This is a genomic window from Clostridium sp. AF37-5, assembly GCF_003477605.1.
Taxonomy (GTDB): domain Bacteria; phylum Bacillota; class Clostridia; order Lachnospirales; family Lachnospiraceae; genus Eubacterium_F.
In genome coordinates this window covers 115,343-173,013 of the sequence record NZ_QUDR01000006.1, presented here as the reverse complement: position 1 = coordinate 173,013, position 57,671 = coordinate 115,343, and the positions used below count along the sequence as shown (strand labels likewise).

At 41.5% G+C, this 57,671-nt stretch carries 48 protein-coding genes (2 of these 48 running past the window's edge); 7 read left to right on the top strand and 41 right to left on the bottom strand.

Going from position 1 to position 57,671, the window contains the following annotated elements; all coding sequences use genetic code 11:
* The 6 genes from DW019_RS06100 to aroC form a co-directional block, all read right to left on the bottom strand.
* The coding region annotated (locus DW019_RS06100; RefSeq protein ID WP_147353010.1) for a DUF6531 domain-containing protein crosses the window boundary (this coding region is incomplete at its 3' end): on the bottom strand, positions 1-682 show 682 of its 1,397 nt. 715 nt of the annotated region lie to the left of the window's left edge.
* Between the two features lie 35 nt (positions 683-717).
* On the bottom strand, positions 718-1,197 hold the full coding sequence (locus DW019_RS06095; RefSeq protein WP_118442824.1) for a hypothetical protein: 480 nt from the start codon (positions 1,195-1,197) through the stop codon (positions 718-720).
* Positions 1,198-1,218: 21 nt separating this feature from the next.
* Positions 1,219-4,311 (bottom strand): DNRLRE domain-containing protein, encoded by a 3,093-nt coding sequence (locus DW019_RS06090; RefSeq protein ID WP_118442823.1) that lies wholly within the window; start codon positions 4,309-4,311, stop codon positions 1,219-1,221.
* A 128-nt stretch (positions 4,312-4,439) separates the two neighbouring features.
* Complete coding sequence (locus tag DW019_RS06085; RefSeq protein WP_243024106.1) at positions 4,440-4,949, bottom strand: ADP-ribosylglycohydrolase family protein; 510 nt, start codon at positions 4,947-4,949, stop codon at positions 4,440-4,442.
* Between the two features lie 61 nt (positions 4,950-5,010).
* Complete coding sequence (locus DW019_RS06080; protein ID WP_118442821.1) at positions 5,011-5,637, bottom strand: HAD family hydrolase; 627 nt, start codon at positions 5,635-5,637, stop codon at positions 5,011-5,013.
* 316 nt (positions 5,638-5,953) lie between these two features.
* On the bottom strand, positions 5,954-7,060 hold the full coding sequence (gene aroC / locus DW019_RS06075) for a chorismate synthase (RefSeq protein ID WP_118442820.1): 1,107 nt from the start codon (positions 7,058-7,060) through the stop codon (positions 5,954-5,956).
* Positions 7,061-7,151: 91 nt separating this feature from the next.
* On the opposite strand from aroC, the gene DW019_RS06070 reads away from it, so the two are divergent.
* Together DW019_RS06070 and DW019_RS06065 are read left to right on the top strand one after the other, a co-directional pair.
* Positions 7,152-8,021: a chemotaxis protein CheX gene (locus DW019_RS06070; protein ID WP_118442819.1), complete on the top strand. Its 870-nt coding sequence runs from the start codon at positions 7,152-7,154 to the stop codon at positions 8,019-8,021.
* Positions 8,022-8,039: 18 nt separating this feature from the next.
* Entirely contained in the window at positions 8,040-8,399 is a 360-nt protein-coding gene (locus DW019_RS06065; protein WP_118442818.1) for a response regulator, read from the top strand.
* 186 nt (positions 8,400-8,585) lie between these two features.
* Here DW019_RS06065 and DW019_RS06060 read toward each other — a convergent pair whose 3' ends face one another.
* The 8 genes from DW019_RS06060 to DW019_RS06025 all read right to left on the bottom strand — a co-directional run bounded on the left by DW019_RS06060 (position 8,586) and on the right by DW019_RS06025 (position 18,295).
* Positions 8,586-9,353 (bottom strand): hypothetical protein, encoded by a 768-nt coding sequence (locus DW019_RS06060; protein WP_117478638.1) that lies wholly within the window; start codon positions 9,351-9,353, stop codon positions 8,586-8,588.
* Positions 9,354-9,385: 32 nt separating this feature from the next.
* Positions 9,386-10,591 carry a homoserine dehydrogenase gene (locus DW019_RS06055; protein WP_117478639.1) on the bottom strand — a complete coding sequence of 402 codons (1,206 nt, stop codon included), beginning with the start codon at positions 10,589-10,591 and terminating at the stop codon, positions 9,386-9,388.
* A gap of 28 nt (positions 10,592-10,619) precedes the next feature.
* The gene (locus tag DW019_RS06050; protein ID WP_117478640.1) at positions 10,620-11,096 is read right to left on the bottom strand and encodes a chemotaxis protein CheW; all 477 of its coding nucleotides are present in this window, start codon (positions 11,094-11,096) and stop codon (positions 10,620-10,622) included.
* A gap of 13 nt (positions 11,097-11,109) precedes the next feature.
* A protein-coding gene (prfB, locus tag DW019_RS06045; protein WP_117478641.1) for a peptide chain release factor 2 occupies positions 11,110-12,214 on the bottom strand; the annotation gives its coding sequence in 2 pieces (ribosomal slippage) (positions 11,110-12,138 and positions 12,140-12,214; 1,104 coding nt in all).
* A gap of 46 nt (positions 12,215-12,260) precedes the next feature.
* On the bottom strand, positions 12,261-14,810 hold the full coding sequence (gene secA, locus DW019_RS06040; protein ID WP_117478642.1) for a preprotein translocase subunit SecA: 2,550 nt from the start codon (positions 14,808-14,810) through the stop codon (positions 12,261-12,263).
* A 530-nt stretch (positions 14,811-15,340) separates the two neighbouring features.
* On the bottom strand, positions 15,341-15,868 hold the full coding sequence (gene raiA, locus DW019_RS06035; RefSeq protein ID WP_022376390.1) for a ribosome-associated translation inhibitor RaiA: 528 nt from the start codon (positions 15,866-15,868) through the stop codon (positions 15,341-15,343).
* A 340-nt stretch (positions 15,869-16,208) separates the two neighbouring features.
* Positions 16,209-17,741 (bottom strand): SH3 domain-containing C40 family peptidase, encoded by a 1,533-nt coding sequence (locus DW019_RS06030; RefSeq protein WP_118442817.1) that lies wholly within the window; start codon positions 17,739-17,741, stop codon positions 16,209-16,211.
* A 176-nt stretch (positions 17,742-17,917) separates the two neighbouring features.
* Positions 17,918-18,295: a RidA family protein gene (locus DW019_RS06025; RefSeq protein WP_022376388.1), complete on the bottom strand. Its 378-nt coding sequence runs from the start codon at positions 18,293-18,295 to the stop codon at positions 17,918-17,920.
* Positions 18,296-18,422: 127 nt separating this feature from the next.
* Between DW019_RS06025 and DW019_RS06020 the strand changes: the two genes are divergently transcribed.
* Positions 18,423-19,142, top strand: coding sequence for an acyl-ACP thioesterase domain-containing protein (locus tag DW019_RS06020; protein WP_022376387.1), 720 nt, complete (start codon positions 18,423-18,425; stop codon positions 19,140-19,142).
* A gap of 1 nt (position 19,143) precedes the next feature.
* Positions 19,144-19,986 carry a S1-like domain-containing RNA-binding protein gene (locus DW019_RS06015; protein ID WP_118442816.1) on the top strand — a complete coding sequence of 281 codons (843 nt, stop codon included), beginning with the start codon at positions 19,144-19,146 and terminating at the stop codon, positions 19,984-19,986.
* A gap of 10 nt (positions 19,987-19,996) precedes the next feature.
* Here DW019_RS06015 and DW019_RS06010 read toward each other — a convergent pair whose 3' ends face one another.
* From DW019_RS06010 to DW019_RS05965, 10 genes are all read right to left on the bottom strand, one after another.
* A complete protein-coding gene (locus tag DW019_RS06010; RefSeq protein WP_117478644.1) occupies positions 19,997-20,410 on the bottom strand; it encodes a flagellar protein in 414 nt (137 codons plus the stop codon).
* Between the two features lie 14 nt (positions 20,411-20,424).
* Positions 20,425-21,153, bottom strand: a complete 729-nt coding sequence (locus DW019_RS06005; protein ID WP_118442815.1) for a ComF family protein — start codon at positions 21,151-21,153, stop codon at positions 20,425-20,427.
* A gap of 60 nt (positions 21,154-21,213) precedes the next feature.
* Positions 21,214-23,457 (bottom strand): ATP-dependent RecD-like DNA helicase, encoded by a 2,244-nt coding sequence (locus tag DW019_RS06000; RefSeq protein ID WP_118442814.1) that lies wholly within the window; start codon positions 23,455-23,457, stop codon positions 21,214-21,216.
* A gap of 78 nt (positions 23,458-23,535) precedes the next feature.
* Positions 23,536-23,880, bottom strand: coding sequence for a rod-binding protein (locus DW019_RS05995; protein WP_022376382.1), 345 nt, complete (start codon positions 23,878-23,880; stop codon positions 23,536-23,538).
* A gap of 22 nt (positions 23,881-23,902) precedes the next feature.
* Positions 23,903-24,712 (bottom strand): flagellar hook-basal body protein, encoded by an 810-nt coding sequence (locus DW019_RS05990; protein ID WP_118442813.1) that lies wholly within the window; start codon positions 24,710-24,712, stop codon positions 23,903-23,905.
* A gap of 24 nt (positions 24,713-24,736) precedes the next feature.
* On the bottom strand, positions 24,737-25,513 hold the full coding sequence (gene flgF / locus DW019_RS05985) for a flagellar basal-body rod protein FlgF (protein WP_118442812.1): 777 nt from the start codon (positions 25,511-25,513) through the stop codon (positions 24,737-24,739).
* A 41-nt stretch (positions 25,514-25,554) separates the two neighbouring features.
* Positions 25,555-26,556, bottom strand: coding sequence for a rod shape-determining protein (locus DW019_RS05980; RefSeq protein WP_022376379.1), 1,002 nt, complete (start codon positions 26,554-26,556; stop codon positions 25,555-25,557).
* A 142-nt stretch (positions 26,557-26,698) separates the two neighbouring features.
* Positions 26,699-28,102 carry a thioether cross-link-forming SCIFF peptide maturase gene (gene scfB, locus DW019_RS05975; RefSeq protein ID WP_118442811.1) on the bottom strand — a complete coding sequence of 468 codons (1,404 nt, stop codon included), beginning with the start codon at positions 28,100-28,102 and terminating at the stop codon, positions 26,699-26,701.
* A gap of 118 nt (positions 28,103-28,220) precedes the next feature.
* Positions 28,221-28,361, bottom strand: coding sequence for a six-cysteine ranthipeptide SCIFF (gene scfA / locus DW019_RS05970; protein WP_022376377.1), 141 nt, complete (start codon positions 28,359-28,361; stop codon positions 28,221-28,223).
* 559 nt (positions 28,362-28,920) lie between these two features.
* A complete protein-coding gene (locus tag DW019_RS05965) occupies positions 28,921-29,292 on the bottom strand; it encodes a TIGR04086 family membrane protein (RefSeq protein WP_022376376.1) in 372 nt (123 codons plus the stop codon).
* A 302-nt stretch (positions 29,293-29,594) separates the two neighbouring features.
* On the opposite strand from DW019_RS05965, the gene DW019_RS05960 reads away from it, so the two are divergent.
* Complete coding sequence (locus tag DW019_RS05960) at positions 29,595-30,440, top strand: PHP domain-containing protein (RefSeq protein WP_022376375.1); 846 nt, start codon at positions 29,595-29,597, stop codon at positions 30,438-30,440.
* On the opposite strand, the gene thiE is transcribed toward DW019_RS05960, so the two are convergent.
* Genes thiE through DW019_RS05935 form a run of 5 tightly spaced genes read right to left on the bottom strand, consistent with a single transcriptional unit; the run spans position 30,415 to position 37,757 of the window.
* On the bottom strand, positions 30,415-31,044 hold the full coding sequence (gene thiE, locus DW019_RS05955; protein ID WP_118442810.1) for a thiamine phosphate synthase: 630 nt from the start codon (positions 31,042-31,044) through the stop codon (positions 30,415-30,417). The two genes, DW019_RS05960 and thiE, sit on opposite strands and share 26 nt — an antisense overlap.
* A gap of 1 nt (position 31,045) precedes the next feature.
* The gene (locus tag DW019_RS05950) at positions 31,046-32,191 is read right to left on the bottom strand and encodes a hypothetical protein (RefSeq protein ID WP_118442809.1); all 1,146 of its coding nucleotides are present in this window, start codon (positions 32,189-32,191) and stop codon (positions 31,046-31,048) included.
* Between the two features lie 12 nt (positions 32,192-32,203).
* Positions 32,204-32,968: a hypothetical protein gene (locus DW019_RS05945; protein ID WP_022376372.1), complete on the bottom strand. Its 765-nt coding sequence runs from the start codon at positions 32,966-32,968 to the stop codon at positions 32,204-32,206.
* A 20-nt stretch (positions 32,969-32,988) separates the two neighbouring features.
* Positions 32,989-34,185: a DUF5716 family protein gene (locus tag DW019_RS05940; protein WP_118442808.1), complete on the bottom strand. Its 1,197-nt coding sequence runs from the start codon at positions 34,183-34,185 to the stop codon at positions 32,989-32,991.
* Between the two features lie 29 nt (positions 34,186-34,214).
* Entirely contained in the window at positions 34,215-37,757 is a 3,543-nt protein-coding gene (locus DW019_RS05935; RefSeq protein WP_118442807.1) for a DUF5717 family protein, read from the bottom strand.
* A 140-nt stretch (positions 37,758-37,897) separates the two neighbouring features.
* Between DW019_RS05935 and DW019_RS05930 the strand changes: the two genes are divergently transcribed.
* Positions 37,898-38,992, top strand: coding sequence for a histidinol-phosphate transaminase (locus DW019_RS05930; protein WP_118442806.1), 1,095 nt, complete (start codon positions 37,898-37,900; stop codon positions 38,990-38,992).
* A gap of 481 nt (positions 38,993-39,473) precedes the next feature.
* Here DW019_RS05930 and DW019_RS05925 read toward each other — a convergent pair whose 3' ends face one another.
* The 11 genes from DW019_RS05925 to recJ all read right to left on the bottom strand — a co-directional run bounded on the left by DW019_RS05925 (position 39,474) and on the right by recJ (position 54,871).
* Entirely contained in the window at positions 39,474-40,748 is a 1,275-nt protein-coding gene (locus DW019_RS05925; RefSeq protein WP_117478654.1) for an adenylosuccinate synthase, read from the bottom strand.
* 354 nt (positions 40,749-41,102) lie between these two features.
* Positions 41,103-41,342, bottom strand: coding sequence for a hypothetical protein (locus DW019_RS05920; protein ID WP_118442805.1), 240 nt, complete (start codon positions 41,340-41,342; stop codon positions 41,103-41,105).
* A 115-nt stretch (positions 41,343-41,457) separates the two neighbouring features.
* Positions 41,458-43,677, bottom strand: coding sequence for a helicase-related protein (locus DW019_RS05915; protein ID WP_118442804.1), 2,220 nt, complete (start codon positions 43,675-43,677; stop codon positions 41,458-41,460).
* Positions 43,678-43,692: 15 nt separating this feature from the next.
* Positions 43,693-44,628 (bottom strand): DUF1837 domain-containing protein, encoded by a 936-nt coding sequence (locus DW019_RS05910; protein ID WP_118442803.1) that lies wholly within the window; start codon positions 44,626-44,628, stop codon positions 43,693-43,695.
* Positions 44,628-47,108 (bottom strand): DUF2357 domain-containing protein, encoded by a 2,481-nt coding sequence (locus DW019_RS05905; protein ID WP_118442802.1) that lies wholly within the window; start codon positions 47,106-47,108, stop codon positions 44,628-44,630. Before DW019_RS05905 ends, DW019_RS05910 begins: the two co-directional genes overlap by 1 nt.
* Before the next feature lie 12 nt (positions 47,109-47,120).
* Positions 47,121-49,238: an AAA family ATPase gene (locus DW019_RS05900; RefSeq protein ID WP_118442801.1), complete on the bottom strand. Its 2,118-nt coding sequence runs from the start codon at positions 49,236-49,238 to the stop codon at positions 47,121-47,123.
* A gap of 4 nt (positions 49,239-49,242) precedes the next feature.
* The gene (locus DW019_RS05895; protein WP_118442800.1) at positions 49,243-50,448 is read right to left on the bottom strand and encodes a DNA cytosine methyltransferase; all 1,206 of its coding nucleotides are present in this window, start codon (positions 50,446-50,448) and stop codon (positions 49,243-49,245) included.
* A gap of 52 nt (positions 50,449-50,500) precedes the next feature.
* The gene (locus DW019_RS15720) at positions 50,501-50,578 is read right to left on the bottom strand and encodes a helix-turn-helix transcriptional regulator (protein ID WP_347474406.1); all 78 of its coding nucleotides are present in this window, start codon (positions 50,576-50,578) and stop codon (positions 50,501-50,503) included.
* 216 nt (positions 50,579-50,794) lie between these two features.
* Entirely contained in the window at positions 50,795-52,009 is a 1,215-nt protein-coding gene (locus DW019_RS05885) for an ATP-binding protein (protein ID WP_118442799.1), read from the bottom strand.
* Between the two features lie 139 nt (positions 52,010-52,148).
* A complete protein-coding gene (locus tag DW019_RS05880) occupies positions 52,149-53,102 on the bottom strand; it encodes a glycosyltransferase family 2 protein (RefSeq protein ID WP_118442798.1) in 954 nt (317 codons plus the stop codon).
* 11 nt (positions 53,103-53,113) lie between these two features.
* Positions 53,114-54,871: a single-stranded-DNA-specific exonuclease RecJ gene (gene recJ, locus DW019_RS05875; protein ID WP_118442797.1), complete on the bottom strand. Its 1,758-nt coding sequence runs from the start codon at positions 54,869-54,871 to the stop codon at positions 53,114-53,116.
* A gap of 380 nt (positions 54,872-55,251) precedes the next feature.
* Here recJ and prmA point away from each other — a divergent pair, with 380 nt between their 5' ends.
* Complete coding sequence (prmA, locus tag DW019_RS05870; protein ID WP_118442796.1) at positions 55,252-56,205, top strand: 50S ribosomal protein L11 methyltransferase; 954 nt, start codon at positions 55,252-55,254, stop codon at positions 56,203-56,205.
* A 71-nt stretch (positions 56,206-56,276) separates the two neighbouring features.
* Here the strand turns inward: prmA and DW019_RS05865 are convergent, their stop codons facing one another.
* Positions 56,277-57,671 carry the 3' portion of an endo-1,4-beta-xylanase gene (locus DW019_RS05865; RefSeq protein WP_117478659.1) on the bottom strand. 1,011 nt of this gene lie beyond the right edge of the window, so the window shows 1,395 of its 2,406 coding nt (coding positions 1,012-2,406); its start codon lies beyond the right edge, outside the window; it ends in the stop codon at positions 56,277-56,279.

Here is a 57,671-nt window from a genome sequence, read left to right as displayed (position 1 = left end):
CGGCACTTCCATAGTGAAGATAAGCAGGATTTTTTCCCCAGCCCTCTTCTTCTGCCAGTGTTACGGTTTCAATCCACGGAAGGTCATAGCGCCATCCGCTGGCAATCCCGTATACGTCATGCCCTTCCCGGCTGACAATCTTCGTCCGCTGGGTTTTGGTTTCAATCGCATCCTCCCCATCCTGTTCTACATTGCGGTGAGCCTCACCCACTTCATAAGAAACTAAGAGGTCTTTTAACGCTTTTTTATGTTTGGATAACAGGGCACGGTTGACAAGGATTTTGTGCTCTTTTTTGTCCTGTGTCCGGTATTTAACCCATACCGTGTCGATTTCGAGTTTGTCTAAATATTCGACGGTTGCATGTCCGAGATTGGCTTCGTTGCTGTCATAATAGCGGTTGAGTTCCAAGTCCATCCCGCCCGTTCCTTCTAAGGAAAGGTCGGTACGGGAAAGCACGAGCCGCCCGCTTGCCGTGTCGACACCGTCCGGGTTCTCTGCCTCTAACGGGGAACCGGCAAGATAGTTCTCATAGACGCCACGGAAAGTATCTCCATAGGCTGCCTCCACTGCTGTCTGATAAGTTTCTCCGGCAGCTTTGCTGATGGTACTGCAGGAGAAAACTGCCATGCCACACAAAACTGCTGTTGTAATTCCGTGAATCACTGCTCTTAAGTCTCTCATAAATTTAAACTCCTCTTCTTCCTGTTATGTCTTTTTTATTCCGGAACCTCGGTCGTTTCTGCCGCCTGCAGCTCCTCTTTCTTTACTACATTGGACCACTTCCGATTGTCCGAGGCTTTTCCTTTTGCCCGAATCAACTCCATCGCTTTTTTTCCGGTCTGTACCGACAGTTTTTCTGCTTTTTCCAAATCTTCTAAGCGGTAGCCTTCTTTCTGCATCTCATACTTTATATTTTCATCGATTGTAAAAAACTGTTTTTCCAGCTGTTTGTTTGTCTTTTCCCAGTCTTTTGTCTTCTTCTGTATTCTGGCTACTTCTTCTTTGTCGGTTTCATACAAGGTGGCATATACGTCTGCCACCTGTCGGTCATCTTTGGAAAGGGACCGGTAAAGCTTATCCCCCTGCCCCTTTGTAGAAGGCTCTTTCCTCTGCAGTAAAAATAATCCGGCGAAAACGCATAAAATTACTGCAGCCGCCACAAATATTATCTTTTTCCCACATTGCTTTTGTTTCATTGTTTTCTCCCTCCCTGTCTCTTATGACTGCTCTGTCATGGTATAAGCAATTTCCGTCTTACCATCTTTTTTTGCCTCTACCGGAATGGACTGATACGTTTCACAAGATTCACCACGCTCCAGACTTCCGGTTAATTTCCAGACCATTACACCTTTTTTCGGCTGGTATTTTAACAGCGTAACGCCCTCCGCGCCTTCTTTTAAATCATCTTCCTCAGCAAAAGAAGATGCGTTTTGAATCTCCAGTTCCTTTGGATTTACGGAAATCGTAACGACTTTACTTTGTCCTTTTTTTAAGTTTCCGGCGTTGATTTGCAATTCATAATGACTGCCCTGTCTGACTTCCATCTGTTTTTTGGTCGTCTGCACTTTGACGGTGTACTGTTCAACCACATCCAGTACACCAAAGCCTGTCATTTCACCACCAATGCTGTAAAGCTCATTGCCACAGGCCGCTAAAACAGACTCCTGTTTCTTCAGATTCATGGCAGATACTTCGCTCCACTCATCCAGATAAGCGTCGTATACATAAACGTCTTTTGTCTCACTTTCTTTTACCAGATAAATTTTACCGCGAATCACTACCGGTGCCGCAAAACGGTCAGAAACCGTATACGGACACACCGCCCCCGGCTCTTCCCATGTATTTTCTTCCGGCAGATACTCTTCAAAAAATAAACTTGATTCTTTCTCTTTCAAAACAAACACACGATTATCTACGGCTGCCGCTCCAAGAATCGTACTGGTTCCCGGCATAACGGTTGTTTCCCATGTATCTGTATTCATATCATAAACATCCACCCGGTCTGTAGCTCCTGCTTTTGAAAAAGCATATACTTTCTTGTCGCAAACGGCTGTGGAAAGATTCGTTCTTCCCTCTTTCATATCTGCTTTTTTCTGCCACTGCTTACTCTCCGTATGATATACATAGACATTTTTCAATGCTTTCGCATCTGGCTTTGTGCTTGTCTGTCCACCGATTACGTAAATATCTTTGCTGTCTGCAATCATGGCTGCCTTGCAGATACCGGAGACATTTCCCGGATAATCCGGCAAACTCTCCCATGTTTTCTTTTCCGTATCAAATGCAGCAAAGGAGGAAAGTGAGCCGGTTTCATTCTCACCGCCAAGTACATATAATTTCTCACCTGCTGTTACAACCGATGCATTTTTACGTGATTTCTCCATCGGTGTCTGATAGACCCATTCCGACTGGCTTGCCGTGTTGTAAACCATACGTGAGGCTTCTCCGGTCAGCGTTTTATTTTCTCTTGCCGTAACGGTAAATCCAAGTGTCTTTCCAACGGTATCATTTGTATACAGATACTCATAACATGTGCCGGTCACAATCGTTTCTCCAATTTTTCTGTTTCCATCGTAAATACAGACAACATACTCTTTGGCATGCTCGACCGGCTGCCATGTCAGTGTATAACTGTCCTGTCCTTTTATCCCTGTCACTTCCGGAATGGCAAAACGTTTTTTCAAATGCAGCGTATAACTGCCGGTTGCTTTGTTTTTTGTACTAACCTTTATGTAACGTCTTTTGTTGTAACTGCCCACAAAGGAAAAGTTTTTGTTCGTTCCGGTATTATCCGCATAGCCAACCCGCTCTTTACTCTCATCATACATGGTTGCCTGCGTATCCATGGCAGAATCGGTATATACCTCATACGCAATGCCCAGTTTCGTGTCAAAGTAGAAATAGTTTTCCTGACCTTCTTTGATAATGTCTCTGGTAATTGGCTCATTTTCTTTTAACTGAACAGCTCCATCAAATCCTACCACTTCATAATTCACGGTAAAATACGGATTTCTGTCTAATTCCGCCTGATATGTGCGATTTGTATTTTCTGCAACCAGACTGGCACCATAATTATTCTCCCCCTGATGCCATCCTTTCACAATCGCCGTCACATCCAGTGAATAACTTCCTTTTTTCTGGATGCCGGTCTTGGCTGCTGCCTCTGCCTCATAAGCCGGACGGTTGTTGAACGTCAGCTTTTTCGCAGACCATTTATCTTTTACTTTGTGCACAGAAATATCAAATGTTTTTCCTGCTCCCATTTTTAATGTCTTTTTATTTTTGATATGTAACGCTGCACTTCGTATCTGTGCATTCGGCTTTTTCAAATCCGCTATCGCTGACATCTGAACAAATCCAATACATTTATTTGCCTGTAAAAGCAGTGATTTATCATAGGTAAATGTTCCGTTTGGTGCTCCGCTGTAGGCTGCTCCTACTTTTACATTTCTGCTGTGTTTATCCGTCAGATAACTGGTTCGCATCTCCATCGGGAATTTTCTCTTTTTACTGTTCCACCATTTCTTTGATGGGGTCACGGTAAGTGTCTTTTTCTTCTTGTTATATTTCACTTTTACTTTAGAAGTAGAAACTCCGTTCGCATCGGTCACAATTGTATGCAGACGCTGGTATTTTTTCTTGCCCTTTTTCGTTTTGAAATATACCTGATTTCCTTTACCCTTGATTTTCATTTTTCCTGCATTGATCTTGAACGTCCACTTCTTTGCCTTCTGCTTTTTCGACACCGTAATAACTTCCTGCACACGTTCCGGGAAAATGTTATAGGTGATGCTTGTGTTTTTTAACACTTTTGGATAAGAAATCACATTTTGATTTAACACATCAGTTTGTTTGGTTTTCTTGGGATTGCTGATTTTTACATTCACCGCTTTCATCTTTTTCCCATTCAATGACCAGGATAAACAAGCAGATCCTCGTTTCAAGGAAATCATTGACTTTTTATTCGCCTTTTTGGACACTTTAATCGATAAATCTGTAGATTTTGTTTTATATTGTTTCTTTCCTGATTTCACAAGTGTCGTATTAATTTCTTTCCAGACACCTTTCTTTTTATAGTGAACCGGCATCGAATATGCAACTGCCGTAAAACTTCCATCGGATAATGCAAACTGCTTAAGGAACCGGTTTCTTTTATTGATTAGCTCCTTGGTAATCTTCGCATTGACTGATACGGTATCCGCTTTTACCTCTTTCCATGCCGCCCCCGGTAAATGCACTCCCGATAGCAGCAGTGCCGCCGCGGCCGCTCCGCCAACAATTTGTTTGCATTTTCTTTCTGTTATTTTCATAATTAAACTCTCCTCTCTATTTATTCGTTCATTTTTTTATTATAATAGAGAAAAGTTTATTTGAAAAGGAACAGTAGCTCCATTTTCAGGAACTACTGGTAATGTTTTTGCATAATTTTGTCGAAAAATTACATTTTTTCTGCAAGCTCCATAATCCACTCTTTTTTCGGAATAACTGCCAGCCAATCCTTTGGAAGAGCGTCCATCCCATAATAAAGTGCTGCCGGAAGTATCCGCATCAGCGAGCCATTTCCATTATCAAACTCTCCCTTTTCTCCACACAAAAGAGGTTCTGTTCCTCTGCCATAATTCATAATTGCTTTGCAGGTAGAGATACCACAATCAAAATTTTCCTGATACGGTGTGTAATCACCATATAAAATCCAATTACTAAATTTGTCCATCAACCGTTTGTAATCCGGCTGTTGTGTTTCTATCTCTCCCAGCCACTCCATCGTTGCAACTGCCATACTGGAATCATCTGACCATGTACCGGCCGGCTGATTATGTGTTCCATATCCTATCATGTCCGTTACCGGATTTTCTTTCAATTCGTCACGAGACGCAAACTCCACCGGAACCCCCAGGGCATCTCCGATGACCAAGCCCATTATGGTAGCCAGTCCTCGTTTTATCAAAATTCTCTTCCACGGGTCAGTATAGTTGACGCCTTCCATTCCTTCAATAAGCCATATTTTACTATGTCCTACCCATAAGCACTTTCACAATTTCACCTATATTCTCTATGATATAATCTGGTTTTTCGCATTCTTTTTCAACGCTCTGATACTTTGCAAATCCCTGACGTACCCAAATCGTTTTCATACCGAGCTGCCTTGCCGGAACAATATCATTTTCAAGTCTGTCTCCGACCATTATTGTATTTTGTGGATTACAGCCAGCCTGCTCAAGCGCCAACCTAAAGATTCTCAAATCCGGCTTTTCATACCCCGCTTCTGCGGAAGCTGTGACAACATCAAAATAATGCAAAACTCCCCAATTATGTAATCTCTTTTTTGTCCCCGCTAATTGATTTGCAATAATGCCCAATTTATATTTGCCTGATAAAGCTTTTAGCACATCTTCTGTTCCTAAATAAATCTTTTCTAAACTACTGTCCCATTCCGGCAAAGTGACTCCGTAAGCCTGTGCCGCCTGTTTTATCGGTTTAGGACTTACTTTTGCCGCCTGATGCACTTTTTCCATAAATTCATCACGTTCCAAGCCCTTCGCACTTATCACGTAACTGCATCTGCTTTCATAAACATCCGATTCATCAACCAGTGTTGAACCAACATCTAAAAAAACCCATTTTATCTCACTCATTCATACCCGCCTCCTATTTCTTGAAATATTTCACCTCAAATCCACTAGGCAATTGACTGAAAATTCAAAATTCGCTCTAGCAGTCAACCTTTTTCGCTGTCTTCGTTGACTGCTTTTAAGCTTTTTCTCAACTAGGTCAACCTTTTCGCCCTTTTTCGTTGACTTGAATCCATAATATTGAAAAACCAGTCAACCATGATGTATGATTGGGATGACTTATTTGACAAAAACTTGTTTTTAGGTCAACTTTCTCGCAAATATCGTTGACTTATTTTACGTCTTTTGAAATAGCAGTCATCCCATCCCCAAATTCCACTTATTCGCCTTTATAAAATTCACGAATCTTATCCATGCGTGCGGTCATTCCGACGAAAAGTCTATCAACAAGCGTAATGGCTGCCATGGATTCCACCACAACAACCGCACGAGGCATAATCACCGGGTCATGTCGGCCTTTAATCTCGATTTCTACGTTTTCGCCGTCGCGGTTTACAGTTTCCTGTGGCTGGAAAATCGAAGGCGTTGGCTTGAATGCGGCGCGGAGTACAATATCATCCCCGTCGCTCATGCCGCCTAAAATTCCGCCGGCAAAATTCGTATGTTTTTTCACCCTGCCGTCCGCTCCCATATAGAAACCGTCATTATTTTCGGAACCACATTTATCAGCAACGGCAAAACCGGCGCCGATTTCAACACCTTTTACCGCACCAATGGAGAAAATCGCTGCGGACAGCATAGCATCCAACTTGCCAAAAACCGGCTCTCCGATTCCTGCCGGCATGCCGCTGATTACACATTCAATCATACCACCAACGGAATCATGCGCCTCCATTTTTTCTGCCAGATAATCTTCAGCAAGAGAAGACTTTTCCAAATCCGGCATGCGCAGCGGACTCTTTTCAATGTTCTCCAAAGACATCTTTTCTTCCTCGCATACAAATGGTCCAATCTGCTTTGTGTAAGCAGTTACAGTGATTCCAAGCTCACTTAAAATTTTCATGGCAATGGCACCGGCTGCCACACGTCCAATGGTCTCTCGTCCGGAGGAACGTCCACCGCCTCGGTAATCGCGGAATCCGTATTTGGCATCAAATGTAAAATCCGCATGACCCGGACGAAATACATTTGCAATGTTGGAGTAATCACCGGATTTCTGCGAGGTGTTCACGACAACCATGGAAATCGGTGTTCCGGTTGTCTTTCCTTCAAATACACCGGACATAATTTTTACTTTATCGCCTTCTTTGCGGGGCGTCGAATATTTCGTCTCGCCCGGTTTTCTTCTGTCGAGACATTTTTGTATATCTTCCTCGGAAAGGGAAATGCCAGCCGGCGCACCATCGACAACAACTCCTACTCCCTCGCCATGAGATTCTCCCCATGTCGACACGCGAAACACTTCTCCCCATACTGAACCTGCCATACGACAAACACTTCCTTTCTCTACATTTCTTCATTGAACTTTTCTGCGTTCTATTGTATAATAATTTTACAACAATTGAAAGGAGATTTTTATGTTTAGTCAGTTTTTTGGTCAATATTTATTAGATAACCAGAAAATCACCGCTGAGCAATTTTCCTCCTGCATGAAATACATTAAAGACAATCGCGTCAAACTGGGGTTAATTGCAGAGAACGAGGGGTTATTAACTCGCAATCAAGCGAATGAATTGAATTATTTGCAAATGCAGACAGACAAACGTTTTGGTGATTTGGCTGTGGAGAAGGGTTACTTAACGGAAGCAGATGTAAATTATCTGCTTGGTCGCCAGGGAAATCCGTACCTGATTTTCATTCAGGGGCTGGAAGAAAACGGTATTATGAACCGTGATGAAATCGAGACAGCTCTTGATACATTCCAAAAGGAGAATGGTTTCTCCGATGAAATTTTAAAAGCAATTCAGGATGGTAATATCGAAGGTATGATTCCTGCATTTGTTGATGCGAAAGATTCTCGTTACCAGTCGTTGATTGGTCTTACATTAAGAAACATTGTACGTTTTGTAAGTTCTTACATACGCATCGAGAAGGGACAGTTTGTCACCTCTCACAGTGCAAAGTATATTGCTTACCAGCATACAACCGGTGATTATGATGGTTTTCTTGGTTTCACCTGTAATGATGACAGCATTTTAGCGCTTGCCGACGGTTACGCAAAAGAAACTTTTGATACGGTTGATGAAGACGCTTTGGATTCGGTTTGTGAATTTACAAACTGTGTCAACGGACTGTATGCTACTGAATTAAGTTATCAGGATACAACCATCGATATGCAGCCGCCGGAATTTAAATTTGATTCATCCATTGATGGAGAAGGCGAGTTCTATGTATTGCCGGTTTACATTGACGGCAAACATTCAGACCTTATTGTAAAATTAGGCTAGATAAAGGAGATTGGAACTATGGCAAAAATATTGATTGTTGACGATTCCCGTACGTCGCGTCGTATGCTTCGCAACATTCTCGTCGAGAATGGACACGAAGTCATCGGGGAAGCAGAGAATGGTCAGATTGGATTTGAAAAGTATATTGAATTGAAACCGGATATTGTAACACTGGATATCACGATGCCGGTTTTGGACGGTCTTGGTGCATTGGAGAAAATCATTGCTTATGATGAAAATGCACACGCAGTAATGGTTACTGCTGCCGGACAGAAAAGCAAAATGGTGGATGCCATTAAATTAGGCGCAAACGAATTTGTTCAAAAGCCTTTTGAGCCGGACCAGATTTTGAGCGTCATAGGAAACATTACAAAATAATAGCAAAATATACAAAAAAGAAGAAACGACAAATCGACTCGAAATCGGGAATTCGCAATGCGAATTATATTTCTCGCTGATTTGTCGTTTCTTCTTTTTAAATTTTTTTATTATTTAGCTAATTTTAAATCTCAACTTGATAGGTGGAGAAGTCCTGAATAGTTATTATTTCGCTAATTTTAAATCTCAACTTTTTACTTGTTTCTCTGATTGATACCAGTTTCTTACCATCCACACAGATACGGCGGCAACGAATGCGAGTACAACCATATACACAATCTTAGCGACAAGTGCCGGTGCATAAGTATTTAAAATCACGTCAGTGAATCGGATAAATACATACACAATGATTGGCGTAAGCCATGCGGCAAGTCTCTTCTTTTCCAAGTAATTCTTTCCAACCAAAAAGGCAACGCCCATGTAAACAAGTACCACTAAAATGTTGCGGATGGCGTCCAAATATAACGATGCGGTAGATGTCGATAAAATACTCGCTTTTGCCATATCCGTTCCGGTAAATGCTCCTACGTTAATCCGTATCGCATAATAAAGCTGGAATCCATAAGTAAGAAGTGCGGCTCCAAGACCAAAGCCAAGTCCTACCGTTGTTGAGCGGTACAAGGAACGCTGCTTGGTGTTTGTCAAATAAACACCCCAGTACAATCCTGCTGCAACAAAAACACTGCCCGCAAGTGCTTCAACAAACGCAACTACAACCGCATTTCCACCGGTCGCATTCAAAACATCCCGCATTTTTGTAAGTGCAAGGAGCCCCAAGAAGCTGTAGATAATTTCCTGCCAGAAATATCCCATGATTCCGTAACCAATGGCTCCGAGCATTCCACGCTCCACTTTACTGGACTGTTTCCATAAGATATAAAAAGGAATCAAAACGGCAATCAGTGGCAGCAAAATTGCCATCACATAGCCCATCATTTGTCCTGTTGATACCATAGTTTCCTCCTTCTCAGTGAGTCTCTCTTTTGCTAGAATCCAACACGAATTCTCGTAATAAATGTATCAAACTGAGAAATAGTTTCGTTAAATTCTTTTTCTGTCATGGTTCCTGTCAAAAAGCCAAATTCATCTGCAATTCCACCATCTACCGGTGTAACTTCTTCAAACAAATCTTCTGCTTTGGCTTTTTCACTTGTACCGATGCGGACGAAGAAACGGTTTTTCATTTCATCCATTGGAGCAACTTCCTGTTTTTCATCTTCCCAGATTGTCATCACATTGACATTCATATGTTTTACTGCGTCTACCACATCCGATACAACCGCACTTGCTGTTGCCTCTTTTCCGGCACCTTTACCATAAAACATAACATCACCAAGCATGTTCCCCGTCACACAGATTGCATTAAATACATCATTCACTGCGTACAGTGGATTGTCTGCCTGAATCATCTGTGGTGCAACCATTGCATACAATTTATTTCCTTCTTTACGGCTTGTGCCAAAGATTTTAATAGCAGCGCCAAGGGCTTTTGCATATTTGAAATCTTCTGCCGTAATTTTGGTAATTCCTTCGGTATAAATATCCTCGTAATCCACCTGCTGTCCGTATGCTAAAGAAGTCAAAATCGCAATCTTACGGCAGGCATCATATCCTTCCACATCTGCGGTCGGGTCTTTTTCTGCATAGCCAAGTTCCTGTGCCTCTTTCAAAACGTCGGCAAAATCAGAACCTTCCTGCGCCATCTTCGTAAGGATATAGTTTGTCGTTCCATTTAAAATACCATTAATCTGCTCGATTCGGTCAGCAGTCAGACTCTGGTTTAACGGTCTGATAATCGGAATACCACCGCCGACACTCGCCTCAAACAAGAAGTTTACCGTCTTGCTCTTTGCGATATGCACAAGTTCTGCTCCATAAGCAGCCACCAGTTCTTTGTTGGATGTACATACACTTTTTCCGGCTAACAGAGATTTTTTCACAAATTCATAAGCCGGTTTCGTTCCGCCCATGGTCTCTACAACAATGTCCACTTCCGGGTCTTCTAAGATAACATTAAAATCATGTACTACTTTGGACTGAATCGGGTCGTCCGGGAAATCACGAAGATCTAATACATATTTCACTTCCACTTCCTGTCCGGCTCTCTTTGCAATAATTTTTGCATTTGTCTGAATCACCTTAACAACACCGGAACCAACCGTTCCATAACCTAACACTGCAATTCGAATCATTTTTTCCTCCATTTCCAAATCAAAAGTCTTACTCTTCGTTAGACTCTTCACTTTTGCTTTTCAGCACTTTATCAACTTCCTGCCATTCTTCTTTTGTGAGAAGGCTTCCCGGATTAATACTAAGAATCAACCGTCCCTTGTGGTTTACCACAAAGTCGGCATACGCCGTCTTTTTCGTGTGCACAAGTGCCGGGAAATCCTGTATTTCATCGCCATCCGCCTGAATAATATTCGAAACACCATCCACTAAAACGGCTGCTTTCCCCTGCGGCAGCTGAAACACCAGATACTTGGTCTCCCCTGTTACGGGCACCGGCGGCAGAACCAGTTTCTTTTTCAGATTTAGCAAAGGAACCCACTCATCACGGATTGAAACAATGCCTAAAAAGCCATCGGAAAGCCCGGGCTCCTTTGCGTATTCCACGTAATTTTCAATTCCCTGTATCTCGGAAACATCTGCTCCGTATTCTTTGCCACTCAAAAAAAATGTAACGACTTCTTTCATACCTTATCCCCTTCTAACTGTTAATCCATTTCAAATAGGCATTCATAAACATGTCAATATCACCATCTAATACCGCAGAAACATTTCCGGTCTCTGCATTGGTCCGATGGTCTTTTACCATCGTGTACGGCTGCATAACATAAGAGCGAATCTGACTGCCCCAGCCAATTTCTTTGACTTCACCACGGATATCGGATTCTTTTGCAAGATTTTCCTGTTCACGCAAAATCAAAAGTTTCGCTTTGAGCATCTGCATCGCTTTATCCTTATTCATATGCTGTGAACGCTCATTCTGACATTGTACCACAATACCCGTTGGAAAATGGGTAATTCGGATTGCCGATGACGTTTTGTTGATATGCTGTCCACCGGCACCGCTCGAACGGTACGTGTCAATTCGGATATCATCATCTGCGATTTCAATATCAATATCCTGCTTAATATCCGGCATGACGTCACACGACACAAACGAAGTCTGTCGTTTTCCCGCCGCATTAAACGGTGAGATACGCACCAGACGATGAACGCCGTGCTCACTCTTTAAATAACCATAAGCATTATCTCCTTGAATTTCCAATGTGACGGATTTCAGTCCTGCCTCATCACCATCCAGTGAGTCTAAAACTTCTACGGTAAAGCCGCGTTTGTCTGCCCATTTCTCATACATACGGCACAACATACTTGCCCAATCGCAGCTCTCTGTGCCACCGGCTCCTGCATGCAGGGTAAGAATCGCATTCTCGGCATCATGCTCACCGGTAAGCATCGTTGTAATTCGTAAATCTTCAAATTCCTTCTGGAATTGCACAAACTCATTTTCAACTTCCGGAACCAGTGACTCATCCGCCTCTTCATTCCCCATCTCAATCAGCGTCATAATATCGTCATACGCCATGCTGAGTGCATCGGCACGTTCAACAATACTCTTTAAGTCCTTTAATTCCTTCATATCCGCACTTGCCTTCTCGGCATCGTCCCAAAAGTCAGGTGCTTCCATATTTCTCTCAAGTTCTTCAATCCTTAACTTTTTCTCTGCTAAGTTAAAGTGAATCCCTTACTTCCAGAAGTGGTTTTTCAAAACTGCTCAGTTCGATTCGGATGTTATCCAATTCAACCACAAAATCACCACCTTAATTTTTTTATGCAAACGCAGTCATTCACTGCTTATCTGCCACAGCAATATTTGTATTTTTTCCCGGAACCACATGGGCACGGTGCATTTCGGCTGATTTTTTCCGATTTACGGACAATCGGTGCATTTGCCGAATCATCTTTATTGGTTCCTGTCACTTCAGCAACCTGCTCACGCTCAACCTTCTGCTCAATGCGGACATGCATCAGCATCTTAACCGTCTCTTCACGAATGGACTCCGTCATATCGTTGAACATATCATAGCCCTGTAAACGATACTCGACAACCGGGTCTCTCTGTCCAAATGCCTGAAGTCCGATTCCCTGACGAAGCTGATCCATATCGTCTATGTGATCCATCCAGCGGCTATCCGTTACTTTTAAAATAACGACACGCTCAATCTCACGAATCTGCTCCGGCTCCGGAAATTCTGCTTCTTTTGTCTCATACAGACGAAGAGCCTCTTCTTTCAAATTCTGAATCAATTCCTGTTTTGAACCGCAACCCTCTCCGGTAACCGGTTTAACCGGAATCATCGGAATGAGAATTTCATTCAACTCCTTCAAATTCCACTCGGAAGGTCCCTGGTCATCGCCAATTACCATATTGACATATTTTTCAACCAGTTCATCAATCATGCTGATAATAGTATCACGCATGTCATCGCCATCGAGCACCTTGCGGCGCTCTGCATAAATAATCTCACGCTGCTCGTTATTAATCTGGTCATATTCCAACAGATTTTTACGGATTCCATAGTTGTTGCTCTCAATCTTCTTCTGTGCACGCTCAATCGCTTTATTCAGCATCTTGTGCTGAATCTGCTCGCCTTCCGGCATACCAAGCGAATTAAACATCTGCATCAGATTCTGGGAACCGAACAAACGCATCAAATCATCTTCCAGCGAAATGTAGAATTTCGATTCACCAGGGTCTCCCTGACGTCCGGCACGACCACGCAGCTGATTATCAATTCGGCGGGATTCATGACGTTCTGTACCAATAATTTTCAAACCGCCAAGTTCGGTTACGCCCTCGCCCAGTTTAATATCTGTACCACGTCCAGCCATGTTTGTCGCAATCGTAACTGCTCCAATCTGACCGGCATCTGCGATAATCTCTGCCTCAAGTTCATGGAACTTTGCATTCAATACTTTATGTGGAATTCCACGTTTTTTCAACAACTGTGACAATTCTTCCGAAGCGTCAATCGTAATCGTACCAACAAGTACCGGCTGTCCTTTTTCATGACTTGCCACAATATCTTCAACAATTGCATTCAATTTCTCGCGTTTTGTTTTATATACGGAATCGTTGTGGTCAATACGTTTTACCGGCAAGTTTGTCGGCACTTCAACAACGTCCATGCCGTAAATCTCACGGAACTCTTTTTCCTCTGTGAGAGCGGTACCGGTCATACCACATTTCTTATCATATTTGTTAAAGAAGTTCTGGAATGTAATTGTGGCAAGAGTTTTACTCTCTCTCTTCACTTTTACATGCTCTTTTGCTTCAATTGCCTGATGTAAACCGTCCGAATAACGTCTTCCCGGCATGATACGTCCGGTAAATTCGTCTACGATAAGTACCTGGTCATCTTTTACCACATAATCCTTATCAAGATGCATCAACGCATGTGCACGAAGTGATAAGTTTACGCAGTGCTGAATCTCTAAGTTTTCCGGGTCGGCTAAGTTTTCCAAATGGAAGAAACGCTCTACCTTTTTGATACCCTGCTCGGTAAGATTTACTGTCTTTTCCTTTTCGTTTGCAACATAGTCACCGGTTTCGTTATTATCTTCTTTCATGATAATGTCCATCTTGGACAATTCTTTTTCAGTACCTTTTTTCAACTGGCGCACTAAGTTATCACACGCCTCGTAAATCTTTGTCGATTTTCCGCTGGAACCGGAAATAATAAGTGGTGTTCTCGCCTCGTCAATCAATACCGAGTCAACCTCATCGACAATGGCATAGTGTAAATCACGCTGTACTAACTGCTCTTTGTAAATAACCATGTTGTCACGCAGGTAATCAAATCCCAGTTCGTTATTTGTCGCATATGTAATATCACAGTTATATGCTTCTCTTCTCTCGTCATTGTCCATGCTGTTCAAAATAACACCGACTGTCAAACCAAGAAATTCATGAATCTGCCCCATCCACTCTGCATCACGCTTTGCCAGATAGTCGTTTACTGTTACGATATGAACACCTTTTCCTTCGAGCGCATTCAGATAAGCCGGGAGAGTAGATACGAGCGTTTTACCTTCACCGGTACGCATCTCGGTAATACGTCCCTGATGTAAAATGACACCACCAATCAACTGTACACGAAAATGTCTCAGTCCGATGGTTCTCTTAGAAGCCTCACGTACAACCGCATACGCTTCCGGTAAAATGTCATCCAAAGTTTCTTTATCTGCTAAACGTTTCTTAAACTCCGCCGTTTTGCCACGAAGTTCTTCATCAGATAACTTCTCCATTTCTGGTTCAAGTGATTCAATTTTGTCAACAATCGGAATCACACGTTTCACTTCACGTTCACTATGTGTTCCTATAACCTTACTAAATAATCCCATTTTGTCACTCTCCAATTATTTTTTTAGCATTTTCTCGCTGCTACATGCCATACATCCTAACAAGAGACGTTACTGTCTCAATATGGTATTTTATCATTAGTCGGGGGAGAATGCAACCTTTTCTATTTCTTTTCAGGGTTTGTCTTTGTTTGTGACAGATGTTCGCTTAATTTTTTCAGTTTCCGTAATTTAGAAGAAATGCTTTGCGTCTTGTGGGCGCTTTCGCTTGTTGAGTGCGTAACGGTATGGGCACTGAAACTACCAGTGCCACATACCGACGTACTCAAAACCCACAATCCACAAAGCAGTTCTTCTAAATTACTGGAATCTTGAGCAACTTTAAGCAAAAATCTGACAACAAATAAAATTAAAACCCGAAAAGAATAGAAAAATACATTTTTAGAAAGAGATTCTTCCCTTTTCCCGTTTCTTCTCTTCCTTTTTCGCGAAAAATAAAATCACCCCCGGGGGAAGCTATATTTGCGAAGCAAATATCCCGCTTACCACCGGGGGTGATTATTATTTTTCATTTAGAATTCCGGCTCAATCAAACCGTATGTATTGTCTTTTCTCTTATAAACAACATTTACTTCGTCGGTTTCCGAGTTGCGGAAAACGAAGAACGTGTGTCCGAGAAGTTCCATCTGTACACAGGCTTCTTCCGGATCCATCGGCTTCATCGCAAATTTTTTAGAACGGATGATAGAAATTTCTTCTTCATCATATGTGTCCTCATCAACAAATCCTTTGCTAAACTGTGCTACGTTCTGCTCTTTCTGAATCAGCTTGTTCTTATATTTACGAAGCTGGCGTTCGATAACTTCTTCCACCAAATCAATCGATACATACATATCGGTGCTTGTTTCTTCTGCACGGATAATGGTTCCTTTCATCGGTACCGTAACTTCAATTTTCTGACGATTCTTCTCTGTGCTCAATGTAACATGAACTTCTGTTGAATCATTGAAATACCGCTCGAGTTTTCCAATCTTCTCCTCAACTGCTGCACGCAATCCTTCCGTTATGTCAATGTTTTTTCCACTTATTACTAAGTTCATACTAATCAGCTCCTTTGCCCATAAGTTTCAAGATGTCCATTGGCTCATCTCGTAATCATATTATACAACAAAAACCTCTGTTCGGCAACATAAAAATCCATAAATCAGATAAACATTTTAACCTTGTGCCATCAAGTTGTCATACAATTAATTAACTTGTCTTATAGTCAAAAACATGCTACATAAGTCTACTTAAATTGTTGACAATGTTTATAACTTTGTTCACAACTAACAAATATCGCAATTTCGTCGTTTTAATTGTTGATAAATAACGCCTGCACACATGACTACAATTGTCTGCGTACAGGCGTTCGTTTTCGAGTTGTATGACTTCTTAGATTTAACCAAGAACTCGTCTCGCACAATATGGTTTACGATAATACATATTACTTGTCTTGATTCCGGTACGTGGGTTACTTGCGTGTACAACCCTGCCGCCGCCGATGCAAAGTGCAACGTGGTTGACATGTCCACCACTTGCATAGAAAATCAAGTCACCGGCTCTTGCGCTGGATGGGCTGATTTTCTTACCCACTCCCGACTGTGCGCCGGAAGTACGTGGCAAACTGATACCAAATTTCTTAAATACTGACATGGTAAATCCGGAACAGTCCGTACCATGAGTCAAACTGGAACCGCCATATACATATGGGTTTCCAACAAATTTCAAAGCGTAAGAAGCAATTGCAGAACCGTCACCGCTTCCCAATGTGCTGCCGCCATCGGACGATGAGGAACCACCGCTTGCACCACCGGAACCATTGCTGGAGCCACCGGAGCTGCTGTTTCCACCTGCACCACCGGAACCGTTACTGGAGCCGCCGGAACTTCCTTTTGCACCACCGCCGCCATTACTGGAGGATGCACTGCTTGATTTATGACTTCCACCGCCACCATTCGAAGAACTCTTTCCTGAGCTTGATGACGATTTATGACTTGAGCTGCTTGAAGAACTGCTGCTTGACGAACTGCTGCTTGACGAACTATTTCCTGAATTCGATGAAGACTTCGCCGGACGTTCACTCTCTGCCGCCGCTGCCTCTGCTGCCGCTTTTCTTCTCTCTTCTTCGCGTTCTTCCTCAATCGATACAGCCTTTTCAAACTGAACTGAGATTTTTACATAATCATCTCTGACATAACCGGTTGTATCACCATCGACACGAACCTTTACCCAGCCGGATTCATGTTTAAGCACTTCATAACTTTCATCGCCGGCCAAAAGGTCAAGAATCTTACTCGATTCACTTTCTTTCTCGCGGACACGAAGCGTCTCCGTGGTAACGGTCGCCCACTTCGTACCAAACTGGTCTACCAGTTTTTCTGCACTGTAGCCAATTGCCAGATAATCTTTCATAATATAACCGGAAACCGAACCGGACTTAATATAAACCCAGTCACCTTCCGTCTTAGCAATCGTAGCCGCACTTCCACGGTACAATTTACCAACGATTTCCGCATCCGTATTTGGTTTCTTACGAATATTTACATAATCCGCCGCAATGGAAATACCAACATTGGCATATTCCGATTCCGGTTTTGGTGTCGCCGTCGCTGTCGCTTCTTTCGTCGGCTCCGGTGTTGCATTCGAGACAGCAGAACCACTTACTGCGCTTGTCCCATTATTGGTGTTACCCGGCATATCCTCAAACGCTACAATTGCTTCCGGATTTGACTGTGTTGCACCAACCTGAATCGTACAGTATTGGTCTAACATATAAGCCATACCGGCAAGTTCCGTCTCAGAACCCATCGTAGTTGAAGATGAAACCATATACTTGCCAAATATTCCAAAGGATAAAACAAGTCCTGCCCCCAACGCACATTTCACAAGCCTTGTGTGTTGCATACTTTTCTTCCCTCCATTGTCACTCATCTGCCGGCCTCAAACTCATCCGGCATTCTAAATGTTACAAATTTGTTAAATACTTGTTTCAGTATAACAACTCTGTCCGCATCTGTCAACCTTTGTAAACTCATTGTTTCTACTAATTTTTACCACAATTTTACCGAGAAAATTAATTTTACATTTATTCTACAGGATTCGACTATTTATTTCGCAACAATCGCCTCAATCTCAATCAGAACATCTTTTGGCAGTCTTGCCACTTCCACGCAGGAACGTGCCGGGCAGTCTCCCGTAAAAAAGCGGGAATAAATTTCATTTACCTTGGCAAAATCATTCATATCTTTAATGAATACAACTGTTTTAATCGTGTCCTCAATTTTTGCACCACTTGCTTCAATCAGCGCCTTCAGATTACCGATTGCCTGCTCCGCCTGTTTTTCAATACCGCCTTCAACCAATTCACCGGTCTCCGGAATAATCGGGATCACACCTGATGTAAATACAAGACCATTTACCTCTACTGCCTGAGAATAAGGACCAATTGCTGCCGGTGCCTTATCTGTTGAAATAATTTTCTTCATATAAAAACACAACCTTTCTATTCATTGTTTTCATAGCTGATATTACCACATTTTCAAAAAAAATTCACTAGTTTTTTTCGGGTAAGGGTAGTATAATGAAACTGTTTGAACGAAGGGAGGAAATCGCATGTATTCCTATCATGATAGAGTATCTTACAGCAGAATTGATAAGGACGGACTGCTCGGTGTCTCCGATACCGTAAATGCAATGCAGGACTGCTGCCTGTTTCACAGCGAGGACGTCGGACATTCTGCCTTAGATTTATTAAAGAAAAACCGCGCTTGGTTAGTAAGCGCATGGCATGTTGTATTCAAACGCCGCCCGGTTATGGGAGAGCGTTTCACAGTACACACATGGCCGTATCAGTTTAAAGGCATTTTCGGATGCCGTAATTTTTTAATGGAAACGCCGGACAAAGAGGTTCTTGCCTACGCCGATTCAAGATGGTTTTATTTTGACCCGTCTACCGGTCAGCCAACAAAAATTGATGACAGTGAAAAGGCCGCCTATCCGACAGAACCTGCTTACGACATGGAATATTCTTCCAGAAAGGTAAAATGTCCGGAAAACTTGACACTTGTCGAAGAAGTCGATGTGTGCCAGAATTATCTTGACACAAACCACCATGTAAACAACGGACAGTATATTCGTCTGGCTGTGAATGTTCTGCCAATTGATTTTGAAGTTTCCGAATTCCGTGCCGAATTTCGTCTGGCTGCCAAAATGGGAGACACCATGTACATTCGCACAGCCAGTGAAAATGGCAAATTTTATGTAGTCTTTACGGACAAAGAGGAAAATCCTTATTTCCTCAGCGAATTTACCCCGACAAAGAATGGAGAATAATATGAACGAATCAAAAGTTCTTGGCAAATTTGCCAGATTGTATGTTTCAAAAATCACAAAATTCGGTGTGATGCTTCGCTCTTTTGAAGAAAAAGATTTGGAAGTACTGCTCCCGAATAACCAGGTAAAAAAAGGGACCGAAAAAGGCGATTTTTACGAGGTGTTTTTGTACAAAGATTCCGAGGATCGCTTAATTGCTACCACACAAAGACCATATCTTTCACTCGGTGAAACTGCGGTTTTGGAAGTCAAAGACGTAACCGGCATTGGTGCTTTCTTAGACTGGGGACTTGCCAAAGATTTGCTGCTTCCTTTTAAGGAGCAGACAAAAAAAGTTCACTTGGGTGAACGCGTGTTAGTCGCTTTATACATCGACAAAAGCAGCCGTTTATGTGCAACTATGAAGGTGTATGACTATCTTTCCTGTGACAGCCCTTACCAGAAAGGGGATCACGTAGAAGGTTTGATTTATGAAATTTTGGATTCTTTTGGTGCATTTGTTGCTGTGGACAATCAGTATTCCGCTTTAATTCCACACAACGAAATGACAAGAGAACTTCACATCGGCGATGTCGTGAGGGCACGCATCAAAGAAGTTACCGAAGAAGGAAAATTGACCTTAAGTTTACAGGAAAAGACAAAAGTGCAAATGGGCAAAGACGCTGAACTTATTTACGAGAGGTTACAAAAAGAAGGCGGTTTCCTGCCATTCCACGATAAAACCTCTCCGGAGATTATCAAGCGTGAATTCAAAATCAGCAAAGCCGCCTTCAAACGAGCCATCGGCCGGCTGTTAAAGGAAGGAAAAATCAAACTGACCGATAGCGGAATTGAACGTATTTAATTTTAATAAATTAGTTATCTAAAAAGCGCATACGGCTATCCGCGGCGCTTTTTCTTGGTGCCGGCTGCGGTGCCGGTCTTTTATCCTGTCCTGCCGCATGGCGGAATCCGGTCGCTAACTCTGCTTTACATTTATCACAGAAACGTCCGGTCTTAATTGTTACGCCACAGCTCTCGCAAGGAAGTCCGACCGGTGAATCATCCGAAAATACCAGTCTCTCCTCACGCACCCAGCGGTTAATCTGACGGATAGAAACATCCATTTCCTCCGACAATTCCTTTACATCTACATTGGGATGCTCTCTGACATATTTCTTTACTTCCATAAACTTGTCCTCTAATTTACGGGAGCACGCCGGACAGACTCGCTGCCCACGTATAAAATTAAATAATTTTCCACATTCTTTACAAGAAACAATTTCCATTGTACCTTCCTCCTCTAATAATCTCTACCAATGCAAAGGCAGGCAGAATATATTTCACTAACACCGGCTTTTTTTAATTCTCCGGCGCACGCTTCTAACGTTGAACCGGTTGTATAAATATCATCAATTAATACAACCCGCTTGCCATTTAACTTATAACCGGCACTCTCCGGAACATAGAAAGCACTTGACATATTCCGGTATCTCGCCTTATCATCCAGCTGCTTTTGCGGACTCGTATCGAGACTTCGACACAAGACATCGGTTTCTACCGGAAGATGTAACCGCTTCCCGATTTCCTCCGCAAGAATCTCTGCCTGATTATAACCGCGAAACCACCTTCTGTGTCTGTGCAGCGGAACAGGAATCAGAAAATCCGGCTTCCATGCCAGCAGTTTTTCTTTGCGGAATCGAATAAATTCTTCCGCGAAAAATGCTGCATTTTCATAACAGCCTTCGTATTTGAATGACGCCATTGCTTCCTTGAGCGAATCCGTATAAACCCACAACGCTGTCCCTTGACGTAGAAAGTCATACTTTCCCCGGCGTTTCTTTTCGCAGTCTACGCAGTACTCCGTCTCAATCTCCTCTAACGGCTTTCCGCACCGGGCACAGGCAGGTTCTGTTACACGCGCTTCCGATAATTTTCTGCGGCAGGATAAACAAACCTTTTTCTCTGTCTTTTTCAATCCTGTTCCACAAATCGGACAAGCCGGTGGAAATAAAAATCCAAATGGATTCAAAGGCACTCCTCCCCTTCTTCTATCATAGCAAATTTTTCCTCATTTTGCATCCTTTTTTTACTACTTTTCCAATGACTCCTGCTCCAATTCCTGCAGACGGCGGCACAGCGAAGAATAGCGCATCTGCTCGGATTTATTTTGTATCATTTCACGCACAGTATCCTTGTTTCCGACAATCGTCACACACTTTTTGCCACGTGTAACCGCTGTATACAAAATGTTTCGATTCATTAACGGCCGTGGTCCCGATAAAATAGGCAACACAACTGCCGGATACTCGCTTCCCTGCGACTTATGTATGGTAATGGCATACGCCAGTTCCAGTTCATCCAGATTTCCCTGCGGATAAGTGACATATTTTTCATCATCAAAACGCACCGTCACCTCTTTATTGAATGTATCAATTTCGGTAATGATTCCGCAGTCGCCATTAAACACGCCACTCCCCTCTTCAATCATCATATGATTGTACCCGCGGATTTCCCATTTAATCTGGTAATTGTTTTTCATCTGCATGACTTTGTCACCTTCACGGAATAAAACACCGTGAAGTTCCATTTGATTTTTCCCTGGTGCTTCCGGATTCAAATACCGCTGCAAAACTTCGTTACATCGGTGAACTCCCAGTTCTCCCTTTTTCATCGGGGTCAAGACCTGCACATCAAACGGCGTGCAATGCGTATATTTTGGCATCCGGTCTCGGACAAGCCAGAGCATCACTTCAAGCACACCATGGCTGTCATCCCGTTTTAAGCAAAAGAAATCTTTACTCTGATTATCCAGCGCAATCTCTTCTCCGCGATGGATGCGGTGGGCATTTACAATAATATCACTTTCCGCTGCCTGACGGAAAATATGAGACAGCCTCACAACATTAAAGCAGTGAGAATTAATTACATCCCGCAGCACATTTCCCGGTCCCACACTCGGAAGCTGGTTTACATCGCCCACCAAAATCAGACGGGTTCCAACAGCAATCGCTTTCAATAAATTATGGAACAGGAAAATATCTACCATCGACATCTCATCAATAATTACGACGTCGGTTTCAAGCGGATTCCACTCATTTCTGCCAAATAAATCCGAGCGTTCCTCGCTCACATTTTCCTGTTCTGCCGCCGCTCCATTATACTCTAACAGACGGTGAATGGTCTGTGCCTCCTGACCGGTTGCCTCTGCCATTCGCTTAGCGGCACGTCCGGTTGGGGCCGCAAGCAAAATCGACAACCCTTTTTCCATAAGACACTCAATCAATGTATTAATCGTCGTTGTTTTACCGGTACCAGGTCCACCGGTAATTACTAAAAATCCACTGGTGAGAGCTTCTCGCACCGCGATTTTCTGCTGGTCATCGAGTACAATTTCCTGACTTTTTTCAACACGCGAGATTAGTTCATCCAAAGCCTTCGTCGGACGCTCCACCGGCACATTTAGGTCAAATAACATTCTGGCACAGTTCATTTCCGAATAATATAAGGACGGCAGGTAAACATCCCGCTCCTCAGTCACAATCACGGATTTATCATATACCAATTCTTCTAAAGAATCCATCAGCTGATCCATCGACACACCAAGCTGGTAAACCGCCTCCTGTAAAAGCAGTTTTTCCGGCATGTAGACATAGCCCTCTTTGGTTCCCGCATTTAACACATACAAAATACCTGCACGGATTCTCGGTGCAGAGTCCATCGCAAAGCCGCTTTTTCTTGCAATTTCATCCGCAATTCGGAATCCGACACCGCTGATATCTTCTGCCATCCGATACGGATTTTCACGGACAATTTCATAAAGTGCGCTGCCATAGGTCTGATAAATTTTTACGGCAAGCGCATTTGAAATGCCATACTCCTGTAAGAAAAGCATGGCTCCGCGCATTTCTCTTTTTTCCTCAAACTGCTCGGAAATTGCACGTGCTTTCTTTTCCGTAATTCCTTTGACCTCCGCAAGCCGCTCCGGCTCTTTTTCTATGATTTCAAAGGTTTTATCCCCGAATTTATCCACAATCCGCTTTGCCAGTCCGCCACGCACACCGGCAATCGCACCGGACGAAAGATATCTGAGCATCGCCAGTTCATCATCCGGTTCCTGCACCTCACAGGACATCACCTTCAACTGCTCCTGATAAATCGGGTGCGTAACAAGTTCTCCTCTCACACATACATATTCTCCCTCGTTTAGAAATGGAACATTTCCGACGCAGGTTTCCTCCACATCTTCATCGGGATTTTCCAATTCAAATACCGTGTACCCATTTTCCACGTTGCGATAGACGATGTGTGACACATACCCTCTTCTTTCCTCCATGAGTGCCTCCTAAATATGTAAAAAGCCCTTGACTGTGTTTCTTTTCGTCAAAGGCTTATTCTTTCTTTGATTTTCGCATTATACTTTGTTGTTCACCATTGATTCGTAAAGTTTGTCTGCGATGCCAAGTCCCTGACCGCTGTTTACCATCTGGTCAGCGATGGCAGATAAATAATTGTCCTGAAACATATTAACGTAGTCATTGCTGTTATCCTCGTCATCATCCGAAAATACTTTTGCAGATTCTTCCATGGATTTAAACATCTGCTGCACCAGATACGATTCAAACTGCTTGCACGCATCTAACATTTCTTCATCCGTTTCGGCATCCTGAATCTGGCTTGTCATTTTCTGCGACACTGCATCGTTTGCCTCGGTCGAATAATTTGTGAAATAAGTATCACCAATTGAAGATACTGCCATATGTCTCACCTCGCCTTACTTATCATGAACGTAAATTATTTGCCTGCTGAAGCATCTCATCCGATGCTGTGATTGCTTTTGAATTCATTTCGTAAGCACGCTGGGCAATAATCATATTTACCATTTCATCGGCTGCCTGTACGTTTGAGCTCTCCAAGTAGCCAGATACAATTTTCGAATTTAATTCTGTTGCCGTGTAAACCGTAGGTGCTCCTGACGCTTCCGACTGCAGATAATTCGAGTTTGATGTTTTCTCAAGTCCACCGGCATTTGGAAAATATGCCAGACCAATCTGAATTCCGATATTCCGCTGGTTGTTATTCGCATCCGGATAAGTCAAGTTACCAAACTGGTCAACGCCAATTTTACTGGAACGGTATGTATTCGGAACAGTAATTGCATTTCCGTTTACATCGAGTACCGGATTTCCCTCACTGTCTGTCAGGGCAATGCTGTCGCCCTGAATGGACATATTAAAATGACCATTTCTCGTATAAGCAATACTTCCGTCTGCTAACTGTACACGGAAAAATCCCTCGCCCTGAATGGCGTAATCAAACGCGCCATTTGAAGCATTTAAGGCTCCCTGTGTAAAATCAGAAGAAATTGAGCCAACACGGACACCAAGTCCAACCTGTGCTCCTACCGGCTTTGGTTCTCCGGTCGTTGTCGTTGACTTTGCCTGCAAATTCTGATAAATCAGTGATTTAAAATTTGCTTTCTGAGTCTTGTATCCGGTTGTATTAATATTTGATAAATTGTTTGCAATCACGTCAAGATTGCTCTGCTCGCCAATCATTCCACTGGCTGCAGTCCATAAAGAACGCATCATCGGCTGCCACCTCCAAATAAACTATTACTTAAGTGCTCCTACCTGATTAACCGATTTGTCTAACATCGAATCGTATGAACGAATCACTTTCTGACCCGCTTCATAGGCACGGGTTATAGTAATCATATCGACCATTTCGCGCACAACATTAACATTTGACTGTTCGGTATAACCTTGCAAAATTTCTCCTTCTGCATCTTTGGTCGTGGCTCCGTCCACTGGTTCATACATAGTATCTCCGTATTTTTTCAAATAATCGTAGTCCTCAAAATCAACAATATTAAGAGTATCTACAAGTTCGCCGTCTGCCATAATCTGTCCGGTCGCCGAAATTGATACGTTTTTCGACGAAGGGTCGATGGTAATATTTCCATTTTGTCCCTGGACGGCATTTCCATCAGCATCTACCAGCAGGCCGTCTTTCGTCAGATGAAACCTTCCGTCTCTTGTGTAACGCGTATGAACCTCTCCTGCCTTGTCCGTTACACTCACTGTAAAGAATCCACTGCCACTCAATGCCAAATCATATGTACCACCGGTCTGTCTGACCGAACCCTGCGAATAATCGGTATAAGTTTCTCCGATTTTTACGCCAAGGCTTAAACTTCCAATACACTCATTGTGATATGCCTGTGAGCCGTCTCGAATCTTAATTCCAAGCACCTGGTCAAATGCCTGACTGGCAACTTTTTCATCTTTATAGCCAACCGTATTTGAGTTCGCCATATTATTGGAAATAACATCCAGTCTTTTCTGTTCATTTGCCATACCGGTCCACGCTGTATAAAGACCTCGGAACATATCATACCTCCTGTTCTTTTTGTGACCTGTAACCGGAAAACTTAATTAGCATCCCCTATAGTCACTTCTCCACTTAAAAATTCCACATAACGACCGGTACCAATTGCAACTGCTGTCATCGGATCTTCTGCCGTCATCGTTGTAATTCCTGTTTTGGATTCAATCAATTCTTCTAATCCATACAACAAACTTCCGCCACCAGTGAGTACGATTCCGCGGTCTGCGATATCGGCTGCCAATTCCGGCGGTGTTTTTTCCAGTACACTATGTACTGCTTCTACAATCTGTGAAGTTGTATCTTTTAATGCTTCTTCTGTTTCCTCAGAAGTAACGGTAATGGTCTTTGGCAGACCGGTCACCAAGTTACGTCCGCGGACATCTACTGTCACACTTTCCGGCCGTGGATAAGCAGAACCAATGCGAATCTTTATATCCTCAGCGGTTCTCTCACCAATCAGCAGGTTGTGTTTCTTTCTCATATAACGGACAATCGCATCATCGAAATCATCTCCGGCAATCTTAATCGAAGCACTGACAACAGTACCTCCCAAACTGATTACCGCAATATCCGATGTACCACCACCGATATCTACAATCATATTTCCACAAGGACGAGCAATATCAATACCGGCTCCAATTGCAGCTGCAATCGGCTCCTCAATGATCTTTACATCGCGTGCACCTGCCTGAAAAGCAGCATCTTCTACAGCTTTTCTCTCAACCTCTGTTACCTGGCTTGGCACACAGATACTAATAAGCGGTTTACGAAATCTCTGTTTGCCAACCGCTTTCTGAATGAAATATTTTAACATCTTCTCCGTTACGGTGTAATCAGAAATAACACCCTGACGAAGAGGACGAACTGCTACAATGTTTCCCGGCGTACGTCCTAACATCAGACGCGCCTCTTCTCCAATTGCTTTAATCCGGTTTGTGTCACGGTCAAAAGCAACAACACTAGGCTCTTTTAATACAACGCCTTTTCCTTTTACATATACCAATATGCTGGCGGTACCCAAATCAATTCCAATATCAAAAGCCACTTTACTAATCTCCTTTCACTATCTCCTGTATACCTGTATAGCATTCCCATTATCTATACATATTATAAACGTATTTCCAAATATTTCAAAGTTTTTTTTTGCAAAATTTCCATCTTTTTGAAACGACGAAGGTTATGCTGCCCTAATTTTCCTCATCATAGGCTTCTGCTGCCTTGAGCATAATCGCACATTCCACACGTTTGCGCTGCAATTCACAGCCGGTTTCATACGGTTTGTTAATGTCACCGTGGCAGTGATAAGCATTTGCCGCACAGCCGCCGCTGCAATAGAATTTGGCAAAGCAGTTCCTACACTCCTCTTTTGCATATACATTACACAATTTAAATGTATCGCGCATATCCGTATTTACAACACCGTCATCTACATTTCCCAAGCAAAATTGTTCTTCACCCACGAACTGATGACAAGGATACAAATCGCCCCACGGTGTAACCGCTAAATATTCTGTTCCGGAACCACATCCGGACAAACGTTTGTAAACACATGGACCGCCGCTCAAGTCAATCATGTAATGGAAGAAATTAAATCCTTTTCCCTGTTTTTTGCGGGCAAGCATCTCTTTTGCAAGAATGTCATAGCCCTCACAAATTTGAGGAATATCTTCCGGCTGGATGGCATACGGCTCTTTCGGATCTGCCACAACCGGCTCAACCGAAATCTGTTCAAAGCCTTCATCTGCCAAATGCAGCACATCTTCAACAAAATCCAGATTATTATGGGTAAATGTTCCACGCACATAATATTTCTGCTGGTTTCTCGATTCTGCTACTTTTTTGAATTTATCTATAATAAAGTCATAACTTCCGGTTCCGTTTTTGAACGGGCGCATGTGGTTATGCACTTCTTTACGTCCATCAATACTTAAGACAATGTTGTCCATTTCTTGATTTGCAAATTCAATGATGTCATCGTTTAACAAAACACCGTTTGTCGTTAAGGTGAAACGGAAATGCTTGTCTTTTTCTTTTTCAATTTCTCTGCCGTAAGCTACTAATTTTTTTACAACATCAAAGTTTAAAAGCGGCTCTCCGCCAAAGAAATCCACTTCAAGATTTCTTCTGCTGCCGGAATTTTCCACCAAAAAGTCCAATGCTTTTTTTCCTACTTCATAACTCATAAGAGAACGGTCGCCCTGATATTCTCCTTCACCGGCAAAACAGTAACGGCATGCTAAGTTGCAGTCATGGGCAATATGCAGGCAGAGTGCTTTTACTACCGTCTGTCTCTTTTTGAAATCAATGACGCCTTCTTTGTAAACATCTTTTGTGAAAAGTGTTCCGTTCTCCTCTAATTCCTGCAAGTCAGAAAAGACGTCTTTTAAATCCTCTTTCGTAACTTCTTCTTTATAATCATTCTTCAAAATAACATCGGCAATACGTGAAAATTCGGCTTCTCCATAGCGATCTGCATTTTCTTCATCCATCAGAGAAAGCACGTCATAAACAACGTCATCCACAACATGAATGGAACCGCTGTTTACATCTAACACAATATTATATCCATTATTCTTATACTGATGTATCATCCTTGACCTCTCATTCTGTAACGGTGACGCTATAACGTGCAATGAGGACTAGACCGAAGTCTCCTTCGGTCAGCCCTCCATTGCTCATAATCACCGTTTATTCAAACAGTTTCCTTACTTATTTGTTTTCGCAGCTCTGGTTTCCTACTGTACAGGATGTTTTACAAGCTGACTGGCAGGATGTCTGACATTCTCCGCATCCACCTTTTTTCAATGTTTCTTTTAAATTCTTTGTTGTCAAAGTTTTAATTCTTTTCATGATTGCCTCCATTTAAATCCATCGTTTCGTTTTCGTAACTCTTATTGTAGCATAGGTTTTTGTGTTGTGCAAGATAATTGTAGGGTGATTTTTTTAATTTTCCGTAATTTAGCAAAAGGTTTTACGCTTCGTGGGCGCTTCCGCTCGTTGAGTGCGTAACAGTAGGGGCACTGAAACTACCAGTGCCCCTACTGACGTACTCAAAACCCACTCTTCGTAAAACTTTTTGTTAAATTACTATAATCTTAAAAAGATTAACAACAATTATCCCGCTCTGCTTGCTCCTGAAGTTTCGTTCTTGGACTGTGTGAGTGATGTAAAAAGCTTCTCAGACAACTCTTTTTCCGGTATTTGTGGTAAAGAGTTGCATTTTTTGCTGAATTTAAGGTTATTGCATCAGAAATTGCGCTGCAAATACAACTCTTTTTATCTGATTTTACGCAAAGCGTTGCTCCCGGAAGAAATAATTAAGATTTTTCTCCAAAACATGCAACGCTTTTTTACATTCAAACCGATTTACGTTGCATTGAGACCACGTAACGCTCTAGTTCTACAAGATTTACTTTCTGCCTGCCTGTGTCATGCCTCCTAACATGCCACCGAATGCGCAGAGAAATAATGCAGGGAAAACGCCCGGGATTCTTGTGAATGCTTCCCGGTTCAGTATCATGGAAACGGCAACTAAAATGACATAGTACAAGATTCCTGCTAAGAGCCCCCACAAATATTTTTTTCCTTCCTGCTTTCCGCTCACTACCATGCCGCCAAGGAAACAGGAAAACACATACGAGAAAATAATGCCACCCCGCAGCACGCCTTCCGGCAGTTCAAACTGAAACAATAAAAATGCCAGAATCAGCAGGCAGATACCAGATATCAGATAGGAAAAAACAACACCTTTTGTCAATGTCAACACACTCGATTTTTTCATAACCCCTCCGTTCCCGGCGAACCCCCGCCGGCATTACCGTGTACTCTCTTTTCTTACAATATGATACTTTTCAAAAAAATAGAACTGTGGTACACTGGACTTTGAAACCCGCCCAAACATGAGGAAGGAGCGATTTGCTGTGCAAATCTGCGGATTCCGAATGTTTGACCAAATTGCGGGAGCAGCTTGCTGCGAAGCAATTTGTTGACATCCATGTATGTCTTGAAAGGCGTTCCTTATGCGTCCACGCAGGAAAGGGCTGTCTTTCAAAACATACATGAACACTACATCAGGAGGCAATTATGAAATATATTGATTTACATGTTCACTCACTTTTTTCAGACGGCACCTGCACTCCGGAGGAGCTGGTAGACAAAGCATCAGCGCAGGGACTGGTTGCTTTTGCCTTAACCGACCACGATACAGTTGGCGGCGTTGACCGGGCATTAGCGGCTGCAAAAGATAAGCATCTGCAGGTTATCCCGGGCGTCGAATTATCCTGTGAGTATCAGATTACACCGACACGTTCCAAAGAAATTCATATTCTTGGCTACAATATTGACTGGAAACAAAAAGAACTTCTTGATACATTAGAAGCTGTCGCAAAAGAGCGTGACGACCGCAATAAGAAAATGTGTGAAAATCTGCAAAAAGCCGGGTATCCGATTGATTATGATTCCTTAATCGAGCGATTTGGAAACACAATACTCACCCGTGCACATTTTGCCCGCTTTTTATTGGAAAAAGGAGCAATTCCAAGCATTGACTCAGCATTTAAAAAGATTCTTGCAGCCGATGGTCCTTATTTTGTAAAACGGCACTATCTGACACCCAAAAAGGGAATTGAATTAATTAAAAATGCAGGAGGACTTCCAGTTCTTGCTCATCCCCTGTTATATAAAATGTCCGTGACCGAACTTCATCATTTACTGGATGAGTTATGCGGCTACGGTCTTCGCGGAATCGAGGCAATGTATTCGAGAAACCGCGGAAACGACGAAGCTTTTGTGCGGAAATTGGCAAACGACTATGGTCTTTTCATCACCGGCGGCACCGATTACCATGGTGCAAACAAACCGGATTTGGACATCGGAACCGGCGAAGGAAATTTACGGGTGCCGGTTATGCTCCTCGAAAATTTGAAATAAGTTCTTCTGCTGCGGCCGTAATATCTTTTCGTCCGACAATGGCAGAGATAACGGCTGCACCGTCCACACCGGTTTCACGCAAAAGAGCAATATTATCTTCATTTACCCCGCCAATGGCAACAATTGGTATTGGTACGGACTCTTTAATTTCTTTTAATTCTTCTAATGTAATATGACGGGTATCCGCTTTTGTGGTCGTGCCAAACACATCCCCAACGCCAAGATAATCGGCACCTTCACGCCATGCTTTTTGCGCAAGTTCCACGGTATTGGCTGTCGCCCCTACAATTTTATCAGCACCTAAGAGATTTCTGGCTGCATCAAGCGGCAAATCACTTTGTCCCAAATGAACGCCATCCGCGCCTACTGCCAAAGCAATATCTATGCGGTCATTAATCAAAAGCGGCACTTCATACGCATCGGTAATCGTCTTTACGGCCTTTGCCATCTCATAAAATTCTCTCGAAGAACACTCCTTTTCCCTCAGCTGGACAACACTCACGCCGCCCTTAATTGCCAATTCGACCGATTCCTCGATGGTCTCCGTTGTCATAATATTTCGATCGGTGCATAAATACAACGTATAATCAATATCCGGTTTCATGTTACATTCCTCCTAAAATTCGTTCCACTTCAACTGCATACTCCGGTTTCTTACTCCGGATTTTATCAATTTCATCCAGACACTGTTCCATAATGCCGGTGTTATAATCCATCTGTTCACGCAGTTTCTGTCTGCGCACATTCAAATCATGCCTTACCTCAACCATTTCCTTTGGCTCGACTAACGCTTCCACCTGACCTAACCAAATATCACAGTCCTTAACCTCTAACTTCCGAAGTTCCTGCAAAACCACCTGATTCGCCTCATGAATCCGGATACTGCTCTCACGCTGTCTTTCCCATTCTCTCTTGGCACGGACATACTGCGTGCGGACAAAAGAAAGCTCAGCCGCGTTGCGCACCTGATATTTATGATACATATAATCCAGTGTGCGGACATTATTTACATATTTAATTTTGACACGGTTCAAAAGAAAAATGGCACGGTTGCCTTTCTTCTCCGTAATCACCATATCAATCCGGTTTTTTCTGGCTTCATTCAAAATAATAGCCGCAAATACAAACGTCACAAAAACCGCCACGACAAACGCAACATTAATATTCACCTTAAAGCATGCCATCAAAACCGCAAGCATTGCAAAGGTTGCAATCAAAAGTGCTGTCAGGCATTTTCCAAGTACCTTTAACATCCCCTGCCTGTGAATGATATCCTGTTTATCCGCAAGCAAAAGATTTTTCTCACCGGAAAGCTGACGCAAATCCTGTTTGATTTTCATCTGGTATTCTTCGTATTCCGTTAATTTTTTAATATCATCTTCCACCACGTCCTCATAATTATCCATGGCACGGCGCTGGGCTTCCGTAAATTTGTATTCCTGCTTCTGGCTCTTTTTGCGCTCTTTCGTCAACTCTACAATCTGCTTTGCCGCAGCCAGAAGTTTTTCCTGCTCCTCTTTTGGTGCGCGGTCAATAAGCTGAATGTCCTTTAAATACGATGTTACCTGTCCATATTCAAACTTAATATCTTCACACTGCTTTTTGGCCTCTTTAATGTTCTCGCAGAGGTGCTCCAAATAAGCAATGCGCTCCTTGTCATTGCGCAAATCCACTTTTTCTTTTTCAACACGAACCATTTCCTGTTCCAGTTCATTTAACAGTTCCTTCGTATCCTTTTTCTCCTTCACCATGTCACCTCCTGCCTAGTAAGCAAATGCCCTTCGCAGCTGCTCCTTGTAATCATCCATCATCGATTCCGTTTCTTCCGGCACATAAAAACCGGCAAGCACTTCCTGATACTTTAACCGTATCTGCTCAATTTCCGACGGTTTTAAGCCAAACGACAAACTCTCTTCCTCAAACGTTTTATCTTTTTCTTCCATCAGCAAAATCCACAAATAATGCTGCAACGATTCTCTTTTATTGTTCCGAATATAGGCTTCGCGGAAATCCTCCCCCGCCTCCAAAAACGAAGACGTGTAAAAATGAGCAATTCCCTCATTATGTAAAATATCTCCATACTCTTCCGGTGTAAACGAAATCGCATCCGGTCCCTGCAAAAGTTTCCGGTAAGCCATCACTGCCTTTCCGTAATGTCCGGTGCGCACATAATTGTCCGCCTTAATCTTCTTTTTCTGATAAGACGGCAAATGGTCAATCTCATCTAATACCTTAACAATCCCGCGGATTTCTTCTTCGTTGTAGTAATCACAGCCGCAAAGTGTCGTAACAACCAAATCTTTCAGCCCATGCTCTCCCACAATCATTGCCTCTAATTTCTCTGCTAACTCTTTTAATCCCAGTTCTTCCTTCATCCATTTTGCCAGAGAGATCTGAAAAAATTCCTCGTTTATGCCGTAAATATTGTGGTAAATGACATAGCACAATTCTTCGATGGAATAAATATTTTGCCCTAAATACGATAATTCATATGGCTTTTTGGCTATTTTCCCTTTGGCAAGAATCATTTTTTCCTCTCCTTTCTCTTTTACAGTTCTACCTGTTTTTCCCAAATCCGGTTTGACGTTGGAAACAGCTCTCCGAATCCTTCATCCTTTATTGTCACAATGCATTGGCTCGGTGACTCAAAACGAATGCGTAACATCAGCCGGCAGCGCCTGTCAAGCCGTCCGGTAAGTGGGTCAAGTTCTATCATAAACTGCTTTTCTTTTTGGGTTAATACATTTTTTGTCTGCAAAGCAAGCTCGGTCTCACCCGAAGGAATCAGTTCCAATTCTTCATCGACTAAATACCAGGGAACTCCTGCCTCTGCAAGAACTACCTTCTGCTGCTTAGCCTCCGCATATAAGTTCACCGCAACCTGCGAAGTCACCATCTGCTCATCTAACAGAAGATAATCTCCTAACCGCTTTTCTTCTGCCATCTCACGCGCCATCAGACAGGCACCGCTCACATACAGATTTCTTCCTTTGAAAAGCCTTCTGCCCACACACAATTTACGGAACAGCGAATCTGCCCATCCGCCTTCGAAGCCCTCTCCGGCCATGTAAAGCGTTGACAAAAGTTTTTTGTGAATCGCACCATACACAACATTTTCAAAAACGGCCGCCTTGTGCTCTTTATTTTCCTCCGGTAGAGAAACCGCCCCCGAATAATCGCGTTCGGAAACACCAACCAAAATCGGACTTTTGCTTCTATCTACCTGCATCTGATAATATGTCAACGTATTTCCCTCATAATCAAATAAGCCGACATCATTCATCCACAGTTCTTTCTTTTGGTTTAGCACATAATACGGAAATGCCTGCTTGTGGCTAATCACCATCGCACGCTCCCTGCCAATTCCAAGTTGTTCAAGTGCCGCATAAATGAGTTCCACATATTCTCTATCCGCATCCTTTACCGTAACAACGAGCTGCTTAATCGTTTCGCCAGGATAATCTTTTCTCGTAAGGGAAAGTGTTTTCCGAAAAAAGTAAGACAGCATATTCAGAGGTTTTGAAATTTTGCCGTCAACAACCACATCTTCCTGTCTGCGAATCCGCACAAGAAAATCCCGCAAAGGCTTTTCGCCCGAAAGTGCAATCTCGGTCGGAATCAGCCCTTCCGGATTTTCTTCCGTTTGTCCGATAAGCACCGGTATATTCTTTTCTCTGTCATAGACAGCCATCTGTGATTTTTCTTCGCCCAGGTCAAACCCAAGCAGCAGTGTTCGTTCACTCATGTGCTCTCTCCGTTTTCCTTCCCTTTTCTTTACTGAAGCGTAAATAATTTCTTAGCCGCAAAGCGGTCTTTTTCATAACGTCTGCGCAGACTGCCATACAACTCCATATCACCGGTATTCTTTGCTGCAATCATATCGTTAAGCATATGGAAAAATCCCAGCGCGCCTTTCGCCTGCTCTGTGCGGCGGGCGCACATCACTTCCGTTCTCTCTCCCGTTGTCTGCTCCTCAATGTAACAATATTTTTCTTCGCCGTCAAACAACAGCATTTCATACACATAAACACCCGAAAAAACCTGCCGCATCGGCATTGTTTTTTTCACTTTGCCGCCACGGTCTGTCTCACAAAGGAGAATTTCTCCCGGTGCGCCGCTATAATACTGGATAATCACGGTATTTTCAATTTCAAACGGAACATTCACCTTGCCAATATAATCTTTCATAAAGGCGAAAACAGTTCCCTCGCTCGCAAATTTTTCCAGATTCATTTCCACAAATTCTTTTTGCTTGCTGGCAAAATGCTCCTCTAACCGGTAATGGCGCAAAACAGCCAAAACCATAACCGCATCTTTTTCATACATCGCTTCTTTTTCAATTTTAACAAACATTGGTTCCGACAACTCCTGCCGCTCCACGACATAATCATAAGCGAGCTGCGACAAAAACGCCTTCACTAACATCCGGTTTTCACCCGATTCCATATATTCCAGATAAATCGGCTCATACGGCTCCTGACTGGCACCGACAAACAAAACCTGTGCCAAAAGACGCTCCGTAATATCTTCATCCGCCCCGACTTCCGGCATTTTCCGGCACTTTTCGTAAAGAGAAGTAAAAGTAATTAAATCTCCGGTATAATAGCGGCGCAGATATTTCATTGCATCCTTTCCGGCACAGCCCTGATGATACAAATAAAGCGCCCATTTCACGAGCATTGGCTCTGACTCGTCCTTATGTTCCTTCACAAGCGCCTCTACGAGCGTGGAAAATGCATTCTTATCACATTCCGGCACACCATAGCGCAGCAGCATAACCTGTGCTTTTTCGTATTTTCCTTGTGCAATGCAGTCCGCCGCCACATCCGCAATCCGTTCCCTCTTAAGTGTAATCGGATTAAACTGCTCAATCAGCGAAAACAATGGCTCTGCCATGCCCTCGCGGTGATAATAATCATATAAACAGAGCAGGATTTTCTCCCGCATTTTCCGCCGTAAACAATCCATTTGCAGTGCATCCTGTAACACCACCGCCTGCACATCCGTCATTTTTGCAGAACGCTCTGCCTTATATGCCAAGTGCGTAATCAGCTTTGGATTTTTTGCGCCAAGTTCATAACACACAGGCGCTAAGTTTTCCATCGAAAGCATTTTTTCCATCCGGTAATCAACCGTACCCGAATAGTAAAGCCCTCTCTCATCCACAAAAAACAACTGCGTGTTCGGGGTATAAAGTGAAACTACCGCTTGTCCATTTTCAAAGGAATAATAAGTTTGTTCTTTCGTCTCGCGATGCACAACCGCCACACCGTCCATCCGGTCATTGCCGCAGGTAATCCGATGTGAAAACATCACTTCAGAAAGGTCATCCGCCATTTCTTTTGTCAGCGTTTCTTCTGTTACGCACGCCTCATAGAGCACCGCCAAGTCCTCTGTAATCCGATGGTGCGTAAGATTTCTCTCTACAAATTTATGAATCTGCTCGCCATAAGCCTCTAAAACTTCCGGTCTCTCACCGGCGTGCTTCACCAGATAGGCGTACAGAAACGCTTTGCATCTGTCATTCAAATGGTTCTCATATTGAAAATACGATAAGACCGCATCCGGAAGCGTCCGAACTTTCTCCGTATCTATCGTATACATATAATATTCATACAAATCCGTCAGCCGCAAATGCTTGTTGACACCTTTTTCAAACCACGAGAAATATTTTGCATCGCGGATTTCATTTCGGATGAGCATTCCACAGATGCCATGGAGCGTATCGGTCATGACAAAGAACTCATACAGTTTTTGTAAAATGGAAAACACTCTGGCATCAAAGTGTGGCAGACGTTCTCCAAGAAAACTAACGGCAAGAGATACTTCTTTCGTAGTTAAATCACGTTTTAACCCATAGTTTACTGCGTTAATTGTCACGTCATCCAGACTGGAAATCAGGGTGGAATCCTCGCGGTAAGCAAGCATCATCGCCGAATATAAAAGCGGGCTGTTGCTGCCACTCTCCAACTGCGCGCGCAAATCTTTCTCTAGCAAATGCCCAAAGCGGTAACGCTCGTCCACCTGCGTTAAAAGGTAAGTCAGTAAATCACTCTGATATCCGTTTTCCGCATACGAAGAAATCAGATTTGCCAGTCCGATGCGGTCCTCTTTGCGCTCAGAATCCATAATCTTAATAAATTGAATCAAGATATAATTTTCTACCTCTTCCAACGATTCCCCTAGCGGCGGCATTTTTAAATTTTCCGTCTCCTGGAAAAAGGAAAGAATATTTTCCTTCTCGCGCAGAATCACGGCAATATATCCGCGCACCGCCTGCTCATATGTGCCACTGATTTTTTCGAGAATTTCACGATTCTTTTTAAGGAACTTTCCGAATGCCTCTCTCGTAACCCGCTTCTCCTGATATGATAAAAACATACGAATTGCCATGGCAATCGCTTTTTTTCTGGCTCTTTGAATCTTTCGCTCTTTTTCGCCAATTCGGTTATGCGCCGTAATATGTATTACTTTTTTCTCATACGGCGTCTGCAAAATCAAATCACCGTGGCGTCTGCCGGCCGGTACTTTATCTGCACAAATCGTAAATTCCAAAACGTCTCGTCCATCCACAAATTCATCCGTCCACAGAACATGCGTCTGCACTTCAATAAAATCTGCCGTTGTGCGGACATGAATCCCCGCATGTCCCCATGTATTCACACGAATCGAAATTGCATCGGCTTTGTCTGTTCCATCTAATTCATATACCAGTTCTCTGCCGGATGGATGCTCTGTTTCAAAGCGGATGGCTTTCTTTTTCTTCATCGCCACCAGAAATTCTTCCAAGCTTTGAAGTTTTGTATTTTTCTTTAACAGACAGTCGTATAAAATGCGCCCGCTCTCATCCCGATATAAAAAGGCATCCCGAAACTCCGGTGCCAAAAATAAATCAACGCCATGTTCCGGATTTTTCTCAATCCGCTTCTTTAAGGTCGGATAATCCCGAATCTCTCCTTCTTCATCCCAAAGCACAGGAGACACAATTGTAATCTCATACGGCAGCTTTTCTTCGCCGCAGTCAGTAATTAAATCTAGATTTCCTTTTAGTTTTTCCCCCGGATTTAATTCGCCGGCATCCACATCAACCGTCAGTTCATTCTTTGTCCCATCAAAAAAAGGCAGGAAATCAATGCACATCTCCTCGACAGTGCCAAATCCTTTCACTCTTGTGCCGAAAGAATTTTCCAAAAGAAAGCTTGCCGTCCCATGTGTTCCCGCTGTTACCTCAAACACCAATTTTTCAATTGATAAACAAAGTTTTGGCGTTTCATATATGAAATTTCCTTTTGCCAATGACAAAATCTTTTCTCTCATTGATAACCTCCTAACCTCAATTCTATAGTATACCATTTTTTATGCATTCTGTGAATAGTAAGAATCAATCTATTTTTGTATTGCTAAGTTCATGCAGTATGTCTATAATAAGGAGAGGACGAAAGAGAGGAGTGACTCAAATGGCACTAAAACCAAAAGAACATTTTCACGGAAGCGATTTAGAGAAAATCGAGGCCGTCTATGGAATAAAAAAAGAAGACATTATAAGTTTTTCTGCGAATGTAAATCCACTTGGTGTTTCGTTTCGTTTAAAAGAAACTTTAACGAATCACATTGACGCTATCACGACCTACCCGGACCGTGAATACACATCTCTGCGCAAATGTATTGCAGACTATGTACACACAAACTATAAAAATATTGTTGTCGGGAATGGTTCGACAGAATTAATTTCGCTCTTTATCCAGATTACACACCCGATGAAGGCACTGATTGTCGGCCCGACCTATTCCGAATACGAGCGGGAAGTCGCAATGGGCGGCGGACGCTCCCATTACTTCAGCCTCACGGAAGCCAGCGAATTTGAACTGGACACAAAAGCACTCACCGAGGAACTTTCCGCCAATGTCGATTTGCTGATTTTGTGTAATCCAAACAACCCAACGTCATCTGTCATCAAACGCCAGCAGATGCGTGAAATTCTGGATTACTGCAAACGCAAATCGATCACCGTGCTTGTCGATGAAACTTATGTGGAATTTGCCGAGGAACCAGATGAAGTAACCGCGATTCCACTTACCGAATACTACAATAACATTGTCATTTTGCGCGGTATTTCAAAATTCTTTGCAGCACCGGGACTCAGACTTGGCTATGCCATTTGCGGAAACCGTGATTTGCTCAATGAAATCAATCAGAAAAAGAATCCTTGGACGATTAACTCATTGGCTGCAATCGCCGGAGAAATCATGTTTCAAGATGAGGATTATATCAAAAAAACGAGAGAGTTAATTTCTTCGGAACGAGCACGAATCTGTGCACGCCTTGATAAGAGTCCGAACTTTAAGGTTTATCATGCACACGCTAATTTTGTACTCGTAAAAATTACGACCGATAAATTTACTTCGGAGGACGCATTTGACGCCTGCATACGCAAAAATCTGATGATACGGGACTGCTCTACGTTTCCGTTTCTGAATAATAAATATATCAGACTCTGCTTTATGATGCCGGAGCAGAATGATGCGTTGCTTGATGTTTTGCTGGGATTATAAAAAGATTGTATTAACGGTTGGCTTGAGGCTATTTTAGGTTCTACATTACGTTTTTATTCCTATGCGCTTCGTGTGCCGCTCCCACTTAACAAATACGAAAATATCGATAGACAAAAGACGTCTATCTGATATTTTCGTATTTGTAGCACACTCACCACATAGGAATAAAAACGTAATGTTTGAGCCAAAAAAGTCAAGCACCCGTGATACAATCTTTTTCTTTTCCTCCCAGATGCAAAAAATCCAAGTAACCACCGTTTCATGCATTTGCTTCTAATCTTTTAGTTTTCCCGTAAATCAGAAGAAACCCTTTGTGACTCGTGGGTTTTGAGTACGTCGGTATGTGGCACTGGTGTTTTCAGTGCCCATACCGCTACGTACTCAACTAGCGAAAGCGGCGCAAGAGGTTCGGGGAACCTCTGACCTGCGCGGACCGGAGTGGAACGTAGAACCACGAGACGCAAAGAGTTTCTTCTAACTTTTATCGATGAATAATCTCATGTCTTCCCGGTCCATTGGAAACCAATTTAACCGGAACACCTAATTCTTTTTCAATAAACTCGATGTACTTACGGCAGTTTTCCGGAAGTTTATCGTATTCCGTAATGCCGCGGATATCTGTCTTCCAGCCCGGAAGCACTTCATATACCGGTTTTGCCTTTTTCAAAGAAGCTGTTGTTGGGAAATCTTTTGTTACTTTACCATCGATTTCATAGCCAACACATACCGGAAGTTCATCCAGATAACCAAGTACGTCAAGCACAGTAAGTGCAACCTCTGTCGCACCCTGAATCCGGCATCCGTAACGGCTTGCTACCGCATCAAACCATCCCATACGTCTTGGGCGGCCTGTCGTAGCACCGTACTCACCGCCGTCACCACCGCGGCGTCTTAATTCATCTGCCTCTTCCCCAAAAATTTCACTGACAAATTCACCGGCTCCAACAGCACTTGAATATGCCTTAACAACCGTAACAATTCTCTTAATCTCATATGGTGGAAGTCCTGCTCCCACTGCACCATAGCCTGCGAGTGTAGAAGAAGATGTAACCATCGGATAAATACCATGGTCAGGGTCTTTCAAGGAACCAAGCTGTCCTTCTAACAAAATTCTCTTGCCCTGCTCTCTTGCCTCAAAAAGGAAGGCAGACACATCACATACATATGGCTCAACCATCTTGCGGTACTCGCGCAGTGTATCCATCAATTCGTCAACATTCAATGTCGGTTTGTGATACAAATGCTCTAAAATAACATTTTTCTGAACACAAATGCGCTCTAACTTCTCACGTAGAAGTTCTTCATCAAAAAGTTCGGAAACCTGAATTCCGACTTTTGCATATTTATCAGAATAGAATGGCGCAATACCGGATTTTGTCGAACCAAATGATTTTCCAGCCAGACGCTCTTCCTCATACTGGTCAAACAAAATATGATATGGCATCACAATCTGGGCGCGGTCCGAAACTTTAATCTTCGGCATCGGTACACCACGATCAACAATTCCCTGAATTTCCTTAAATAAATCCGGAATATTCAGCGCAACACCATTTCCGATAACACTTGTCGTATGGTTATAAAAAACGCCGGACGGCAGAATATGAAGGGCAAATTTACCATAATCATTTACAATAGTATGACCTGCATTACTGCCTCCTTGAAAGCGTACGATAATATCGGACTCTTCACCGAGCATATCCGTAATCTTTCCTTTTCCTTCGTCTCCCCAGTTTGCTCCTACAACGGCTGTTACCATAGCCATTCCTCCTTAATGTCCCGCCTTCGCGGCACCGATTATTTGCATCAAAAAGCACATGCGTTAATATTATACATGAAAACACGCCGCACTTCAACTTCTTTCGCAAAATTGTTTGTGTCAAGTGTTCGTTGGCACTTTTTTGTTTTCCGTAATTCCGTAGAAAAATTTTGCGTCTCGTGGGCGTTCCCACTAATTGAGTGCGTAGCGGTATGGGCACTGAAACCACCAGTGCCTCATACCGACGTACTCAAAACCCACTCGTCACAAAGTTTTTCTACGGAATTACTGGAATACAAAGGAACCGGCAGCGAACATTTGTCACAGACCAATCCTTCCAAACTCAGTTTTTCTTTATCTTATAAACGCATTCCGAAATACCTTTCTGGATGCGGTTGCTGCATCCATTAACGGTACATGACCTCTCATTAATTCTACATATCGATTTCCTTTCCCTTCTTTTTCGATGTTTTTGCGGCACTTAATGTTTCCATGATTTTCATTCATGCACGCGTCAAAAAATAGTCCATCTGTATATCTCACAATAGTATGGCAAAGTGCTTTATTCTCCTTGCAGCACAATATCTTTGCCATGTTACTGTCTCCCTTGACTGAGCAACTCATCCGACAACACTTCAGCCGCATTATATTTTTTTGTCTATCAATACCTCTCATTTTTCGCGAAAGAGCCAGCTCAGCTCCATTCCTGCTACAATTCTTCTGCCAATCTTTCTATTTCATATAGTGAAAGAATGCTATACACCTCTGCTCTATTTTTCTTTATGTACTCTATAACATCGTCTTCAGACATATCACGCGGAATAATCTCTGCCATCTTTATTATTGTAGTATTAGGTATCCCATACTCTGTTAAAATAGACAATCCCTCAGGCACAAAATCATTTTCTAACTGCTGAACAAAATAACTGTATGAACCTGGCTTTATCCCATGCTTCTCGCATACATATCTTTGAAGACTATCTACAACCCTAAATGCCTTAGGTACCTTAAACTGAAACCACTGCCTATGCACATGAAACGCTGTTTCAATCGCATTGTCATTTATTGCCATTAGCTGCTCTTCTGTTGGTGCTTTCTTCCTTTGCTGAAGCATATGCTTTTTTTTATTATTAACCAACGCCATTATTGTTTTTTTATTACGATAAGTATTTAACAGCATTACTAAATGTCTTACTGACATAACACCATGTTTGTCAAATTCAAAAATATTATGTTCAGCCAAGCTTAAAACATACACCATTGCATCAAAACTAGGCATTTGAGACCACGTAATTAGTTCGCGCTTATTATCAATATCTTTTTCTAAAGCATAATAAATTGCCATTTGACCATTGATATTCGTTCCATTTATCTTCAATATCTTTTTCAAATCGTCTGGATAACTGTTTAATACCTCATAACGATCCTTCACCTGTACCTTAACGTCTTTTTTTTCAATATTTATCAATATCTCATCTGTCAAAACATCCTTATCCTGTTCAACAAATGGAAAATCAACTATAAACTCCTTCTTTTCAGGTTGCCGAACAAATGAATATACATTACCTATGTAGTGTTCCATCATCCTTCCAGAGCGTCCACAGATGTTACTATAGTCGAAATAATCAATATCATTAGGTCCTTTTTTCCCATCATAAATAACCACATTTTTTGCACTAGTATTTACGCCTTCTATTATCGTAGATGTGCAGAAAATATAATGTAGCCTCTTATTATTGAAATAGTTAATAATTGAGTTACTAATATGCTTCTGTAAAGAACCGTCATGTATTGCAATACCGTATACCAAAGCTTCTTTAAGACTCCAATCCGAAGATACATTGTTTTCAATCCATTCACATAACGGAAGCTTTTCTTCAACCGAATCACAAGGAATCGCATCCATGCTTTTAACATGTAATAAGTATTCTCTTGATAGTTTCCTTGCTCTCGAAGGGGATGCACAATAGATTATAGTCTGTTCGTCTTGTAAAGAATCTAAAAGCACAAATAAATCAGGTAGTTTTTCACTATCTAGTTTTTTCTGTGATAATGAATCATCATAAATATTTGAAAAATCTATTTTCTTATTGGCAACCATCGAAAAATCGGTCTTGTAGAATTCAGCATTATAGCGTTCCTCGAATCCTGGTGTGATTCCACCAATATTAGGTCCCAATAAGTAAAACTGCGGTCTACCCATATTAAATACTTTCAAAAATGCATTATTTAAAACATCTGCTCTATCATCAGCTCGGCGCAAGCTTAATTTATAAAATTCATCTATAATTAAGAAATCAATTTCTGGTAATTCGCCATACTCCATAACCCTTTCTGCGGTCAATAAAAACAGATTTCCTTTATCAGTATCTGAAACCGTCTGTGCTGTTCGAACTATTATTTTATAAAAATCACTATACTTTTTTAATTTTATTCTTGTCTCATCTAATAAAGCTAATGTAGGTTGTATAATAACAATATTTTTATACTTTCTAGATGCTACAATCTCTTCAATCAGTAAGCTCTTTCCAAAGCTTGTAGGTGCACTTACAACCAGATTTTTCCCTGAAAAGAGTCTTTTAGAAATAACCTTTTGTTCCACATGAAGAGATTTATCCAAATAATCTGATTCGAACGATGCAATTCTCGTCTTATAAGCTAGAGACTCATTTGACAAATCAGATTCTTTACTCATATTATTGATATATGGATAAAAACCCGCTGATTCTATAAGATCATTCCATATAGGCTTCGTCTCAGAAGGTAAATCTTCATATCGATTTAAAACCCATATTATTACTTCTCTCCCAAATTTCACTTCCCCTAGTTCACTTGATTCAAGTAGTTGCGAACATTTCATTGCCATATTAAAACTTTGGTCATACGAAATCACACCTGATATGTTTTCCAACTCATTAATAATATTCATATATATCCCCCAATTCTACAGATTTTGCATATGCCATAATCTCTTATGTAATTCCGTAACAAACTCCATCTTGTCCTTAATCGGAAACATAAAAAGAATTACATTGAGATTACTTTTTAATGGATGATGATTATTATCCTCAAAAAACTTTTTTAATTTCCTTATGCTCTTTTCATGGTAAGTAAACGCCTGAGAATCTGCAGTATCAGCAAATTTACGATAAATATCATCTGGGTATACGCATAGCATTGGAATATTAATCATTTTTATTTGTTCTGATAATTTATTACACTTTGAAAGCTTGCCAACCCACTCATCTCTTTGAGGGATGGAATGGTTTTCAAGATTCTTTTTAATGATTGAAAACTGTTCATTTATATAATCCTTCTTAAAATGCTCATCTAAATCTTGTAAAAGCGCTTTTAAACCATCTTTTACATCTCCATATAATTTGCTCTCCCCAAGCCAAAGTATTTGTTTATCCGGTGTAATATGTACCGCATCATATCCATGTGCCGGTACTCCAGGTGAATCTTTAAAATAGACTTTTGATATCAGCGGGATTGTCCCTTTATATTCCCGAAGCAAAAGATGCAACAACAATTCACCAAATTCACCTCTGTTTTTATACCCACCCTTTTGCAATTCAATTAAAGCATCTTGATCATTATCAATACAGTAACGTCTCATAAGATCATATTCTTTTACTTTATATAATGCTTTTGCTGATTCTCTCACTGCATCAATTATATCGGTCTGTAAAATGCTTCCTCCCATATGATTTGCAAATACATATTCCGGAACAACATTTATTACAGCTTCTGCTAATTCTTTGATTCTCCATTCATAATCCCCTGTATCATTAATATCTGAATCAACAAGAAAAGAAGCCAAATCAGAATCATCAACTCTGATAAGTATTACATTCTTTTTATCAAATATTTTTTCCATTATAGTCCCCCTCTAGTCGCTTCTTTCGCTGTCAAATTCATTTCTAACCAATCCTCATTTACAACCTTCGGTGAATGCGGACTGAATGTATCATTTCCATCCATGCCATTTAAATCACTATTCTTACAGCTAATCTTTGGCTCATTGCAATTTACTATCTCAACCTTAAGAACGTAGTAAAAATCTGCCGTTCTTTCTTTACCATCATTAGAGCCACTCTCTGTCAACAATTCATCCAACTGCTTTTTAGAAACCAATTCTCTTGATTTTATGATCCCTTTAAGCGGCTCTATTTCATATGTGCCCGTAGCGTTAATATCATTCTGATAAAAGCGAATATACTTTGCTTTTCCTATGGCGACATGATGTGAATACACAGATTCACCTTTGATTGCATAGTAATAAAAAACAAGAGTCTTTCCTTCAGATAAAAGGCCAGCTTTCCCCAACACTTCATAATAATCAGGTTTTAAATAGCCGATTACACACAGGTCACTATGAATATTCTTGTTGTCCTTATCCTTTCCGGAAGTTCTTTTATCCAGCATACTTATCGCCGGTTCCCCAAGAACAATATTACTATATGATAACATACGATTAAGTCTGCTGTACTTCCTACTACGAGCTTCAATAATCTCAGAAATAAAATCCTTCAATGCATTTTCACTATCCTCTTGAATGCTTGGTTTGATTGCAAAAGCACCTACTCCTGGAAGCACTTCTTCGAATAGTCTATAATTCTCTGTTTTTGAATCATAATCACCTGGATACAAAACATAACTTCCTACCGTTCTTCTAATTGCATCATTGTATGTATGCATTTTAAGAAGATCTCCACGCTTGTATGTATTTGTTACGCTGTCCTGCTTATCATTTTCAACTTCTTCTTTTATCTGCTCCTCTGTCATTTCATTTTCATCCGGTCCAATAAATGTTCTGAGATCGGTTATTCGATACTTCGCATCAAAATGAATGTAGCTTACTGCACCTTCTCTGACAGCATCTTCGGGTTTGAGATAATCTGACGGATAAATCTCCAGCGTGTAATCCGGTCTAAACGGTCTTGAATATGAACCTGCATACTTTGTATTTGAAAACTCTTCTCTTGAGAAAGTCCTGTTGTAATACAGATTTACCCTAGTACCCAAATCAGGAAGAAGAAATGCCTGACAAGAAGTCTGACCTTCCCTTAATGACATAGTCAGTCCATTATCAATATTAATGAACGGCTTCTCTGCAGCCTGTATGCATTGGCTATTATCAATTGAACTGATAATTTTTCTAAGTTCAAAAAACAGCCAGTACTCATATAGCAGTGCCGTATTTTTAGATTCGCCACTATAAACTTCCTGCTCACCCTCCCAATTCAACTGAAGAGCAAGATCAACCATAGCTGCTGCGTAAAATACTTGCCTATATCCTTCTCTCTTTTCAAGCACCTGATTATTTTGAGGCATTATCGTAAGCTCTCTTACGTCATCAAAGAAATGGTCTCGTAAAATATCATCAGTGATTCTTTGAATTTCAAGAGCCTCGCGATAGCACTCTGTATACATGTTCTGTTCTACACTTTTACCTTTTGCAGCATCAAGACTAAAACAAAGTTCTCTACATATCAGGTTAAATTTCTTTAGAGCAAACTTCACAAAACGGTTTGCTACAGTATCAAGGCTATCATACTTTCTTGTTACTGAAACTTCCTGCGGCATAGGCTTTCCATTTACTATCTGCCAACCTCTACTATACGAAAAGGGATTAGAATAAAAGCTTGCGCTTGGTGTCCCCTGCCCAGTTGGTTTCAAAACTTCATCATTCACAAGCATTCTATCAGGGTTACGTTTTATATGACCAAATAGAGCCTGTAAATTATGTAAGTAACAAAACTCTCTCAAAAACATAAACTGTTCAAAAAGAGTCTCGGCACTATTTGTATCAGATGTACCAAATCTGTTCACAGTAACACCTGAATATTCCAACAAAATCTCAGCACACTCTTCAGCAAGCTTTTTAGTTAGTTCAATATAGTCCTCTTCATAATTCATTTTCCGAGGTACTATTTCAAAATCTGCCACAGTTTCATCTGTAGAATTCTTTAAATGTGTTCTTCCAAGGTAATTTATAAATCTAAAAGATAATGCATCTCTATCTCTTGTTACCTTGAGAAATTTATTGTTCTTCTCATTTGGGAAAACAAGATTTTTGCAAATCTGATCTGAACCATCTTGCTTGGCATCCTTTAATCTACAAGTATAAGTGGCCGTTTCGCGAAGTCTTAATATTTTTTGCCCATCCACTGAAGTTGCAATATCAATCTTGCATAACGCAGCTTTAGATGCAGGTTCTTTTTCTCCATAGGCAGTCATATCTATGTCTTTCTCTAAAGTAGCCGCATCAAAGTTAATGGCATCCCATTCACCCTGCGGATAAATCACGAACTCTATTCCATTTTTATCTTTAAATGAAACTGCTGCTATACCCATAAAAACACCTTCTTACATAAAGCTTGCGTACTGATACTTATCAAGTCTTTTCTTCATCTGCTCTATCTTCTTCAATGACAAAGTCATTTCTTCTGAATCTCCCTCGATTCCTCTTTGACACTTTTCTTCAAGAGTATTCAATAACTCTCCTATCTGTTTTCTATCACCATATATCTTAGGCAGAATCTTCTGAACGATCTGTTCATCCATTGTTCTTGTAAGATTAAATTCTTCTTTCTGCAACTCACATGCTGCTGCAAAATACTGACGGATTTCCTTGACGGTACGATATGCAAATTCGAATCCGCTTTCCTGAAGCTCCTCGTAAATACTGTCAAGAAATTCCAAAACATGTTTAAGCTTTAATTGTCCAACATTGCAAACTCCATTTCTTATCATAGCCGCAAGATTTATAAAGCCCTCAGCTACTCCATTTCCTGCACGAGAAACATCATTCACATCAATAGAACCTGTTATCAAGCTCAATACAGCTTCCTTTTCAGGCTTAAATTCAACAACATTAGAACGGTCTAATACTTTCGGGCTAAACATATATGTTGTTTCATCAATATTAACTGTTCCTGTTACAAACAGATTTTTAGGAAGTCGTATTTTCTCAGGAATAGATGTCTCTTCCTCATCTTTTACTTTTTCGCTAGATACCTTATAAAGTGGTATCTCTTCATCTGACTCCATTGCACTCAAAAAGTCCGAAAAATATCTTTCTACATGCGACAAATTCATCTCATCAAGTACAAGAAAATATGGCACTGTCGGATTCTTAATAGCCTGAAGTATAAAATCCAGTATTGGAGTTGAGACATACTTTGCTTCAAGGGGATTATAAAATCCAAGCATTTTAGTATTATCCGTCCAGTCTGCACCAACCGGAACAATTAACCAATTCCTTTTACCATCGATTGTTCTTTCAAGGTACTGTGAAAATTGTTTTGCAATTCTAGTTTTACCTGTACCACTATTACCGGTTAAAATTACAAATGGTTTTGTCAAAAGTGATGTGATATATCTCTCAGCAAAAACAGAATCAAATGCATCCGGTAAATCTGAAATGAGGAATTCTCTCTTCACCACATGAAGATAATAGATTCCACCCTCTTCCTTTATTTCAAGCACATCAGAATAATAGCGCCCAACAAGTTTTATAAGCGCCTGCAAATAATTATTGCCCTGTGCTCCCTCAGTTATTTCTGTTCCAACCCATTCAGTAGTTAACTTGCATCTATACTCTTTATCATTTACCTTTATAAGATATTCTGTATCAAATACTCTAGTTTTATCACTTGATGATTCTGAATCAAACATTCCAGACGATGGACGTACGAACATATACCGCAACCAATTTCCTTCTGGTAACAGTCCATTTGTATTTCCTGTATTAATCTTCACACTCTGATCCATAACTTCGATTCGTTCAACAATACTCTCGAACTCATCTAACTTATATATGTAATCAACAATTGCTTTCGCGCAATCCTTCACCACTGCTGGCAGCTTAATCACTGAATCCAACACTTCAGTCTGACCAGAAATTTCAATTTCAAGTTCATCATAAAGTGCTGGTCTTTTCGCAAGATAATAAACCAGATTTCCCAAGTATGCAGATGAGGCATTAGGAACATCCATTTTCGCTAAAACACAGGAACCAAAGATATCCTTACATGATCTTATTTTATCTCCGGTATTAACAAGATTTTTACCTGGTCTAAACTCCGGATCTCCGTTAATGAATTTTTTCATGTATTCTCTATCATCATCGGAGTCAAATAAATTAACGTATGCAGATCCGCTATAATCCTGTGCCTTAACACAATTCATCACATCAGTATCTGCCCTCATATGATTATCAAAAAAGTCGCAATACTGATACAAAGCCTGTGCATATTTTTTACACATTACAGCCAGATACAGCCATTGATTCGAAAAGAAAACATAGCTTTTATCAGTTTGAACAACTGATGTTGTTCCCCAAATTTTTCTATATGCTTTCTCCTCCTGTGAAAACATCTCATCCAGCTTCATTCTCAAGCCTTCGCATATTGTAATTTCTGGAATAAGTCCTGCCTTGATACTTTCAGGTTGAAGCGCAGGAGAGTTTAAATCTGCAAACATCTATTTACACCTCCAATATTTGTTTCACTATTTGCTCTGATACCTTTTCAACTACCGGTACCGCAACACTATTTCCAAACTGCTGATATGCTTTAGTATTTGAATCCGGTAATTTAAACTCTTTAGGAAATCCCTGTAAATTGGCAGCTTCTCTTGGTGTTATTTTCCTTGGATTCTTCCCTAGTTGTTCAATCAGAATTTCACTACCATCTTTGTAATACCTTCTCGATATAGTACTTGTGTATTCTGACTCTCCATTGAATAGACAGTACCCAAAGCCATTTCCTTTTTCTTCATGTTCCAACTTTCTTCTTTGATGCCCTGCCCACAATTTATCCGAAATAGTAAATGTATCAGGAACATTCTTTTCAAGAATGGATAAAACTTTCGTTTTTGAGTTTTCTGCCTTTGGATAGAGAAATTCTTTAATATCCAAATCTTTTTTCCAAAGTACTATATAAATTCTAGGACGATTCTGTGGAACCCCATAATCTTTCGCACACAAAACCATCTTTGCACATTCTTCTTTTAGTTTTGATACCGGCCCATTATCAATAAGATTTTGTGGTACATTACATGTATACCCCATTCCTGTAATTGTTCTCAAAATAGTTTGAATAGTTTTGCCTTTATCATTACTGATAAGTCCTCTAACGTTTTCAAGCAACACTGCCTTAGGTTGATGATCACGGAGTATTTCCGCAATGTGATAAAATAATGTTCCTCGCGTATCTTCAATTCCTTTTTTTAACCCAGCATTACTAAACGGCTGACATGGAAATCCAGCACACAAAACATCAAATTTGTCGGGGATTAATGCTTTCGTTTCTGGTATCGTAATATCACCAAATGGTACTTCGCCATAATTTCTAAAATAAGTTTCCTTAGCAGGTTCATCCCACTCACTTGAAAATACACATTGACCGCCAAACTTCTGCATTGCAATTCTAAAACCACCGATTCCTGCAAATAAATCTATAAATGTAAATTTGTTCTTCTCAGGTACTAATTCAATTCTATTTTCTCTGTTAAACAATTCTGCAGAAGGTAAGTCACTAGCATCAATACCATGTTCCTTTAAAATATCCCGATACTTCTTTGCGTCAATTGTATCTCCCAACTGAATTGCATGACTTATTAATGCATACTTTTCATCAAATTTCTTGTCTGTGAATCGAGTAAATGCGTTATTGTAAATTTTCTTCTTCATTTAAGATTTGTATAACCTCTCAATCTTTATTTTGTCGCATTTGGAGACATACTCATTTTTCAAAACCCATAACATCACCAATATCACAATTGAAATAATTGCAAATTTTCTCCAATACACCTAAAGACACTCTTTACCCTTTCCCATTTTTGCAATGGAAATAGAACTCACTTCAATCTTATCTATCAGATCTTTCTTTTGCATTCCATAATCAATTAATAATTTTCCTAGGCCGTTATATGATATTTTCACTAAGTACGCCTTTCTTCTCCTCAGAGAACAACATTAAACCAGTTTTACATCATTATATCACCACTACTCCATATTTGCCACATAAAACTTTATATTAATCCCATTTTTCCATCAATAAAAAATCACGGATATTCTTATGCTTAATTCCATTGCGCCCAAAATCAAATTCATCCATAGAAACCACATATTTCGGATAATTATCTCGTATGGAATCAAAAACACCAAATTCTCTTGTAATCGTTTCCTCTGCCGCTAACAGATACGTCACCTGAACATATAATTTGTCACCGCGTTTGTCTCCCACAAAATCAATTTCCCGGTTTCCGTATTTCCCCACCGTGACCGTATAACCACGACGAAGCATTTCCATATACACAATATTTTCAAGCACAAGGTTAATGTCCCTCATATTTCCACCATAAGCAGCTTCTCTTAATCCGTGGTCCACCAAATAATATTTTTCATTTGATGCAAGAATCTGTTTGCCCTGCAAGTCCTGACGTTTCACCTGATAAAATAAATACGAATCACAACAATATTTGATATAATTTAATATTGTCTCTGCTGCCACTACCCGGTGCTCACTCTTAAAAAATTTAGCAACCGATGACGCTGAAAATGTAGTTCCGATATTCGCCATCACATAGGCAACAATACGCTCCAGCAAATCAATATCACGAATTTTATTACGCCTCACGATATCTTTCAGTTGAACAGAATTAAAAACATCTGTCAGATACTGTCTGGAAGGTTCTTCCTCATAAGAAAGATTCGCCAAATACGGCATTCCTCCCAAAAGCAGATATTTCTGAAATGCCAAAGTCTCTGTTTCATCCGGCATCTTTTGACGGTACAATTCAAGAAACTCCGCAAAAGAAAACGGATAAATGACAAACTCAACATACCGCCCGCCAAGATATGTCGCCAGTTCGCCTGACAGCAATTTGGCATTGGAACCCGTAATATAAATATCACAGTCTAAACTTACCCGAAGGGAATTAATGCACTTTTCCCAGTCGGTGACTTCCTGAATTTCATCAAAAAAAAGATACACTTTGCCCTTTATCTCTGCCGCACGTTCTAAAATTTCACTGTGCAGATTTTGTGCTGTCTGTAAATGCGCATATTGCATATTCTCAAAATTAATGCAAATAAACTGCGACTGCATAACACCTGCTTCCAGTAATTCCTCTTGAACCAATTCAAGCATAACCGATTTTCCGGCACGCCGCACCCCCGTCATAACCTTAATCAGGTCATTTCCTATAAATGGACGAATCCTTTTCATATACAATTCTCGTTTAATCATAACTGAACATCCCTCCATTTTCTCAATTTCTTACTTATAGTATATCCAATTTACAACAAAAAAGCAAGGAACAATTTTGAATTTTATCAGTTATAACTGATAAAATAATAAATCTACCCTTGTTTATTCGATATATCTGCTATTTTTCAATCTCCGCCAGCCGTTTCTCCGGCCAATCCGTCGACGTATGAATATTCAATATGCTCGGCGCCTCATGCATCGCATTGTAATACCACAGTGACGCCTCGGAATCATCGCCTCTCTCGTGGAAATACTCGCCCAGTTCAAAACACATTTCGGCGGAGCCTTCGGTGAGCATATCTTTCAATGCCATTTTCATCATAATGCCCGCGTCCTTCCGGATTCTTGCCGCACGGCAGACCACGCATGCAGCTTCCTTCATCTCATCCGCACTCCGCTCCGGGTCCATGACAGACGCCACAAAAAATTCTTCCGCTTCCAAAAAATCTTCATCATCCCCGGAAATATACAACTCCATCGCATACATGTGATGCAGCCGTTTTGACAGCCGAAGTCCTTTGTGAATGTGTTTCCGGAAAGTAGCAAAATCACGCTTACAGTGGTTGCTCTCCGGATAGTGCCCGATGACAATATCCGAATCAAAAACAACCGGGTCTAAGCGAACCATCTCGTGAATCGGTTCAATCCATGTAAATTCCCGAAGTCTTTTAAAAAGTTTCGGACGATACTCTTCGTCAAAATTATATGCGGTTCCATGAGACAACTGATTGCCATACTTCATCTGCACAATTTCAATTTCCGGCAAAAGCACTTCCTTTAATTCACGAAAGCGTTTTCTGTTTTCCTCGTCAATTACCTCATCCGCATCCGCTGTGTAAATATAGTCTTTTTCTGCCTTAGAAAAAGCAAAATTCCGCGCTGCCGAAAAATCATCCACCCACGTAAAATCATATATTTTATCTGTATAATTTGCCGCAATTTTCTTTGTTGCATCCGTGGAGCCGGTGTCAACAATCACAATTTCATCCACCAAATCCGCCACACTATCTAAACAGCGTGTGAGAATTTTCTCCTCATTTTTCACAATCATACATAAACTAATCTCAATCATATTCTATCCTCCTATCGTGGAATCCGGCACCAACCGGCAATTTGTATCTGTAACTCACGGCGCCCATTATATTCATTCACCGATGGATAATAGGTAAATGCAATGTCTAACAGATTTTCACGCCCCTCGTACATCCGCTTTAACTCAGCTTCGCCCCACTCCGCAATGACAAACTGCTCAAACTCCTCCGTCCGTCGGAAACAGACTGCTCCGATGCGATTACCGGCATCGTTTTGCACCTGTAACTTTAACACCGTTCCCTCTTGACCAAATTTGCGTCCCGACAAAATACGAAAATGCTGTTCCGCAAAAATCGGCTTTGGATTTCCCACGCCAAACGGCTCCATTTTTTCAATTTCACTTAACAAAGTTTCTGTTATGTAGCCAATCGGCATCGGTGCGTCAATTCTTACGACCGGGCGAAAATCCTCTTCTATCAGCACACAATTTTCATTTAACCGCTTTTCTAACTCCGGCAAATCCTTCCTGTGAAGTGTCATGCCTGCCGCCATTTTGTGGCCGCCAAACCGCTCCATTAAATCTTTGCACGCCAACAATTCATGAAACATGTCATACGCCTCAATCGAACGCCCGGAGCCTTTCACAAGACCGTCTTCCGTTTCCGTAAAAACAATCGTTGGGCGGTTGTAACGCTCCTTCACCCGTCCGGCAATAATACCAACAAGACTCTCATGCGTATCCGGCAATAATACTATCAACACCTTTGGAAGCTTATTTTCATTCTCTTTCTCCGCCAGTTTTAAATAGGCTTCTTCCGCACCGTCTTCTGTCATTTGCTTGCGGGATTCATTAATTTCTTTTAATCTTTCAGCTTTCTCTAACGCCTTTTCTTCATCCTCTTCCATCAAAAGAGAAAAGGATTCTGTCACGGTCGCTATACGCCCTGCTGCATTAAAGCACGGTCCCAGGATAAATCCAATATGTCCTGCCGTAATCTCTTTATCGTCCAATCCCTGTACTTTAAGCAATGCGCGAAGCCCTATATTTTTCGTATGCGAAAGTGCTTTCAAACCATATTTTACCAAAATCCGGTTTTCCCCCTGCAGTTCCATTACATCAGCCACCGTTGCAATCCCGGCGTATTCTAGCAATTCATCCTTAGCTTCCGCCGGAACCTGCTGCGCATCATACAGTGCACAAATCAGCTTAAACGCCACACCGGCGCCACACAACCCGCGAAACGGATATGTTTCATCATCCCGCTTTGGGTCTAATATAGCATCCGCATTCGGCATCTGCTCCTGCACCTCATGATGGTCCGTAACAATCACCGTCATGCCAAGTTTCTTTGCATAATCCACTTCCTCATTCGCCGCAATTCCATTGTCGCAGGTAACAAGAAAATCCCGTCCGCCTGCGAGCGCCTCATCTACAATACGACGATTCAGTCCGTACCCTTCTTTTACACGGTCCGGCGTAAAAATTTCAGAATCCAGTCCAATCCTTTGAAATCCCTTCCACAAAATATAAGCGGAAAAAATTCCGTCACAGTCAAAATCCGAGGCAATTGCCACCTTGCGCCCCTGCTCTTTCGCCTTTACAATCTCTCGGACCGCCTCATCCATCCCTTTCATCAAAAAAGGATCATGCAAATCATCAAGCGTACCATATAAAAACTCCCGCATCCCCTGCTCACTTTCGACACCGCGGTTCATAAGACACCGCACCGCCAGCGGCGAAACCTTTAACTTCGCCGACAAGCCATTAAAATCTCCCTTTTTTGTTTCCACAATCCATTTTTCGCGCACAACTGTTTCCTCACTTTGCTAATTTGCTTTCGTATATGTCAAGTATAGTTGATTCGCAGTGGATTTTCCAGTAGATTTTAAGGTTAGTTTGTGTCAAGTGTTGTTGGCACTTTTTTTGTATTCCAGTAATTCCGCAAATAAACTTTGTGACGAGTGGGTTTTGAGTACGTCGGTATGAGGCACTGGTGGTTTCAGTGCCCATACCGCTACGCACTCAATTAGTGGGAACGCCCACGAGACGCAAAGCTTTTCTACGGAATTACAGAAATACAAAAAAGTACCAACGACACACTTGACACAAACGATTTTAAGGATAAATTTGACTTTCCACCTGCTTCTCTTTATAATATCCAGTATACGACAAGAAAGGGGTACCCTCTATGAAATGGATACGTTTTACACTTGATACACATACAGATGCCGTGGACATGCTCAGCTATATGCTTGACGAAATCGGCGTGGAAGGAATTGAAATTGAAGACCATCTTCCATTAAGCGAAGAAGATAAGAAAAAAATGTTTGTCGATATTTTGCCGGATCCGGAAGATAACGATGGGACTGCAAAAGTTCACTTTTACATGGAACCGGAAAACTGTGACCCGGAAAAAGTCATGATTCAGGTACAGAATATTTTTCAGGAAATCAAACCTTTCTGTGAAATCGGAAAAGGAACCATTTCTCTTTCGGAAACCGAAGACAAAGACTGGATTAATAACTGGAAAACATTTTTCAAACCGTTCCGTGCTGCCGACGATATCGTCATCAAGCCAACCTGGGAAGAATATAAAAAAGAAAAAGATTCGGATATTCTTATCGAAATAGACCCTGGCATTGCTTTTGGCACCGGTTCCCACGAAACAACGAAACTTTGTATTCAGGCACTTGATAAATATGTAAAAACCGAGGACTCCGTCCTTGATGTCGGATGTGGCAGCGGAATTCTCTCAATTGCCGCTTTAAAACTTGGTGCTAAACACGCCACCGCAATTGATATCGATGAAGTTGCCGTAAAAGTTGCCGCCGAAAATATGGCCGTAAACCATATTCCTTCTTCCGACTACACCCTTTATGACGGCGATTTGATTTCCAACGCCTTTTTGAAGGTGAAAGCCGGAACTGGTCACGATATCGTGGTAGCAAATATTCTTGCCGATGTCATTATCCCGCTCACAGGCGTTGTAAAACCTCACCTCAAAAAGGGCGGTCTTTACATTACATCCGGCATTATTGATACAAAAGAAGCCGAAGTGCGTGAAGCGTTACTTGAAAATGGATTTGAAATTCTTGATGTGACCTATATGAAAGAATGGTGCTGCTTTATTGCGACAATCTAATGTAACACAAAAAATACCACCCGCCAAAATTATTTTGACCGGGTGGTATTTTTATTTTAAGAATCTCTTATTTACTTATAAGCATCCTTTGCGTTTGCTACTGCAAAGAAAGCAGATTTTGGTGAATACAAGCCATTGAATAAGCAAGGTACACTGCTTGCACGCCATGAAACACCATCATACAAACTCCAGATAACAAGGGCGCTAATCTTTGTTCCCTTTGCTTTACTCTGCAAAAGAGCACCCATAATCTGGTCATAGTAAGCAGCCTGATCCTGATCTGTTACTACTTTATCTGCTGTCGATGTGTAACCGGCATCAATCTCTGTGATATGAATGTCCATATCCGGCATATTTGAGCGGAAACACTCAAGTGCCTGTGCATACAAATCCGGGCTGTGTGCTGCATTGCCAACCGTCAAGTGACTCTGCATACCAAGACCATCACAAATCTTTCCATCCTCGTTAATAAAGTCAATCAAAAGAACTTCATCTTCCGGACAAAGATAAGTATTAAAGTCATTGTACATCAATTTCACATCGTCGCGGTCATATTTTTTACAAATTTCATCTGCCCACTGGAATGCTTCTTTGACAAACTTCGGACGAAGCGTTACTCCGGTACTTGACATATAACCGGCATTTTTCTCTTTATCCGTAATGCCATAAATCGTATTCCAGAATGTTCCCTTAGGACTTCCGCTATGCATATACTCATTTACTACGTCATAAGCATAAAGAACGCATTTGCTCTTGTCGCCACCGGCAAGTTCCAAATCTTTCTTCAAAATATGCTCCATCACATTCTTTACAAAATACTCAAGACGCAAATCCATGTTTTCTTCAGAAGTATTCTTACTCTTGTTATTTACAACAGAGAATCCTTTCTGGAAGAAATAGGTAGGAGTCTGCGCATGCCACAGTAACGTATGTCCACGAAGCTTCAATCCTTTTGCGTGGCACTCGGTCAAAATCTGGTCGATTTTATCGAACTTCAACTTAGGAACAACGACACCTGTCTTTTTAACAATTGTGTCTTTTCCGTCTACAGTCTCTGTTACGTTATAAGTTGCAGAGTTATCTGCCTGTTTGTCATATCCTTCCGGAATATACAAACCTTGTGCTTTGGCATCTTCAAGTGGCACTGCATCAATTTTGTCAGAATCCATAACGGCATTCGGTTTCATCTCATTACCAGGAGTAATGCCATTGTACTGTTCATTCAAGAACTTAGAAGCTGTATCTCCAAGAAGATCATTTGCCGATGCACCAACCGCTACCACACCAAAAGTATCACTGTAAATATCTTTCAGTTTCGGAATATCCGTTGCCTTGGATGGCTGTGCCGTTTTTACAATCTTCATGTTATCAACATACATATCACCGGTTGTACCATCATCACTCTGTAAATAGAATCCATAGAAGTACATGTCATCCGGCACAGTGATTTCATAGTCGAAATCTTT

Coding starts and splice junctions, on each gene's coding strand:
- DW019_RS06010 (WP_117478644.1), bottom strand. CDS start 20,410: ATGGAAATTGTTTCTTGTAAAGAATGTGGAAAATTATTTAATTTTATA.
- DW019_RS05990 (WP_118442813.1), bottom strand. CDS start 24,712: ATGATGCGTTCTTTATGGACTGCAGCCAGTGGAATGATTGGCGAGCAG.
- DW019_RS06030 (WP_118442817.1), bottom strand. CDS start 17,741: ATGAGTGACAATGGAGGGAAGAAAAGTATGCAACACACAAGGCTTGTG.
- DW019_RS05895 (WP_118442800.1), bottom strand. CDS start 50,448: ATGAAGAAGAAAATTTACAATAACGCATTTACTCGATTCACAGACAAG.
- DW019_RS05915 (WP_118442804.1), bottom strand. CDS start 43,677: ATGAATATTATTAATGAGTTGGAAAACATATCAGGTGTGATTTCGTAT.
- DW019_RS06065 (WP_118442818.1), top strand. CDS start 8,040: ATGGCAAAAATATTGATTGTTGACGATTCCCGTACGTCGCGTCGTATG.
- DW019_RS05905 (WP_118442802.1), bottom strand. CDS start 47,108: ATGGGTATAGCAGCAGTTTCATTTAAAGATAAAAATGGAATAGAGTTC.
- DW019_RS05950 (WP_118442809.1), bottom strand. CDS start 32,191: ATGGTGAAGGAGAAAAAGGATACGAAGGAACTGTTAAATGAACTGGAA.
- DW019_RS05930 (WP_118442806.1), top strand. CDS start 37,898: ATGGCACTAAAACCAAAAGAACATTTTCACGGAAGCGATTTAGAGAAA.
- DW019_RS05935 (WP_118442807.1), bottom strand. CDS start 37,757: ATGAGAGAAAAGATTTTGTCATTGGCAAAAGGAAATTTCATATATGAA.
- DW019_RS06025 (WP_022376388.1), bottom strand. CDS start 18,295: ATGAAGAAAATTATTTCAACAGATAAGGCACCGGCAGCAATTGGTCCT.
- DW019_RS05885 (WP_118442799.1), bottom strand. CDS start 52,009: ATGATTAAACGAGAATTGTATATGAAAAGGATTCGTCCATTTATAGGA.
- scfB (WP_118442811.1), bottom strand. CDS start 28,102: ATGATACATCAGTATAAGAATAATGGATATAATATTGTGTTAGATGTA.
- DW019_RS06095 (WP_118442824.1), bottom strand. CDS start 1,197: ATGAAACAAAAGCAATGTGGGAAAAAGATAATATTTGTGGCGGCTGCA.
- DW019_RS06000 (WP_118442814.1), bottom strand. CDS start 23,457: ATGGAGGAAAGAAGAGGGTATGTGTCACACATCGTCTATCGCAACGTG.
- DW019_RS05940 (WP_118442808.1), bottom strand. CDS start 34,185: ATGAGTGAACGAACACTGCTGCTTGGGTTTGACCTGGGCGAAGAAAAA.
- DW019_RS05960 (WP_022376375.1), top strand. CDS start 29,595: ATGAAATATATTGATTTACATGTTCACTCACTTTTTTCAGACGGCACC.
- scfA (WP_022376377.1), bottom strand. CDS start 28,361: ATGAAAAGAATTAAAACTTTGACAACAAAGAATTTAAAAGAAACATTG.
- DW019_RS05925 (WP_117478654.1), bottom strand. CDS start 40,748: ATGGTAACAGCCGTTGTAGGAGCAAACTGGGGAGACGAAGGAAAAGGA.
- secA (WP_117478642.1), bottom strand. CDS start 14,810: ATGGGATTATTTAGTAAGGTTATAGGAACACATAGTGAACGTGAAGTG.
- DW019_RS06050 (WP_117478640.1), bottom strand. CDS start 11,096: ATGAAAGAAGTCGTTACATTTTTTTTGAGTGGCAAAGAATACGGAGCA.
- DW019_RS05900 (WP_118442801.1), bottom strand. CDS start 49,238: ATGTTTGCAGATTTAAACTCTCCTGCGCTTCAACCTGAAAGTATCAAG.
- DW019_RS05920 (WP_118442805.1), bottom strand. CDS start 41,342: ATGGCAAAGATATTGTGCTGCAAGGAGAATAAAGCACTTTGCCATACT.
- DW019_RS05945 (WP_022376372.1), bottom strand. CDS start 32,968: ATGATTCTTGCCAAAGGGAAAATAGCCAAAAAGCCATATGAATTATCG.
- DW019_RS05880 (WP_118442798.1), bottom strand. CDS start 53,102: ATGATTGAGATTAGTTTATGTATGATTGTGAAAAATGAGGAGAAAATT.
- prmA (WP_118442796.1), top strand. CDS start 55,252: ATGAAATGGATACGTTTTACACTTGATACACATACAGATGCCGTGGAC.
- DW019_RS05910 (WP_118442803.1), bottom strand. CDS start 44,628: ATGGAAAAAATATTTGATAAAAAGAATGTAATACTTATCAGAGTTGAT.
- DW019_RS05995 (WP_022376382.1), bottom strand. CDS start 23,880: ATGGCAGTATCTTCAATTGGTGATACTTATTTCACAAATTATTCGACC.
- DW019_RS06090 (WP_118442823.1), bottom strand. CDS start 4,311: ATGAAAATAACAGAAAGAAAATGCAAACAAATTGTTGGCGGAGCGGCC.
- thiE (WP_118442810.1), bottom strand. CDS start 31,044: ATGAAACCGGATATTGATTATACGTTGTATTTATGCACCGATCGAAAT.
- flgF (WP_118442812.1), bottom strand. CDS start 25,513: ATGTTCCGAGGTCTTTATACAGCGTGGACCGGTATGGCAAATGAACAG.
- DW019_RS06055 (WP_117478639.1), bottom strand. CDS start 10,591: ATGATTCGAATTGCAGTGTTAGGTTATGGAACGGTTGGTTCCGGTGTT.
- DW019_RS06080 (WP_118442821.1), bottom strand. CDS start 5,637: ATGAGTGAGATAAAATGGGTTTTTTTAGATGTTGGTTCAACACTGGTT.
- aroC (WP_118442820.1), bottom strand. CDS start 7,060: ATGGCAGGTTCAGTATGGGGAGAAGTGTTTCGCGTGTCGACATGGGGA.
- DW019_RS05965 (WP_022376376.1), bottom strand. CDS start 29,292: ATGAAAAAATCGAGTGTGTTGACATTGACAAAAGGTGTTGTTTTTTCC.
- DW019_RS06020 (WP_022376387.1), top strand. CDS start 18,423: ATGTATTCCTATCATGATAGAGTATCTTACAGCAGAATTGATAAGGAC.
- DW019_RS06060 (WP_117478638.1), bottom strand. CDS start 9,353: ATGGTATCAACAGGACAAATGATGGGCTATGTGATGGCAATTTTGCTG.
- DW019_RS06070 (WP_118442819.1), top strand. CDS start 7,152: ATGTTTAGTCAGTTTTTTGGTCAATATTTATTAGATAACCAGAAAATC.
- raiA (WP_022376390.1), bottom strand. CDS start 15,868: ATGAACTTAGTAATAAGTGGAAAAAACATTGACATAACGGAAGGATTG.
- DW019_RS06015 (WP_118442816.1), top strand. CDS start 19,144: ATGAACGAATCAAAAGTTCTTGGCAAATTTGCCAGATTGTATGTTTCA.